58 protein-coding genes and 1 pseudogene (2 of these 59 cut by a window edge) are annotated in these 57671 nt (G+C 31.2%); 39 read left to right on the top strand and 20 right to left on the bottom strand.

The window, feature by feature from the left end; all coding sequences use genetic code 11:
• The 6 genes from KPL54_RS09255 to KPL54_RS09230 all read right to left on the bottom strand — a co-directional run.
• Nucleotides 1–371, bottom strand: partial view of a YidC/Oxa1 family membrane protein insertase gene (locus KPL54_RS09255; protein WP_216106292.1) — the 5' portion only. Its footprint begins 274 nt before the window's first position; only the first 371 of its 645 coding nucleotides appear in the window; the start codon lies at nt 369–371; its stop codon lies off the left edge, out of view.
• A gap of 26 nt (nt 372–397) precedes the next feature.
• Complete coding sequence (locus KPL54_RS09250) at nt 398–643, bottom strand: hypothetical protein (RefSeq protein WP_216106291.1); 246 nt, start codon at nt 641–643, stop codon at nt 398–400.
• A gap of 83 nt (nt 644–726) precedes the next feature.
• Nucleotides 727–1431, bottom strand: a complete 705-nt coding sequence (locus KPL54_RS09245) for a DUF1048 domain-containing protein (protein WP_216106290.1) — start codon at nt 1429–1431, stop codon at nt 727–729.
• Between the two features lie 3 nt (nt 1432–1434).
• Nucleotides 1435–1755: a PadR family transcriptional regulator gene (locus KPL54_RS09240; protein WP_216106289.1), complete on the bottom strand. Its 321-nt coding sequence runs from the start codon at nt 1753–1755 to the stop codon at nt 1435–1437.
• Between the two features lie 170 nt (nt 1756–1925).
• The gene (pyk, locus tag KPL54_RS09235) at nt 1926–3347 is read right to left on the bottom strand and encodes a pyruvate kinase (RefSeq protein ID WP_216106288.1); all 1422 of its coding nucleotides are present in this window, start codon (nt 3345–3347) and stop codon (nt 1926–1928) included.
• Between the two features lie 140 nt (nt 3348–3487).
• Entirely contained in the window at nt 3488–4126 is a 639-nt protein-coding gene (locus KPL54_RS09230; RefSeq protein ID WP_216106287.1) for a TetR/AcrR family transcriptional regulator, read from the bottom strand.
• A 346-nt stretch (nt 4127–4472) separates the two neighbouring features.
• Between KPL54_RS09230 and ftsH the strand changes: the two genes are divergently transcribed.
• From ftsH to KPL54_RS09215, 3 genes are all read left to right on the top strand, one after another.
• Nucleotides 4473–6272 carry an ATP-dependent zinc metalloprotease FtsH gene (ftsH, locus tag KPL54_RS09225; protein WP_216106286.1) on the top strand — a complete coding sequence of 600 codons (1800 nt, stop codon included), beginning with the start codon at nt 4473–4475 and terminating at the stop codon, nt 6270–6272.
• Between the two features lie 148 nt (nt 6273–6420).
• Complete coding sequence (locus KPL54_RS09220; protein ID WP_216106285.1) at nt 6421–7812, top strand: aldehyde dehydrogenase; 1392 nt, start codon at nt 6421–6423, stop codon at nt 7810–7812.
• A gap of 92 nt (nt 7813–7904) precedes the next feature.
• Nucleotides 7905–10631 (top strand): UPF0182 family protein, encoded by a 2727-nt coding sequence (locus tag KPL54_RS09215; protein WP_216106284.1) that lies wholly within the window; start codon nt 7905–7907, stop codon nt 10629–10631.
• A 65-nt stretch (nt 10632–10696) separates the two neighbouring features.
• On the opposite strand, the gene KPL54_RS09210 is transcribed toward KPL54_RS09215, so the two are convergent.
• Nucleotides 10697–12097 (bottom strand): MATE family efflux transporter, encoded by a 1401-nt coding sequence (locus tag KPL54_RS09210; protein WP_216106283.1) that lies wholly within the window; start codon nt 12095–12097, stop codon nt 10697–10699.
• A gap of 41 nt (nt 12098–12138) precedes the next feature.
• A complete protein-coding gene (locus KPL54_RS09205) occupies nt 12139–12588 on the bottom strand; it encodes a MarR family winged helix-turn-helix transcriptional regulator (RefSeq protein ID WP_152750131.1) in 450 nt (149 codons plus the stop codon).
• Nucleotides 12589–12805: 217 nt separating this feature from the next.
• Here KPL54_RS09205 and KPL54_RS09200 point away from each other — a divergent pair, with 217 nt between their 5' ends.
• A complete protein-coding gene (locus KPL54_RS09200; RefSeq protein WP_152750132.1) occupies nt 12806–14215 on the top strand; it encodes a L,D-transpeptidase family protein in 1410 nt (469 codons plus the stop codon).
• Nucleotides 14216–14301: 86 nt separating this feature from the next.
• On the opposite strand, the gene KPL54_RS09195 is transcribed toward KPL54_RS09200, so the two are convergent.
• The 4 genes from KPL54_RS09195 to KPL54_RS26735 form a co-directional block, all read right to left on the bottom strand.
• Nucleotides 14302–15210, bottom strand: a complete 909-nt coding sequence (locus KPL54_RS09195; protein ID WP_071611368.1) for an AEC family transporter — start codon at nt 15208–15210, stop codon at nt 14302–14304.
• A 27-nt stretch (nt 15211–15237) separates the two neighbouring features.
• A complete protein-coding gene (locus KPL54_RS09190) occupies nt 15238–16128 on the bottom strand; it encodes an SPL family radical SAM protein (RefSeq protein ID WP_216106384.1) in 891 nt (296 codons plus the stop codon).
• A 190-nt stretch (nt 16129–16318) separates the two neighbouring features.
• Nucleotides 16319–16570, bottom strand: coding sequence for a hypothetical protein (locus KPL54_RS26740; RefSeq protein WP_309245371.1), 252 nt, complete (start codon nt 16568–16570; stop codon nt 16319–16321).
• Between the two features lie 44 nt (nt 16571–16614).
• Nucleotides 16615–17178, bottom strand: a complete 564-nt coding sequence (locus KPL54_RS26735; RefSeq protein WP_268038377.1) for a mechanosensitive ion channel domain-containing protein — start codon at nt 17176–17178, stop codon at nt 16615–16617.
• Between the two features lie 214 nt (nt 17179–17392).
• Here KPL54_RS26735 and KPL54_RS09180 point away from each other — a divergent pair, with 214 nt between their 5' ends.
• The 3 genes from KPL54_RS09180 to KPL54_RS09170 all read left to right on the top strand — a co-directional run bounded on the left by KPL54_RS09180 (nt 17393) and on the right by KPL54_RS09170 (nt 22143).
• Nucleotides 17393–18661 carry a D-alanyl-D-alanine carboxypeptidase family protein gene (locus tag KPL54_RS09180; protein ID WP_309245370.1) on the top strand — a complete coding sequence of 423 codons (1269 nt, stop codon included), beginning with the start codon at nt 17393–17395 and terminating at the stop codon, nt 18659–18661.
• 359 nt (nt 18662–19020) lie between these two features.
• On the top strand, nt 19021–21015 hold the full coding sequence (locus KPL54_RS09175; RefSeq protein WP_216106282.1) for a methyl-accepting chemotaxis protein: 1995 nt from the start codon (nt 19021–19023) through the stop codon (nt 21013–21015).
• A gap of 174 nt (nt 21016–21189) precedes the next feature.
• Nucleotides 21190–22143, top strand: coding sequence for a ketopantoate reductase family protein (locus KPL54_RS09170; RefSeq protein WP_216106281.1), 954 nt, complete (start codon nt 21190–21192; stop codon nt 22141–22143).
• A 267-nt stretch (nt 22144–22410) separates the two neighbouring features.
• Here the strand turns inward: KPL54_RS09170 and fliB are convergent, their stop codons facing one another.
• Nucleotides 22411–23631, bottom strand: coding sequence for a flagellin lysine-N-methylase (fliB, locus tag KPL54_RS09165; protein WP_216106280.1), 1221 nt, complete (start codon nt 23629–23631; stop codon nt 22411–22413).
• A gap of 467 nt (nt 23632–24098) precedes the next feature.
• Here fliB and KPL54_RS09160 point away from each other — a divergent pair, with 467 nt between their 5' ends.
• Nucleotides 24099–24416 (top strand): PadR family transcriptional regulator, encoded by a 318-nt coding sequence (locus tag KPL54_RS09160; protein WP_071611376.1) that lies wholly within the window; start codon nt 24099–24101, stop codon nt 24414–24416.
• Complete coding sequence (locus KPL54_RS09155; protein ID WP_071611377.1) at nt 24409–24996, top strand: DUF1700 domain-containing protein; 588 nt, start codon at nt 24409–24411, stop codon at nt 24994–24996. The genes KPL54_RS09160 and KPL54_RS09155 overlap by 8 nt, the downstream gene beginning before the upstream one ends.
• Here the strand turns inward: KPL54_RS09155 and KPL54_RS09150 are convergent.
• Nucleotides 24971–25333 carry a hypothetical protein gene (locus KPL54_RS09150; RefSeq protein WP_216106279.1) on the bottom strand — a complete coding sequence of 121 codons (363 nt, stop codon included), beginning with the start codon at nt 25331–25333 and terminating at the stop codon, nt 24971–24973. The two genes, KPL54_RS09155 and KPL54_RS09150, sit on opposite strands and share 26 nt — an antisense overlap.
• A gap of 178 nt (nt 25334–25511) precedes the next feature.
• Between KPL54_RS09150 and KPL54_RS09145 the strand changes: the two genes are divergently transcribed.
• From KPL54_RS09145 to KPL54_RS09090, 12 genes and pseudogenes are all read left to right on the top strand, one after another.
• Nucleotides 25512–26369, top strand: coding sequence for a DUF4097 family beta strand repeat-containing protein (locus KPL54_RS09145; RefSeq protein WP_216106278.1), 858 nt, complete (start codon nt 25512–25514; stop codon nt 26367–26369).
• Nucleotides 26370–26551: 182 nt separating this feature from the next.
• Nucleotides 26552–26932 (top strand): annotated as a pseudogene (locus tag KPL54_RS09140) (MFS transporter); the annotation flags it as partial.
• A gap of 375 nt (nt 26933–27307) precedes the next feature.
• Complete coding sequence (locus KPL54_RS09135) at nt 27308–27484, top strand: oleate hydratase (protein WP_216106277.1); 177 nt, start codon at nt 27308–27310, stop codon at nt 27482–27484.
• Between the two features lie 57 nt (nt 27485–27541).
• Nucleotides 27542–28336, top strand: coding sequence for an acetoacetate decarboxylase family protein (locus KPL54_RS09130; protein ID WP_216106276.1), 795 nt, complete (start codon nt 27542–27544; stop codon nt 28334–28336).
• Between the two features lie 81 nt (nt 28337–28417).
• A complete protein-coding gene (locus tag KPL54_RS09125) occupies nt 28418–29281 on the top strand; it encodes an SDR family NAD(P)-dependent oxidoreductase (RefSeq protein WP_216106275.1) in 864 nt (287 codons plus the stop codon).
• Between the two features lie 255 nt (nt 29282–29536).
• A complete protein-coding gene (locus KPL54_RS09120; RefSeq protein ID WP_216106274.1) occupies nt 29537–29692 on the top strand; it encodes a hypothetical protein in 156 nt (51 codons plus the stop codon).
• 355 nt (nt 29693–30047) lie between these two features.
• Complete coding sequence (locus KPL54_RS09115) at nt 30048–30275, top strand: hypothetical protein (protein WP_216106273.1); 228 nt, start codon at nt 30048–30050, stop codon at nt 30273–30275.
• A gap of 57 nt (nt 30276–30332) precedes the next feature.
• Complete coding sequence (locus tag KPL54_RS09110; protein ID WP_216106272.1) at nt 30333–32171, top strand: APC family permease; 1839 nt, start codon at nt 30333–30335, stop codon at nt 32169–32171.
• 78 nt (nt 32172–32249) lie between these two features.
• Nucleotides 32250–33872: a DUF4118 domain-containing protein gene (locus tag KPL54_RS09105; protein WP_216106271.1), complete on the top strand. Its 1623-nt coding sequence runs from the start codon at nt 32250–32252 to the stop codon at nt 33870–33872.
• Complete coding sequence (locus KPL54_RS09100; protein WP_216106270.1) at nt 33841–34542, top strand: response regulator; 702 nt, start codon at nt 33841–33843, stop codon at nt 34540–34542. The genes KPL54_RS09105 and KPL54_RS09100 overlap by 32 nt, the downstream gene beginning before the upstream one ends.
• A gap of 187 nt (nt 34543–34729) precedes the next feature.
• The gene (locus KPL54_RS26035) at nt 34730–35830 is read left to right on the top strand and encodes a cell wall hydrolase (RefSeq protein ID WP_253203409.1); all 1101 of its coding nucleotides are present in this window, start codon (nt 34730–34732) and stop codon (nt 35828–35830) included.
• Nucleotides 35831–36074: 244 nt separating this feature from the next.
• A complete protein-coding gene (locus KPL54_RS09090; protein ID WP_152750141.1) occupies nt 36075–36281 on the top strand; it encodes a hypothetical protein in 207 nt (68 codons plus the stop codon).
• Nucleotides 36282–36368: 87 nt separating this feature from the next.
• Here KPL54_RS09090 and KPL54_RS09085 read toward each other — a convergent pair whose 3' ends face one another.
• Nucleotides 36369–36572: a cold-shock protein gene (locus tag KPL54_RS09085; protein ID WP_216106269.1), complete on the bottom strand. Its 204-nt coding sequence runs from the start codon at nt 36570–36572 to the stop codon at nt 36369–36371.
• Nucleotides 36573–36590: 18 nt separating this feature from the next.
• Nucleotides 36591–36755 (bottom strand): hypothetical protein, encoded by a 165-nt coding sequence (locus tag KPL54_RS09080; RefSeq protein WP_171296059.1) that lies wholly within the window; start codon nt 36753–36755, stop codon nt 36591–36593.
• A gap of 178 nt (nt 36756–36933) precedes the next feature.
• Between KPL54_RS09080 and hypF the strand changes: the two genes are divergently transcribed.
• The 15 genes from hypF to KPL54_RS09005 all read left to right on the top strand — a co-directional run bounded on the left by hypF (nt 36934) and on the right by KPL54_RS09005 (nt 50695).
• Nucleotides 36934–39219, top strand: coding sequence for a carbamoyltransferase HypF (gene hypF, locus KPL54_RS09075; protein ID WP_216106268.1), 2286 nt, complete (start codon nt 36934–36936; stop codon nt 39217–39219).
• A gap of 83 nt (nt 39220–39302) precedes the next feature.
• On the top strand, nt 39303–39644 hold the full coding sequence (gene hypA, locus KPL54_RS09070) for a hydrogenase maturation nickel metallochaperone HypA (RefSeq protein ID WP_216106267.1): 342 nt from the start codon (nt 39303–39305) through the stop codon (nt 39642–39644).
• 3 nt (nt 39645–39647) lie between these two features.
• Nucleotides 39648–40313: a hydrogenase nickel incorporation protein HypB gene (gene hypB, locus KPL54_RS09065; RefSeq protein ID WP_216106266.1), complete on the top strand. Its 666-nt coding sequence runs from the start codon at nt 39648–39650 to the stop codon at nt 40311–40313.
• Nucleotides 40314–40366: 53 nt separating this feature from the next.
• A complete protein-coding gene (locus KPL54_RS09060) occupies nt 40367–40591 on the top strand; it encodes a HypC/HybG/HupF family hydrogenase formation chaperone (protein ID WP_216106265.1) in 225 nt (74 codons plus the stop codon).
• The gene (hypD, locus tag KPL54_RS09055; RefSeq protein ID WP_216106264.1) at nt 40578–41669 is read left to right on the top strand and encodes a hydrogenase formation protein HypD; all 1092 of its coding nucleotides are present in this window, start codon (nt 40578–40580) and stop codon (nt 41667–41669) included. Before KPL54_RS09060 ends, hypD begins: the two co-directional genes overlap by 14 nt.
• Before the next feature lie 36 nt (nt 41670–41705).
• Nucleotides 41706–42713 (top strand): hydrogenase expression/formation protein HypE, encoded by a 1008-nt coding sequence (gene hypE, locus KPL54_RS09050; protein WP_216106263.1) that lies wholly within the window; start codon nt 41706–41708, stop codon nt 42711–42713.
• A gap of 15 nt (nt 42714–42728) precedes the next feature.
• Nucleotides 42729–43559 (top strand): hydrogenase small subunit, encoded by an 831-nt coding sequence (locus KPL54_RS09045; protein WP_216106262.1) that lies wholly within the window; start codon nt 42729–42731, stop codon nt 43557–43559.
• Nucleotides 43560–43627: 68 nt separating this feature from the next.
• Nucleotides 43628–45028: a nickel-dependent hydrogenase large subunit gene (locus KPL54_RS09040; RefSeq protein ID WP_216106261.1), complete on the top strand. Its 1401-nt coding sequence runs from the start codon at nt 43628–43630 to the stop codon at nt 45026–45028.
• 36 nt (nt 45029–45064) lie between these two features.
• The gene (gene hypB, locus KPL54_RS09035; protein WP_216106260.1) at nt 45065–45727 is read left to right on the top strand and encodes a hydrogenase nickel incorporation protein HypB; all 663 of its coding nucleotides are present in this window, start codon (nt 45065–45067) and stop codon (nt 45725–45727) included.
• 8 nt (nt 45728–45735) lie between these two features.
• A complete protein-coding gene (locus tag KPL54_RS09030; RefSeq protein ID WP_216106259.1) occupies nt 45736–46170 on the top strand; it encodes a hydrogenase maturation protease in 435 nt (144 codons plus the stop codon).
• A 180-nt stretch (nt 46171–46350) separates the two neighbouring features.
• Nucleotides 46351–47058 (top strand): lantibiotic protection ABC transporter ATP-binding protein, encoded by a 708-nt coding sequence (locus KPL54_RS09025; RefSeq protein ID WP_216106258.1) that lies wholly within the window; start codon nt 46351–46353, stop codon nt 47056–47058.
• Complete coding sequence (locus KPL54_RS09020; protein ID WP_216106257.1) at nt 47058–47783, top strand: lantibiotic immunity ABC transporter MutE/EpiE family permease subunit; 726 nt, start codon at nt 47058–47060, stop codon at nt 47781–47783. Before KPL54_RS09025 ends, KPL54_RS09020 begins: the two co-directional genes overlap by 1 nt.
• Nucleotide 47784: 1 nt before the next feature.
• Nucleotides 47785–48540, top strand: a complete 756-nt coding sequence (locus KPL54_RS09015) for a lantibiotic immunity ABC transporter MutG family permease subunit (RefSeq protein ID WP_216106256.1) — start codon at nt 47785–47787, stop codon at nt 48538–48540.
• A gap of 134 nt (nt 48541–48674) precedes the next feature.
• Nucleotides 48675–49334 carry a response regulator transcription factor gene (locus tag KPL54_RS09010; RefSeq protein ID WP_216106255.1) on the top strand — a complete coding sequence of 220 codons (660 nt, stop codon included), beginning with the start codon at nt 48675–48677 and terminating at the stop codon, nt 49332–49334.
• Complete coding sequence (locus KPL54_RS09005) at nt 49325–50695, top strand: sensor histidine kinase (protein ID WP_216106254.1); 1371 nt, start codon at nt 49325–49327, stop codon at nt 50693–50695. The genes KPL54_RS09010 and KPL54_RS09005 overlap by 10 nt, the downstream gene beginning before the upstream one ends.
• A 55-nt stretch (nt 50696–50750) precedes the next feature.
• Here the strand turns inward: KPL54_RS09005 and KPL54_RS09000 are convergent, their stop codons facing one another.
• Complete coding sequence (locus KPL54_RS09000) at nt 50751–51284, bottom strand: flavoprotein (RefSeq protein WP_216106253.1); 534 nt, start codon at nt 51282–51284, stop codon at nt 50751–50753.
• 313 nt (nt 51285–51597) lie between these two features.
• Between KPL54_RS09000 and KPL54_RS08995 the strand changes: the two genes are divergently transcribed.
• A complete protein-coding gene (locus KPL54_RS08995; protein ID WP_216106252.1) occupies nt 51598–52626 on the top strand; it encodes a 3-deoxy-7-phosphoheptulonate synthase in 1029 nt (342 codons plus the stop codon).
• Between the two features lie 301 nt (nt 52627–52927).
• A complete protein-coding gene (locus KPL54_RS08990) occupies nt 52928–53956 on the top strand; it encodes a 3-deoxy-7-phosphoheptulonate synthase (RefSeq protein ID WP_216106251.1) in 1029 nt (342 codons plus the stop codon).
• Nucleotides 53957–54032: 76 nt separating this feature from the next.
• On the opposite strand, the gene KPL54_RS08985 is transcribed toward KPL54_RS08990, so the two are convergent.
• Nucleotides 54033–56027 (bottom strand): oxidoreductase, encoded by a 1995-nt coding sequence (locus tag KPL54_RS08985; RefSeq protein ID WP_216106250.1) that lies wholly within the window; start codon nt 56025–56027, stop codon nt 54033–54035.
• Nucleotides 56028–56195: 168 nt separating this feature from the next.
• Here KPL54_RS08985 and KPL54_RS08980 point away from each other — a divergent pair, with 168 nt between their 5' ends.
• The gene (locus KPL54_RS08980) at nt 56196–56744 is read left to right on the top strand and encodes a PadR family transcriptional regulator (protein WP_216106249.1); all 549 of its coding nucleotides are present in this window, start codon (nt 56196–56198) and stop codon (nt 56742–56744) included.
• An 82-nt stretch (nt 56745–56826) separates the two neighbouring features.
• Here the strand turns inward: KPL54_RS08980 and KPL54_RS08975 are convergent, their stop codons facing one another.
• Nucleotides 56827–57402: a DUF6143 family protein gene (locus KPL54_RS08975; protein ID WP_216106248.1), complete on the bottom strand. Its 576-nt coding sequence runs from the start codon at nt 57400–57402 to the stop codon at nt 56827–56829.
• 81 nt (nt 57403–57483) lie between these two features.
• Nucleotides 57484–57671, bottom strand: partial view of a homocysteine S-methyltransferase gene (mmuM, locus tag KPL54_RS08970; protein ID WP_216106247.1) — the 3' end only. The gene runs 748 nt beyond the window's last position; only the last 188 of its 936 coding nucleotides appear in the window; its start codon lies beyond the right edge, outside the window; its stop codon occupies nt 57484–57486.

Here is a 57671-nt window from a genome sequence, read left to right as displayed (position 1 = left end):
CTAGACACCCATGGTATAAGAAATGTACTAGCACTCACAGGAAGCTTATTAAATACACTCCACAGAGTCATTATTATAGGCAGTTGTAACAACGTTACTAAGCAACCCAACATACTTTTTGCACTCTCAGCAGATTGTTTTTTAACTTCGACGTCAAGTCTGTTTTTGTTATCTTTGTATTTTTCCTTTATTTCTTGCATTTTTATACCAAATTTTTGCTGCTGGTGCATAGATTTTTTTTGTTTGAAAGACATTGGAGAAAGTACTAATCTTACACTTATGGTAAGAAAAACTATTGCGAGGCCCCAATCCCCAGTAAAATTAAAAATTGAATCTAATAAACTACTTAAAAAATTGAAAATGATGTTCATATTTATCCTCCCTCGAATAATTTTGGCTAAAACATCATTTCAATTTTTAATCGTTCTACATATATCCATATAACATATTTTTCATAAATAATATAATCCTCTGGAAGTACTTTTTTTATAAATCCAAGCCACTGAATTAAAACACTTCTTGTTATATTTTCTTTGGTTTTATGTTTGAAATTTTTATAGGTATATAAAGTATATGAGAGTATGCCAGCAAAACATATCACTAAAAACATTAACTGTATTAAATTTATTAAGTCATAATTCAACGTGCACACCTCCTCATATACTAGTTTTGAATATCATAACATATATTAGTAACATTGTTGAATTTTAAAAATAAGGATAGATATCATAGATGTTTATTATACATTCTTTTATAAATTTCAATAAATCCAATTATTAAAAGTATTAGGAGTATATATGGAGTAGCTGAATGTAGAGTTATTGTATAACTAAAAACTTTAGTAGATAGAGTCTCTCCAAGAATAAATCTTATTAATAAAATAGCAAATATCACAAAAATAAAACCATTAAAACCAGATTCAGTAATTCCACTATTTATTGCGTAATATTTTTTATTCCAAAAGTTTAATGATGGACTTTCTTGACTACTTTTTCTTGTTGCTGGAATTAAAATAAATGAAATAGCACTTAGTGTTATAAGCATATCTACAGTTATTCCTAGGGTAAATGAAGAATTTTTTAATCCAATTACTATCCACAAAAAAACTGAACTTGTTATCGACCAAAATAGACCTTTTTGTATATAACTTAATATTCTGTAATTTTTGCTTTTGTCACTACTATATTCTTCAATAATCGACTTACAAAAGTCCTGATAGTCATTCCCGATAATTAATTCCATTGGCTTTTTTTCTATTTGTGCTTGTAACATCATATCTATGACTTGTTGAAGAATTTCTTCCTTTTCAGTTCCGCCCAATTCGCTGTGCTGTATATATGAAGTTATGCTTCTATATAAATATAAGTTACTCCCATTTAAATTTTTTTGCTCTTTAAATCTAAGCTTTTTAAGTCTCCATTCGAGCATCATTAACTATCCCTCCAATACATTATCAATGTTATTTTTAATTTTATCCCAAGATGATATGAAATCTTCTAATTCCATATTTCCTTCTTTAGTTAGATAATAATATTTTCTCATTGGTCCGAAAGGTGACTTAATCATATTAGAGTAAAGTAGCTTTTTCTTTTCCAGTCTTATAAGAATGGGATAGACGCTACCTTCAGAAACTTCTTGAAATCCATACACTGTTAGTTTTTCGCATATTTCATAACCATAAGTTTCATGGGTACTTACAATTTTTAAAATACATCCTTCGAGTAAACCTTTCAATATTTGCGTTGAATTAGCCAAATAATCACCTACTTTGTATTACTTAATAGCATAGATAAAATATACACCCACTACTCTATATTGTCAAGTAGGTGTATGAGATGGAGAAGTTAATAAATCGCATTTATAACAAACAAAGCCAACCTAGGTATTAATCTAGATTGGCTTTTTATATTATTGGGGAATTAAAATCACTCGCCTACTGTTTCAACTTTTAGTATATTCGTTGTTCCAACTTTTCCCACTGGTCCTCCAGCGGTTATTACAATAATATCTCCCTTTTTAACTAACTTAATATCTAAAGCTGTTTTAACACCAATTTCAAACATTTCTTCAACATTTGTTGCAGCTTTAACTAGTAATGGAGTTACCCCCCAGGAAATAGCTAACTGTCTTTGAACTCTTGGATTCCATGTAGTTGCTATTATGGGACAAGATGCTCTAAATCTAGAGATCATTCTAGCAGTTTGTCCAGATTGGGTTGCGCAAATTATTGATACTGCATTTAACTGCAGGGCAATTGTGCAAGTTGCATAACTTATAGCATTTGTGATATTTTCCATTGTATCAAATTTCATTGCAGCTAGTTTACTGCCATAATCTATAGACTCGTCTGCCATTTGAGCTATTCTTACCATAGTTTTTACACTTTCAATGGGGTATTTACCCATGGCACTTTCACCAGAAAGCATAATTGCACTAGTTCCATCATAAACGGCATTTGCAACATCACTAGATTCTGCTCTAGTTGGTCTTGGATTTACAATCATTGAATCTAGCATTTGAGTTGCGGTTATTACTGGTTTACCATAGTTATAGCATTTCTTGATTATCATTTTTTGAACAAGAGGAACTTCTTCTGTAGGTATCTCTACGCCTAGATCTCCTCTAGCTACCATAATTCCATCAGAAACCGCTAGTATTTCATCAAAATTATTTACTCCTTCTCTATTTTCAATTTTTGAAATTATCCTTATATCTTGTCCACCATATTTCTTTAATATTTTTCTAACTTCATTTACGTCTGTTGCTTTTCGTACAAAAGAACAAGCAATAAAATCAAATTCATTTTCTATAGCAAATCTTATATCCTCAATGTCCTGATTTGTTATTGCAGGTAAATGGGTATCTGTCTCGGGAATATTGACTCCTTTGTTATTACTTATGTCACCGCCATTTAATATTATGCAATGTATGTCCTTTCCTACAACTTTTTGGACTTCTATGGCTACAAGTCCATCATTTATTAATATTTTAGTTCCAACTTTAACATCTTTATATAACTCTTTGTGGGAGATAGTTGATTTTTCCTCTGTTCCTAAAATATCTTCATTTACAAGTATGAAGATATTATTCTCTTTTAATGTTACTTTGCCCATTTGAAATTTACCTAATCTAATTTCAGGTCCTTTGGTATCAAGCAATAATGGAACTGGAATATTTAATTTTTCTCTAACTCTTTTTACTCTATCAACTCTAACCTTTTGCTCGGCGTGAGTACCATGAGAAAAATTTAATCTTGCTACATCCATACCCCCGAGTATTAATTCTTCTAATAAAACATCATCGTCTACAGCAGGGCCTAAAGTACATATTATTTTTGTCATTCTCATTGTTTATTATCTCCTCTCATATGTGTTTAAGTATGTATCCATTAAGATAAGTTGTATGTTTCTTTTTAATAATAATACATGTAAAACCAAATTTGGTAAAGAACTTAAATCGTTTTGTAATGAATATTTTAGGAGGGTTTTTAATTTCTATTCAGTGATATAAGTGGAATTATTAAATCATCAACAATATGTTCTACATATTTCATTTCAATAGGTTTTCCTGTGGCTATAAGCTTATAACATAATAATGCAGGGCCTACATCGGCGAGAAGTTTCAACTGGTGTTCATCTATTTTTTTATTTATGCTACATGCTATGACCTCGCGAAATATATATGTTTGGTTTGTTATGCAATCCAGGTGAATCGCTTCGGATAATGATTTATCTCTGCTTATGGCTGTTGAGATGGAGAGCATTACCTTTTGCCTAACTTCGTCGTCTACCCCGAAATATGTGCTAAGTAATTCACATAAATAATTTCTCAAATTGTCGTCGCAACGGGTAGGATCAAACTTCTGCACGCGGGGCATGATAAATGTTATAGCTTCTGCAATAAGATATGGTTTAGACTTCCATCTGCGGTATAGGGTAGCTTTTCCTGCATGGGCACGCAGGGCTATGGCGTCCATGGTTACAGAATCGTATCCTTGCTCTGCCACGAGCTCTAAGGCTGCTCTAAGAATAGCGAGATCACGTAGCTTATCAATAGGCCTTCCAAGTTTTACTGGAATTTTTTCTTTGATATTTTCAACAAAATCGGATTTGTTTATTATATCCATACTTTTGCCACCCCGTTCTCGATTTTCTATAAATATAACACAATGAAAATTTTATTTCAACATAACTGAACAAAGTAGTTTTGAAACTGTTGTGTTTTGATAATAGCTATGATATACTCTCATTTATAAACATAGTATATGGAGGGGTGGAAAGGTTAAAATAATGGGATAAGTAAAAAAAAATTAAAAAAATTAAACTTTATTATGAAGTTATGGCAATTAAGGATATAATGTAGAAGGTATTATTAAATCAATAGAATTATTTTTTATGGTTAAGTATACAATAAGTTAAGGACTAAGAACATAAGAGGTTAAGTAATATATTGAGAAAGAGAGGTGTTCTCTGATGAAAAAAAGATCAGGTATTGCTGCATGGACTATAATTTTTGTTATTGTTGCAGTATTTATGTTTTCTAAAACAGATCAGAAATCAACTATTATTAATTTTAATCAATTTCAAAGTAATTGGACAAATAATACTATAAAAAGTTTTGTGGTTGAAACAGATCAAATGTCGGTTTCGGGAACATTAAAAAATGGATCTACATATAAAACAATTGTTCCATCTGCCAGACTATTTCAATTTATTAAAGATCACCCAAAGAGTGCAAGTGTTGAGGAAACATACGTAAAACCACCAACTATTCCAATGTGGTTACAGTACTTGCCTAATGTATTATTGATTTTAATGCTTGTAGGTTTTGGATTTATATTTATGAAACAGTCAAAAGGCGCCGGTGGAAGCGGTGGTGTGATGAAATTTGGTAAAAGTAAAGCAAAACTTGCCGATCCTAATAAGAAAAAGGTAAGTTTTGATGATGTTGCAGGAGCGGATGAAGAGAAAGCTGAGCTTGCGGAGATAGTTGATTTCTTAAAGCAACCTAAAAGATATATGGAAATGGGAGCTCGTATACCAAAGGGAGTCTTATTAATAGGACCTCCAGGAACTGGTAAAACACTCCTTGCAAGAGCAATATCTGGAGAGGCTGGAGTCCCATTTTTTAGCATCTCAGGTTCGGATTTTGTAGAAATGTTTGTCGGTGTTGGAGCTTCTAGAGTCAGAGATTTATTTGAACAGGCAAAAAAGAATTCACCTTGTATAATTTTTATAGATGAAATTGATGCTGTAGGAAGACAAAGAGGTGCAGGTGTTGGTGGTGGAAATGATGAAAGAGAACAGACATTAAACCAACTTCTAGTTGAGATGGATGGGTTTGGAGAAAATGAAGGAATAATAATGATTGCAGCTACCAATAGAGCGGATGTACTTGATCCAGCACTACTAAGGCCAGGTAGATTTGATAGACAAATTCTTGTTGGGGTACCTGATAGAAAAGGTAGAGAGGCAATACTTGCAGTTCATTCTAAAAATAAGCATCTTGAACCTGAAGTTAAGCTTAGCGTACTTGCTAAAAGAACACCTGGATTTACAGGTGCAGATATTGAAAACTTAATGAATGAATCAGCACTTTTAACTGTGCGAAGAGATAAAAAGCTAATTGGAATGGAAGAACTTGAAGAAGCAGCTACAAGAATAATGGCTGGACCTGAAAAGAAGAGTAGAGTTGTTAGTGAAGTTGATAGAAAACTTACAGCATACCATGAAGCAGGCCATGCAATTGTAATGAATTTACTTCCAAATTCTGATCCTGTTCATCAGATAAGTATAGTTCCAAGAGGAAGGGCTGGTGGATATACTATGCGTCTTCCAGAAGAAGATAGATCGTATATGTCTAGGTCAAGACTTGAAGAAGAAATTGTGGGGTTACTCGGTGGTAGAGTTGCAGAAAAACTAGTTATTGGTGATATAAGTACTGGTGCTAGTAATGATATCGAAAGAGCCACAGGAATCGCAAGACAAATGGTAATGGACTATGGAATGAGTGACACTCTTGGAACAATAGCATTTGGTTCAGGTAGTGATGAGGTATTCCTTGGAAGAGATATGGGTAAAGATAGAAAATACAGCGAAGAAACAGCATACAAAATAGATATAGAAATAAAGAAACTTATAGATGTAGCATATACAAAAGCGTTGACGCTTTTAACTGATAATAGAAGCAAACTTAACGCAGTTGCAGAAGAACTTCTAATAAAAGAAAAGCTTGAAGGTGTTGAATTTCAAGAGATATTTGCAAGAAGTTAGTTAATTTATATTTAATTTGATTATAAAAAGTAAACCAAAGAAATAAAAAGAACTTAGTTCTTTTTATTTCTTTTTTTGACTAGAATTGTGTTATAAGGATTATATACTTATAATTACAATAAGTTAATAATCAAATGGGGGTTCTAATATGGATATAATTGATAAAGAAATAGTAGAAAGTATGCTTAATGAACATAATAAGTTTTTTATTTTAGGAGAAACAAGGAATATAGAATATAGAATATCTGCACTTAAGAAGCTAAAAAGTGTAATAAAAAAATATGAGAAAGAGATAATAAATGCATTGTATAGGGATTTAGGAAAAAGTGAATTTGAAGCCTATGGTACCGAGATTGGTTTTGTTTTGGATAGTATAGGTAATTTTACAAAACATTTAAAGAAGTGGGCTAAGACTAAAAGAGTGAGGACTCCTATACATCAGTTTCCATCTAAGGGGTATATTATGTATGAACCCTATGGAACAGTGCTTATTATAGGACCATTTAATTACCCTTTTCAGCTTTTAATTGAGCCATTAGTAGGGGCTATAGCCGCTGGAAATTGTGCTGTTTTAAAACCATCTGAAAATACACCTACTGTTTCAGGATTAGTAAAAAAAATAATTGAGCAAACTTTTGAAAAAAACTATATACGAGTTATTGAGGGGGAAAAAGAAACTACTTCTGCCCTTATTAATTCAGCATTTGATTACATATTCTTTACAGGTAGCGTACAGGTTGGTAGAATAGTGATGAGGGCAGCTGCGGAAAATCTCGTCCCTATAACACTTGAACTAGGTGGGAAAAGTCCGGTAATAGTAGATAAAACTGCTAATTTAGAAATAGCAGCTAAGAGGATATTATGGGGCAAACTTGTAAATTCAGGACAAACTTGTATAGCTCCGGATTATATATTTGTGCACAAAGCTATAAAAGAAAGTTTTATAGAACAGTTAAAAAGCACAGCGATAAGTTTTTATGGTGAGGATGCTTCTAAAAGCATTGACTACGGCAGAATTGTGAGCGGTAGTCAGTTTGAAAGATTAGCTTCAATAATTGAGAAAGACAAGAATAAAATTATTTATGGTGGCCATTCCAATGCAGGTACTTTGTACATTGAACCAACAATTATTGATAATGTAGACTTTCAGGATGCAGTTATGCAAGATGAAATATTTGGGCCAATTATGCCAATACTAGAATATGAGAATTTAGAAGAAGTTATTGAAATGATAAATAATAGACCAAAGCCATTAGCATTATATGTTTTCACAGAAGATAAAAAAGTGGAGACCTCTGTTTTGGGTAGAATTTCTTTTGGTGGAGGGTGCGTAAATGATACTATATCTCATGTTGCAGGTTCAAACATGCCTTTTGGCGGAGTTGGAAATTCTGGAATGGGTGCGTATCATGGAAGAGATAGTTTTGAAACTTTCTCTCACAGAAAAAGTATACTAAAGAAAAGTACTTCTATAGATATAAAACTTATTTTCCCTCCGTATGGAAATAGAATAAAACTTATAAAAAAAATATTAAAATAATGTAGATTGGATAAATATAAGATATAATGTATATAAGATATATTAAAAATACATAAAAAAATAAAAAATAAAAATAAATAAGAGGTGAGTTTATGAGTAAGAAAAAAAAGTTTATTCTATCTTCTATAATTATAATTATTTTGGTATGCTTATTTTCTATAGGTAATATAGCTCAAATAATTATTAATATTGAGTGGTTTAATACAATGGGTTACCTTTCAGTATACTTCACAAAAATACTTACAGTGTTAAAACTTATGGTACCTGTTTTTATCCTTAGTTATGTTGGTATATTGTTATACTATAAGGGTATAAAAAAGAGTATTGTGCATATGAAAAAAGTAGTAGAGGTAAATACAAAAAAAGATGTTATTGAAAATAAAATTTTTATAGCAAGTAATTTATTTGTTTCACTTGTATTTTCGTTTGCTTTTTCATCCACATATTGGTATATGCTTCTTCAATTCATAAATGCAGTTAGTTTTAATGTGAAAGACCCTATTTTTAATTTGGATGTGTCTTTTTATATTTTTAAACTTCCTTTAATTCAATCATTATATAGTTTTATAATGACATTATTAGTACTGTTAATTATTATTAAAGTAATGGTATTCTTTGTATTTAAAACGAAAAATACATTTAATGCAGGTAAAATATCAAATCCTTTCGATGACATTAAGTCAACATTTAAAGAACTTAGTGTATTTGCAGGAAAACAAATTGCAATAATAGCTTCACTCATAGCATTTTTTCTTTCACTTGGATATTTATTAAATTCATTTAATTTAGTGTATAGCCCTAGTGGAGTTGCATATGGTGCAAGCTACACAGATATTCATGTAACACTACTATTTTACAAAATACTGATTGTGACTTGCATTGTTGCTGCAGTTGTAATATTTATAAATGTTTTAAAATCAAAGGTTAAGCCCATAATAATTTCAGCTGCCGCCATAGTTTTAATAAGTTTTGTACAAGTAATATCAGCAGCTGTAGTTCAAAGCAGTATTGTAAAACCAAATCAAAAGGAACTTGAAAAACCATATATTCAAAATAATATTGATTTTACAAAAAAAGCATTTAATATAGAAAATATTACTACAACACCTTTTAATATAAAAAATGATTTGAAACAAGAGGATATTTCAAGTAATAAGAAGACAATAGATAATATTAAATTAAATTCATCTACACAGGCACTTGAATTTTATAACCAAGTTCAAATATTAAGGTATTACTATAGTTTTACCGATATAGATGTAGATAGATATAAAATAAACAATAAATATAGTCAAGTATTGGTTGCGGCAAGAGAAATAGATTCAAAATCATTAGAGCCAATTACTTGGCAGAATACTCATATGATTTATACACATGGGTATGGGGTTGTAATGAGTAAGGTAAATGCTGTTACGACAGAGGGGCAACCTGATTTTGTAATAAAGGATATGCCTATAGCAAACAGTACAGATATCAAACTAACTAATCCAAGAATTTATTTTGGAGAAAAAACAAATGACTATGCATTAGTAAATACTAAGGTAAGCGAGTTTGATTATCCTCAAGGTGGAGCCAACAAAATAGCAAATTATGTTGGAGAAGCTGGAATTAAAATGAATTTAGGTAATAAACTTTTGTTTGCAATAAATAAGGGAGAGTTAAACTTCCTATTATCAAGGGATATTAAGAGTACAAGTAAAATCCTTATTAACAGAAATATAGTTGAAAGGGTAAAGAGTGTAGCTCCATTTTTAACTTATGACAAAGATCCTTATGTTGTTGTAAGCGGGGGGAAAATATACTATATAATTGACGCATACACAACATCATCTAAATATCCGTACTCGCAACCACAAAATGGGGTAAACTATATTAGAAATTCAGTTAAGGTTGTAATTGATGCTTATGATGGAGATACAAATTTTTATATATCAGATTCAACTGACCCAATTGTGCAAACTTACGCAAAAACATTCCCGAAACTGTTTAAGGATATGTCGAAGGTTCCAGCTGACATTAAATCGCATTTTAGGTATCCATCTGATATATTTAGCATTCAAAGTGCAGTACTCAGTAAATACCATGTAACTGATGCTGGAGTGTTTTATAATGGGGAAGATTTTTGGGATGTTTCCAAGAATGCAACCGCTGTAGGTGCTGATGTTAAAACAACTATTCCGCCATACCTTGTAGAAAAATTACCAGGAATGGATAGTGAAGAGATGATACTTCAACAATATTTTAATGTAAAAGGAAAATATAACATGACAGCAATTTTAGGGGCCAGAATGGATGGAGAAAATTATGGTAAACTGTTCCTAAATAAATTTCCAGCATCGGAAACAACGGTTTACAGTCCGTTCCAATTTAAGCAAAGGATAAGTCAGGATACTACGATTTCAGCGCAGCTTTCTTTATGGAATACAGGAGGATCTCAAGTACAATATGGAGACACTGTTATTTTGCCAATAAAGAATTCGTTACTTTATATTGAACCTGTCTATTTAAGAGCTAGTGGAAAAAACAGTATTCCTGAAATGAAAAAAATAATAATTTCATACGACAGCAAGTTACTGATGGTTGATAATATTGAAAGTGGACTAGAACAAATATTTAATTATAAGGCACCAAATACAGTAGTTAAAACTGAAAAGGGAACTACGACGACTGTTCCATTAACCCAAACTGAAACTAAATTAATTAAGCAGGCAAATGATTTATATACTAAAGCACTTGATGCTCAAAAAAGTTTAGATTGGGCAAAATATGGAGAATATATTAAGCAACTTGGTACATTGTTAAAACAACTAAATAAATAATGAATAATAAATAAAAAAACAGATGCGAAATTGCATCTGTTTTTTTATTCTATCTAAATAGTTACTTAAATCGTTTTATTTAACGACATTTCAGTAGATAATTTAATTCGCTCTAAACTTAGCTCATGTTTATTCATACTCTTTATATCTGCTACTATTATTATAATTGTTATTATAAAAGCGATAAAGTCAGATGCTGGACCAGCCATCCAAATTCCATCTAATTTAAAGAAATGTGGCATCAAAAGTATTAATGGAAAAAGTACTATAATTTGCCTTAAAAGACTTAAAAAAATAGAAATCTTAGCTTTTCCTACTGCCTGAAAATAATTTGTAAATACAACTTGTGAACCTATTAAAGGAAGCATTATAAGAAATATTCTTATTCCTCTAGAACCAAGATCTATAAGCTCTTTATCAGTGTTATTAAATATACTTATGATTTGAACTGAGAAAAGCTGAACAATCACAAATCCTACAACGGACATAAGGGTAGCTATAATAGCTGCATATTTTAAGGCTAATTTAACCCTCTTGTAACTTTTAGCACCGTAGTTATAACCTATAATTGGTTGTGCTCCTTGATTTAAGCCAAAAATTGGCATCATAATCAACATATTTATGCTATTTATTAATGAAAAAGCACCTATTGCTAAATCACCACCATATTTTTTTAAGCTCTTATTAAATGTTACAGTAATAAGACCGGCAGCCATTTGCATAGCAAATGGAGACATTCCTATTTCTAATATTTCTTTCACAATTTTCATTTGCAACTTCATATTTTTTCTTCTTAATTTTAAAACGCTTTTTCCTCGTAAAAAGTATAAAAGAACCCAAATAGAACACACAGCTTGAGAAATTATAGTAGCTAGTGCTGAACCAACCACTCCCATATGAAGACCGAAAATAAATATAGGATTTAATATAAAATTCAGTATAGCACCGATAAGCATTGTAACCATTGCCATAAGTGCATTACCTTCTGAACGTATAAATGGATTCATACCAAAACCTAAATTTTGAAGTATAACCCCTAGTAATATTATGAACCCGAATTGTTTAGCATAAGGCATTGTATCTGTGCTAGCTCCCAAAAGTACTAGTATTGGTTCTAGAAATATAAGGCCTATTATACTTACGACTATAGACATTATAACTACAAGTACAAAGGCATTTCCAAGTATCTTTTCTGCATCTTCTTTTTTATTCTGTCCCAGTTTAATAGAAACTACAGCTGCTCCACCTATTCCAACAAGCATTCCAAAGGCCATTATAACATTTGTAATTGGAAAGGTTATAGCGACTCCAGATAGAGCGAGTGGATCAGGAACACCCCTACCAATAAAAATTCTATCTACCACACTGTACAAAGCATTTACAAGCATTCCTATTATTGCAGGAATCGAAAATTTCCAAAGAAGGGATCCAACCTTCTCAGTCGCTAATTCATTTGAATTATCCATATAAAATACCACCTTTTAATTAATATTCTTTAGTTTCCTAACTATTTTAAATTACTTTTTATATCATTTTTACATATGTTTTTATGCATTTTCTTTGTCCAAGCTATAAAGATTTTTATCTCATCGCAAGTGAAACCCTCAGATATTGTTTTCTCTATTTCATTAATGATGCCGTGACATAGTTTTTCTAGTTTAGCACCTTCGAGAGTTAGGTATATTCTATTAACTCTTGAATCTATTTCATCGTGTTTTCTAACTATAAAACCTTTATTTGCAAGGGTATCTAGAATTCCAGAAACTGAAGCTGGTGTTAGTCCTAGGTTTTCTTGAAGTTGCTTTTGAGTCTTTCCATCTTCGCCCCAGAGTTTTTGAAGTACTGCTACTTGTGAAGAGGTAAGATCATATTTTTGTAATTTATTATCATGAAATTTATTTAAAAGTCTTACTGATTTTGTTAACCAATAGCCGATCCACATTTCCTCATTACCCATAATTATATTTAGCCTCCTAAATGTTCCAAATGATATATTAGCATAAGAGTGAAGATAAATCAACTTATGTTTAATAAATAGACTTCCTTGCCCTTTTTTCTGTATTCATAAAATATTAATAATAATTGGTTTATATTGGTTGGTTATTGCATAAACTGAAATGTAGATTTAAAAAGGTCAATAATAAATTATTTTGTTATTTAAAGGGGCGGATGTTATGGAAACAGAAGTAGAAAAATCAACATTAGGATTAATAAAAAAGCATAAGAAAATTGTTGTGGGTATTATAATTTCTATTTTAACTTTACTTGTTATATATTTTGGAATGGTAATATTTTTCATGAATCATTTTTATTTTGGTTCAGTAATAAACTGTATTAATGTTTCATGTGAAAGTGTGGAGGATGTAAATAAACAAATGACAACTGAGATTAATACATATAAGATAAATATAAAGGAACGAGGAGGTAAAAATGAACAAATTAAAGCAGGCGAAATTGGTTTAAAGTATAATTCGGATGGTAAATTTAATGAACTAAAAGATAGACAGAATCCTTATAAATGGATTTCATCATTCTTTAATATAGAAGATTCTAAAATGATTGAAGGAGTTAAATATGACAAGAACCTATTAAAGAAGCGAGTGGATAAGCTTACTTGTTTTAATAGCGATTATATAATTGAACCTAAAAATCCAAGTCTTAAGTATACAGGTAATGGTTATGTAATTGTAGGTGAAGTGAGTGGTAACAAGGTTAATAAAGACATTTTATATGATAATGTGACAGGTGCAATACTTAATGAAAAAAATACAATAAACCTTGAGTCAATCAATTGTTATGTTAAGCCGTCATATACTTTAAATTCTCCAAAAGTTATTGAAGCTAAAAATAAACTTAATAAATATGTATTTTCAAAAATTACATATACATTTGGAGGAAATAAGGAACTTTTAGATGGTTCTGAAATAAATAAGTGGCTTACAGTTGATAAGAAGTTTGAGGTCACATTTAATGAAAAAGAAGTCGAAAAATATATAGATGTACTTTCCCAAAATTACAGTACAATTGGCAAGGATAGAAATTTTGTTACATCATCAGGAAACGCAATAAAAATAGGTGGGGGTGATTATGGCTGGTCTATTAATAATGTTAAAGAAACGCAAGCTTTGATTTCAATAATAAAGGAAGGAAAAACTATATCTAAAGAACCCACATATATTCAAACTGCTTTAGCTCATGGCAAAAATGATATCGGCAATACCTATGTAGAAATAGATCTGAAAGCGCAGCACTTATGGTTTTATAAAAATGGGTCTCTGATAGTTCAAGGTGATATTGTTACAGGTAATATAGGTTCTAATCATGGAACACCCGATGGTATTTATAGGTTAAAATACAAAGAAAAAAATGCTACTCTTGTAGGTCAAGGATATGCTTCCCCAGTTGATTTTTGGATGCCATTTAACGGAGGTATAGGAATTCACGATGCAAGTTGGCGAAGTGTGTTTGGAGGAAAGATATATAAGTCAAATGGGTCGCATGGGTGCATAAATTCGCCATATTATTTAGCAAAAGCGATATTTGACAACATTGATACAGGGAGTCCAGTTGTCTGTTATAGTTAGTAGGAAGAATTAAATAATAAAATAGGATCGCAATATATATTGCGATCCAGCTTATAATTTGGTAACATAGTGGACAGTTTTGTATACTAAACAAAAGCAATAATCGCCCACATGAGTATAAAGCTTATTATAATTGTCAAGTTATTTACAGTTCCTACAAACCTAGTATCGTAGTCAAATTCTACTGAGTAAGGAATAACTGTAAAACTTATTGGTAATATAAGACCAATTAGCATGGTTTTTTTAAACATTGGATCTAAGGGTACTAAATTATAAATGAGTATACCCACTCCAAATCCAATTATGTATCTTAAAGCAATTATCTTGGCCATGTTTTTCAAATATGTCTTTTTAAAGGAGAAGCTTAGGTATAACCCAAGTGCTAGTAATGCGAGAGGCATATTTGCTTTGGATAAAATTCCTGTAATTTGTATAATGGGTTTCGGAATGCTAAGTCCTAAAAGATTAATAGCTAAGGTAATAATGTATGTAAGAAAAGGTATTGAGTGCATAGTTTTCGCGAAAATATTTTTGTAACTCACTTCACCTTTACTACTTGAATAAATGCTTGCAATGATATAACAAACAGCGAAAACAATGAAAGAATTACCCATATCAAACATACCAAAGTATTTGAGCCCTGACCTTCCCCATATTGACTCTACTATAGGATATGCGAAAAGACCAACATTAAAGGAAGGTACTAGCATTGTTAACATTCCTTTTTCTCGCCTTGATTCTCCTTTGAATACAATGAGGGCAACTGCTGCCATAATTAATCCAAATACAAAACTAATTACAGGGACAAGCAGTAGGCTTTTGTCTATAGTCATTGTACTAAAAACATTTATTACAATGGAGGGAAGCGTAACATTAAAAATCAATCTGGAAATAACTTCTCCATCGCTTTCCTTTAAAATGTTTACTTTCTTTAGAAAATATCCGAGTAAAATAATACTTAATGACATAACAAACTGTGAGTTAATAGTATTCATGTGTTGTCTCCTCGTGATGATATTTCATTAATCAAATAGGGAAAGCTGAGTGTTTCCATATCCATGTCTGTACCCTTCTATAATGTCTTTCATTTTATAAAGCAAACCTAATTTATCACATTCCTTTTGGAAAAATTGTTTTAGTTCGAAGGCTTTGGCCGAGTTGCATTCATAATTATTATTATACTGATTAATATACTTCTGTTTAAGAGTAGGGAACAGCTCATCGAGTTTTTTATAATACCAAGTCCTCTGGTTTTGCCTAAGGGTTACACCAAAACTTGGGTATATAAATTTTGCTCCGCTCTCGTATGCAAGGCGTATTATGCTTCCTATATTTTCCTCGTTATCTTCTAAAAATGGCAATACTGGCGTAAGAAGTATACCTGCAAATATTCCATTAGTGGTGAGATCTTTAACTGCAGCAAACCGCTTTGATGATAGGGGTGCATTTGGTTCTATTTTTTTGCATAGTTCATCATCACAGGTGGTAATGGTAATATTAATTATAACGGGAGAGTGAGTTTGTATTTTACTTAGAATATCTATATCGCGTCTAATTAAATTACTTTTCGTATAAATGGAGACGCCAAAGCCATAAATGTTAATAAGTGCTAGAGCACCTCTTGTTAACTTGTATTCTTTTTCTAGTGGATTATAGGGATCGCTCATTGCACCTGTAGCAATCACACCAGTTTTACGTTTTGATTTAAGATCATGATTTATTAAAGCAAGAGTATTTTCTTTTGCGCGCACCTCATCAAAATTGTCTATATGATAACAGTCACTGCGACTATCACAATATATGCATCCATGACAACACCCTTTATAAATATTCATATTGTAGTTGTTTCCAAACCAATTATTGTTAGTATCAGAGTAACCAGATACGATTGTTTTTGCAGGGATGAAATTCATTATACTACTCTTAACTTCAACCTTATATAATTCTTTATAGTCTTTTCTATATTCTAATTTAGTCATTCTTATACCTCAATTCATTATATATTGAAATAAGTATATCACTTATAAACTGACAACAGTGTGTCATATTATGGATAGTTTTTAAAATAATCTTATGAAATGTAAAAAAATATATACAGTATAATCATAATAATTCGATGTCTTCATGTTTAGAAAATTCATCTAGAATATCTTCAACTAAGGCATGTTGTAAGTTTCTAAAATTTCTTGCCTTGCAAATAAGCCTTAAGTTTAGACAAACACTTCCGGATTCCATGGAAGTATAGACTGTGTGTGAAAGATTTTCGTAATAAATAGGAAGAGTTTTTGATGCTATATTTAGTGAATCTTTTGCTTCTCGCTCTATATCTCCTACTTTATCATCAGCAATAGACATTAATATAGTTTTAGCTTCTCTCCAATTACTTGTAAGTGTAAGGCTTATTTTAAGCTCATTCCAAGTAAAAGGGAATGCGTTAGTTTCATTGATAAGGTCTTCAGTGAGTATTTGTATATTTGGTATATGAGTAATTCTTCCAGTACTTTGTCCGTATGTTCTATTGTCATTTTCCATGACCTCGATATAGTAGTATAAAACCAATCTATGGCTACGACGTCGCCAAGACTTTCTCCAATCTTTATTCTATCCCCGAGTTTAAATGGCTTATGAGTATTAATTATAAGCCATCCCAAAAAACTTGCTACAAGATCACGAAAGGCAAAGGCAAGTCCAGCAGAGAATATTCCTAAAAATGTGAATATATCTTTAGACTCATACATCCATATTGGTATAATAGTTACAGCAGTTAAGATATTTACGGATAGTGTAGACGTTTTTTTATATTTTATTGTATTAAGTGAATCAAAGTTTGATTTATTAATAAATGAACATATACTTTTCTTAAAAAAATGAAATATCATTATTATAAATATTGTTATTATGATTTTTATCAATACACCAACGTCTTCAAATTTTAAACTTAGATCTAACAAAAATTTAATCACTTATTTTATACCCCTTTATATACTATTTAAATTATATGTATTAGCATATAGTTTAAATAGTATAGAGCAAAATTAAACATATGTCAATGACATTATTTGAAAGATGTGGTATAATATTAGCTTATACGCCAAGATATTGTCTTGTAAAATGATATACAACAAACTGTTTTTTGTAATAAGTTTGTAATAAATAAAAGTAATGGAGAGATGAAAGTTGAAAAACAAAAGATTTTTTATTCTGATTATATTATTTCTAGTATCTTCTATGAGTTTAAATGTTTTTGCTGCAACTGTTAGTGAGAGCACTACAAATGTACCAACAATATATGGAAAAGCAGCTATCACTGTTGATGTTGCAACTGGCGAGATAATTTATGCGAAAGATGTGGACAAGCAAATGTATCCAGCAAGTACGACAAAGCTAATAACTGCACTATTGCTCGCTGAGAACAGGGTAAAGACGGATAAAATAAAATATACACAAAGTGCAAAAATTCAACCAGCAGATTCATTAAATGTTAATTTACATCCAATTGCACTTAATGAGACCATGTCAAGTGCAGATGTAATGGATGGTTTATTAATGTACTCAGCAAATGACACGGCATACATGATTGCAGATAATATTGCAGGAAATCCAACAAACTTTATGAAAATGATGAATGATAAGGCAGCCAAATTAAAGATGACTAAAACTCATTTTGTAACGCCTAATGGTCTTCATGATCCAGATCATTATACTACAACCTATGATATGAGTATATTGGCTAGAGCTGCATTTTCAAATCCATGGGTAAAAGAGTCCATGAATAAAAAGCAAAAGACTTTATCGACATCAAAAGGTACAACATTTAAAATTGAGAACAGCAATAAACTACTTGGACTCAATGGTTGCATTGGGGGGAAAACAGGGTATACTTCAAAGGCGGGGAGATGTCTTGTAGCTTTTTATGAAAGAAATGGTAGAGAAATTATGGGCGTTGTCATGGGATCAGAGATTTACCCAAATGACACCTATGTTTTTAATGATATGGAGAAAATTATAAACTACAGCTATACTTTGAAAAGGACGGTATTACACGCAAACAATTCTGTTGTGAAAACAGAAACATTAAAATATAAACCGCTTAAATTTTTTGGCCCAGAGAAAACTGTTAGTGTACCGATAGTAGTTAAAGAGGATGTTAGTTATTACAAAAACGATGCAAATGAAAAAGATTTGAAGGAAAATATAAATTTATCTGATATCAGTATTTCTAGTCTTAAAGGAAACGAGAGTATTGGAACCTTGAGATTAACGCAAAAAGGAAAAGTGAAAACTTATAAGCTTTATTCAGAGGCTTCTAGCGGATCTTTAACAAAGAATGATATGCCTATATATCTTATGGCGGTAGGAATATTAGTTTTAATTTTAGTAGGAATAGTGCTTATAATAAGAGCAAAAAATTTAAAAAGGAGAAAAAGAAGGAGAAGAAAATATTAATATTATTCTAGGTGATATAAAAAAAGAACTGTTGAAATTTCAACAGTTCTTTTTTTATATCAAATTTATAGGTATTACGTCACCAAAACCTAATGTAAACATAATTAGTTCCCAAGTATAATTAACTGTGTATTTTATATAGTTAAATATTAACTACTAAATTGTTTTAAAAAATGCGGTAAAGGTAAAAGAATGTTGTACGATATATAAAAGTAGGGGATTATAATCTTTAATAGTTAATTTAATGCAAAATATAATTAAAAAAGATTAGTTTGACGAATAACTTAGTTTAGTAAGTTATTTTAGCCTAAAAAAGAAGTTTTTAAATTTTCAATCAAATATGAGGGGGAAAGATACATATGAAAAGTATAAAATCAAAAATAACATTATTAACGTGTTTAGTCTGTGTTTTAAGTTTACTAATATCAGCTGCAATTACTTGCTTTATATCATATAATTCAATAATGAGTGAAACTAAGAGCAAAATCTCTACATATTCAGATAAGGAAGCAGAAACTATTAATGGTTGGCTTGATGGTCAAGGAAAAATAATTAGTGAGGTTGGCAGTTATATAGAAAGTATGGATACTGTAGATAATAAAAAAATAATGAAATACTTTCAAAAGGAGTTAAAGAGTAACCCGTATGCTTCAGATGTATATTTAGGATTCGCAAATAAAAAGATTCTTGTTGGAAGTGGTTGGGTTGCACCAGCAGATTATGATAGCACCCAAAAAGTTTGGTACAAAACCGCTATTGAAAAAAATGGATTGATTTATTCAACACCATTTTTAGATGCTAAGACAAAAGAAATGATGATATCAGTAGCTAAACCTGTAATAAGAGATGGTAAAACAATCGGAGTTGTAGGTTTTGATGTTAATACAGGATCAATTACCAAAATGCTTGATAAAGCAAAGCCTACGGAGGACAGTTATGCTTTTCTAATAGACGATAGTAATAATTTTATTATTCATCCTAATAAAGAGTTTAAACCTACAGATAAAGGGCTTCAAAATGTTGATAAGGTTATGAATGGTGAATATTCTAAAGCTTTAAGTAGTAATTTCGTTAGTATAAAAGATTATGATGGTAGAGATAAATATTTTGTAACATCTAAAATAAACGTAAGCAACTGGAAAGTTGGTTTTTCAGTTCCTGTAGATGTTATGATGAAACCAATTAAAGCACTAGTATTATCTTTTATATTTGTGTTACTTGCTTTGTTAATAATTACTATTATAGTCTCTATATATTTCGGAAAGAAGATAGGAGATCCAATATTGTCTTTATCAAAAATGATGGATAAATTAGCTAAATTTGATTTAACTTATGATAACAAGTATGATTCATTATTAAGCAATAAAGATGAAGTTGGACAGCTTGCTAATTCAGTATTTGTAATGCAAAAGGAACTTACTGGATTGATTACAGGTATATTAGCTAATTCTCAGGGGATGAGTGTATCTAGTGAAGAACTTTCGTCTATGGTGATAGAACTTACAGTAAAAGCAGAAAATATTGAAAAAGCAGTAAATAATATAACAAATGATGTACAGGAAACAAGCGCATCAACAGAAGAAATAAGTGCTTCCATACAAGAAGTGGACTCAAGCATTAATATATTATCAAGTAAAGCCATGGAAGGAAGTAATAATGCAAGTAAATCTAAAGACAGGGCTATAGAGGTTCAGAAAAAAGGAAAATTATCTATTGACGAAACAACAAGGGTATATGACGAAAAGAAAAAGAGTGGAGTAAAAGCGATTGAAGATGGTAAGGTAGTAGGAGAGATAAAGGTAATGGCGGACACCATTGCAAGTATATCAGAACAAACCAATTTGCTTGCGCTTAATGCTGCTATAGAGGCAGCAAGGGCTGGAGAACAGGGAAAAGGATTTGCAGTAGTAGCTGATGAAGTAAGGAAGCTTGCAGAAGAATCATCACAAGCAGTAGCTAGTATACAAGAAACAATTTTAAAGGTTCAGAAAGCATTTGAAAACCTTTCTGGTAACAGTAAAGATATATTAGATTTTATAAATGATAATGTACACCCTCAGTTCGAAATTATGAAAAATATGGGTGAACAGTATTATAATGATTCAGAATTTGTAACTAGTATGTCTGATGAAATAGCTTCTATGTCGGAAGAACTTACAGCTACAATAAATCAGGTAAATGAGGCAGTACAAAATACAGCACAAACAGCGCAAAGATCATCTGAAAGTGCAGAAACAATAAAAGATAGTATGGAGGAAACAACAAAATCTGTAGAACGAGTGGCAGTAACAGCACAAAATCAAGCAAAACATGCTGAAGAACTTAAGGAAATGATACAAAAATTTAAAATTTAATTATGTTTTGTGTTCCCTCAGGCCATGTCCTGAGGGAACTTTTTAATTGATTTTTTTTAAAAGGTGATTTATAATTTAAGCCTATAGATACTGAGTCTACAGTTCTTTTAAATATATATATAATTGTAAATTTAAAATAGAATATATTAATATATGATAGGGGGAGAGTGTACTATGAAATACTTAATAATTGGTACAGGGGGTACAGGTGGTTGTATAGGAGGATATTTAGCAAGTAGTGGAAAAGATGTTACATTTATAGCAAGAGGTGATCATTTAAAGGCTATAAAGGAAAATGGACTTATTATTCACTCAACACTAAAGGGTGAAATAAATCTCAAAAACGTTAAAGCACTTGATGGGGGCGGCGAGCTTGGTAAGTTTGATGTGATTTTTTTATGTGTTAAAGGATACTCATTAAATGAGACTATTTCTATTATAAAGAAGGCTTCCCACGCAAAAACCATTGTAATTCCAATTTTGAATGCATTAAGTGCTGGAGAAAAGTTATTAGAGGATTTGACTGGTATAACTGTTCTTGATGGTTGTATTTATGTTGGTGGGTACATATCAGCTCCTGGAGAGATTACACAGACAATTAAGATTTTTAGAGTTGTTTTTGGAGCAAGAGAAAATATAAAGGTGGATATGGATTTATTACATAAAATACAATTAGACTTTGAGGAATCAGGAATAGATGGAATCATTTCAGATAATATAAGATGTGACATATTTAAAAAAATTTCCTTTACGTCTGCATATGCGGCTACTGGAGCGTATTATGATGCTCCGGCTGGTGAATTTCAAAAGGACGGGGAATGCAGAAGGATGTTTATATTGCTACTTAAGGAATTACAAAAGGTTGCAATTGCATTAAATATTAAATTGGACACCGATTTCATAGACGAAAATCTTGTAATTTTAAGTGGATTTAGTCCAGATACAACAGCTTCAATGCAAAAGGATATTAAGACAGGTAAAAGCAGCGAAAAGGATGAACTTATCTTTAATATTGTAAATATTGCAGAAAAGTATGGTATTGGTGTTCCGAATTACAAGAAAATAGCAAAGTATTTTGGGTATAGTAAAAGTTCTAGGATGTTTATACAAAGAAAAGAACTGATGTAATTACATCAGTTCTTTTAAAGTTTTATATTAAATTTATATTAATTAAAGGGGGACTCTAATTAAAAAAATCAATTACTTACTTTCTATATCTTTATTATAACAACTATTTGTGTCATTATAGTGACGAAACTAAGAACTAATTGTAAATTTAATAGAAAATAAACATCAAAACGGATAAAAATCCAAAGTTTTCTAAAAAAAATTGTATTTGAGCAGTAATATCATAAAAAACATGGTGAACCTGATTAATAATTCTTGCCTTGTTTTTTATAGAAGTTTTTTAGCGAATTCCATATTATCAAATTTATGTTCTTTTATATGATTTAGTGAATCAGTTAAATAAGTCCTGTGATGTTCTATGGTTTTCGAGAAAGTTTGGATAAATTCAACTATATCTTCTTTGTTATCCTGGTCATTATATAGATATCTTCCAACTAAATAAAACCTAATAAATGAAGATCTTACTAAAAGCATAATATATCCATCAAACATTGATTCCGATTCATTAAATGGAAACATATAGTTATACATAAAATTCACCAAATAATTTTCAAAAATATAGCTATTATTATTCATAAAATTTTCAGTATAATCTTCAAATGCTTTTGTGTAAAGATCAGAATGTTTACTAATGTCTTCGTCGTTATCAAATTTGAATCCAGCTATAATTTGCTTAGTATATTCCTTAAAAGAAAGACTGTCCACTTCTTTAGAGACATTTAAAAAACCTAGCATTGTTTTGAAAAAATCTATCTGAAATGTGTAACTTGACCTATTTTTTTTATAAGAATCGTTAGTTGAATTTATATTATATTGTTTAATAAATGTTGGTACATTATTATACTTATGTTTAAGTTCTTTTTCTAATGTAGTTATAAAATCGCCTAATATATAAAGTCTTTGACCTAGATCAAATTTCCTATTTTGAATTATTTTAATACTAAGGTCTCTAATTTCTTTGAAATACTTAATAGGTGAGTTACTATATTCTGTAGAGGTAGTTTCAATGTCACTTGATATTATATGTTTTCCTAAAGTTTCTTCACTTTCCTTAAATTTGATTCCTTCCTCTTTTAATAAAAGAATTCTTGCAGCTTCCGGACAAGCTACATCAAGGGACATTTCGTAATACCCATCTACCATATTTGTTATTCTAGGAAAAGATGTGCAAACATTTGAAAGATATTTCTCTCCAATTCTCGAATAAATTATACAATAATTTTCTTCGTCCAAAAATGCACACCTTTTCCCACTTTTTAATTTTACTTTTCCATAATCTACATCAGGGCTTAGGTAATACTCATTATTATGTACATTTTTCTGAAACATGCGCTTCATTTCTTTATCCTCAACTTTATAATACTGCCGAAAGGTGGTCTTATCAATATCTATATCCCAACCAATACAACAACTGTCTTTACATTTTCCACCAATACATTCAAATTCTTTAAGATATGTCGGATACCTCAGTTTTATAGTTTTCTCCATTGTCTACTTCCTTTGCATATAAATTACTTTAAGTTTTATATTCTATATTCATTTTACTATAGTATCTTAAGTTTGTCAGATGTCTATTCATAAGAACTTATGTATAAATGATTTTTATAGGGATTTATAATAAAATTCTTTAAAATTACGTTACTATATTCTTATAGTTACTTTGCCCCTACTGACACGTTTGCTGATAGTACCACAAAAAGTTGAAAATGCATCTTGACACATAATACAACGTATTGTATAGTATAATGTATAAGGAGGCTTGAGAATGTGTATAAATATTTATCTTCTTTCAAACTTAGAAAATGAGATTGATGGAGTTAACAATAGAAAATTTCACCTTGATTATATGTAATAGTGACAATGACAAAAAAATAAAGACGTTCCACCTGAACTACCTCTAGAATAATCCTTATAAAGATAATATAGAGTTTAATAATGGGTTAGGAGAGATGATAATGAACATACAATTAAAAAAAGGACTACTAGAAATCTGTATTCTTGCTGTATTAAAAAAGGGTGACTCATATGGCTACCAAATCATAAAAGATATTTCTGAATGTATAGAAATATCTGAATCTACATTATATCCAATTTTAAAAAGGCTAGAAGCAAATGGGTATAATGAGACATATTCAAAAGAGCATAACAGTAGATTAAGAAAATATTATCATATAACTCCTAGTGGGGAAAATCATATAGAAGAATTTTTCTTATATGATTGGAAAAAAATCATGGATATATATTTTTTTATAGGAGGTAAGAGTATTGAATAAGAAAGAATTTCTAAGCAATTTGACGAAACAGCTATCATCTTTGGGAGAAACTGAATGCAATAAATTTACGACATATTACAGTGAGATGATTGATGATTATATAGAAGATGGATACACTGAAAGTCAAGCCATAGATAAGATCGGTGACCACAAGAGTATTGCTAAAAATATTATAGAAGATCAAGGAAATATTATATTAAGAGAATCATCTGTTGGAAGAAAGGTCCTTCAGATAGTACTGCTGATTCTTGGATTTCCATTATGGGGATCTATACTTTGCGCAATAATCTTATTAGTATTATGTGGATGCGTAATATTTTTGTGTATACCTTTGGTTACAGGAGTGATAGCACTTACAGGTTTGTGTGGAGGATTATGGAGTATAGCGGGTTCTTTTTTTTGCCTAAAGCAGGGAGTCCATATTGTTGTTACTCAAATAGGATTTGGATTTTTATTGTTAGGTATAGGTGTTTTATGTGCATTGATAACACAATTTACATTTGTAAAATATTTAAATGTTACGAAATTATTTATACAAAAAATCTCTTATACATTTAGAAAGAAGATGGTGAGAATATGAAAATCATAAATGTAAAAAAAACTTGTTTAAAGGTAAGTTTTATTCTAATACTTACGGGACTGATTATATCCTTTATAGGATTTGGAATGTCAGGTTTTGATAGAAGTGCATATAAAACAGCTGGAGAAAACCACTGGTATAGAACCATCAATTTATAGGATAAATGTGTATATCCTATTTTACATTTTTTTAAAACCCCTGTTAATTTATCAAATATATTAAATACGTTACCATCAGTGATTTTAGCGTCTATAACGTGGGCAGGTATCAGTTTAATTCCTATGTTTTTTGGCATGAGACATAAATCAACAGCTACTACTATTACGTCATCTGTCATTATAGGTTTTCCTTTAAATGGAATGGTGTCAAATGGAAATTCTTCAGTTAGTTTAGGAAAGATGGTAGTTGTGCCATTAATCCTTTGTATTTTGGGATTGTTAATCGGATATCTATCTTATTGGAATATAGATAATAAGGATTTGGGTTGAAATTTTTTTTAATAAGGGGTGTGTTCAATGAAAAAAATTATTTGTTTAATACTTTTTATTAGTATAGGTTTCTTTGGGTTAGCAAGCTGTAGCAAACAAAAAACAAATCTTACGCAGGACTTTTCTATGGAAAAAGTTAAAAAAATAAATATAAATAATAATTCATGGAATTTGTTGTTTAAAAGCTCGAATGATGATGAAATACATGTGGAAACAAGCTGTAAAGGTGATAAGTCAGAAAAGTCTGTTGACATCGGTTTAGAAAATGGAGTGATGCATATTACTCAAAATGATGCTTCAGATAATTTTATAGGTGGATTTACCTTTGGAAGGCGAAACAAAATTATAGTGTATGTGCCAAAAGATTTGAGTAGTCCTATAAATGTAGAAAATAAAAACGGTGATATAACGATGGAAAATGTGTCATTTAGTGATTTGAAACTTACTAATTCATCCGGAGATCAAAAAATTATTAATGTGAAATTAGACCATGCCAGTATAACATCAGAATCTGCTGATACAACAATAAAAGATAGTTCAATAAAAAAATTGCAAGCTGAATCAAAATCCGGATGTTTATATTTTACAAATGTATACGACAATGAGATATATGCAAGTACGAGCTCCGGGGAGATAGTTTTTAAAGATCTTACCGAATATCAAGCTTCTGATATAAACACTGGGTCAGGTGATATTAGCGTTTTATATAAAATTAAACCAACATCACTAAAATTAGGTGTTAAAAGTAATTCTAAAGATGTTTCAGTACATTTGGATGACTTAAAATTAAAGGTAGATACAGAAGAAAAAAAAGAGGGAACGATTGGTATTGGGGATAATAGATTAAAGATTAGTAGCGATACCGGGACTATTAATATCCGGTAGATAGAACATTGCTATAAAACAGTTATTTTCTATTTTATTTCTTCTTTGGATTTGTATTTCATCAAGTTTCTCATTTTTATACATTGCTATCATACTCCACAAAAATTTGATCTAATGTTTTACCAAGTACTTTGTATATGTCTCTACATAATTGTATTGATGGATTATAGCCAACATTTTCAATTGCACTTATAGTAGCAGGAGTTTTATTTATACCTCAAGCCTTTGTAAAAAATCCATGGCAATTAATGGCCTTGAGATTTTTACTTGAATTTGCAACAGCGGGTCTTGCACCATCAATTAATACACTGCTTAAAAAGATAACTCCAGATGTTCTTACAGGTAGAATATTTGGTTTTAATATGTCTGCGTTTTATTTGGGAACCTTTGCTGGATCTGTGTTTGGAGGACAAATAGCAGCGAGTATAGGTTTAACATATGTATTTTTTATAACAAGCGGTTTGCTCCTTTCAAATGCAATCTGGGTCTATTTTAAAGTGTATAAGAAAGTGAATGTTTCACAAAATCAAAACAAATGGGGGAAATTAAAATGGAAGATTTAAAACCAATAAAAGAAAACAGAAAGACGTCATGGGATTAACCAAAAGAAGAACTGATTATGTTATATCAGTTCTTCTTTTGTTATGTTAAATTTATATTTAATTAAAGGGGGCTCTAATTAAAAAAATTAATTACTGTCTATGTACTTATAATAACAATTGATTGTGTCATTATAGTGGCAAGAGTAAGAATTAATTGTAAATAGTTTAATCTATATTTTGTACTACTAATAAAGACAACTGTATGTTTTTCAGACACTTTTGTAAGTATGATTGTAGACAACCGTTCAGATTGGATTTATATTGTAATTATGGGAGGTACTTAACTTGGTAAATGAAAAATTGACCGAGGGATATAGCTTAAAAATAACTTTTTAAATGGAGGGTGTTAAAATTAAATTCAATTTTGATCAAACTATCGATGTAGAAAAGATTAATGCTTATATGGTTGGTGCTGGACTTGCATCGCTGGCTGCTGCAATATTTTTATTTAGAGATGGTCATGTTCCAGGAAAAAATATTCATATATATGAGGAATTGGGAGTTATAGGTTGAAGCATGTTAATGTTAATGAAATAATTTTGAAACATAAAATATAGGGAGGTACCAATAATGAATAGTTTTATAAAGGATCCAAATGATATTAAAAAATATTGTAGTAAACCAACAACTTTTTACGATGCGCAGATGCTTACTGCTTATTGGGAAACAAAGCCTGAAATTATTGCACGGTTACTCCCAGCACCTCTAAAGCCAGCTAAAAGACCTTTAGTAAGTGCTTTTGTAGCAAATTATCCTAGAACAAATTTTTGCCACGCATATAAGGAAACAGCTTTACTTATATTGGCAGATTACAATGGTCAAATTGGAACCTATTGTATTTCAATGCAGGTAAGTGATGGCATGGCTATGGCACTTGGCAGAGAAATTTATGGTTTTCCAAAGAAACTGGCAGAAATTGAACTTAAGAGAGAGGGAGATACGGTTAATGGAAGTGTATCCCGAAATGGAATAAAATTCTTTAGTTTAAAAGCAAATCTTAATGGAAAATTCAATGATATAGACGGCAAGAAAATAATTGGTGATAATTATGGAAATATATTACCTATATATAACTACAAATATTCTAAGTCGCCAGATGGCAGTGGATTCGACTTAAAACCACGACTTATAGAGCAAGGGGAAACCATTGATAAAACACTGTTTGAAAATGGAGAAGTTGAGATGAATCTTAAGGATTCACCACATGACCCTTGGGCAGAATTAGAAGTCGTGAAGATGTTAGGTTGCACATACACTGAAGGAACCACAGTGCTTCTAAGAGGCAAAGTTTTGGAAGAAGTAGATCCAATGGCATTTATACCTTATTCCAATACAAGATGGGACTGGTGGGAAGACAATTTATAATATTAAATTAAGTCATTGTTATGCCAAAGAGGTTAAAAATCTTGGTTATGTTTAAGGAGGATTTTAAGGAGGGTTGGTATTATGAAGGACTTTAAAGGCAAAGTAGCAGTTATTACAGGTGGGGCAAATGGAATAGGCCTAGCAATTGCTAAGGAATGTGCAAAAAGATCAATTAAGATAGTTATAGCAGATATTGATGGAAGTGACTTAAAAAGAGCGGAAAAGCAACTTAAGGCAGAAGGTGCAGATGTACTAGCCGTCGAAATGGATGTCATGAAATTTGAAGACATGGAGATGCTTGCGAAGATAGCTCTTGAAAAATTTCATCATATAGATCTATTATTTAATAATGCGGGGGTTGTAGTTGCAGGACCAGCTTGGTTACTATCTTTAAACGACTGGGAATGGATTATGAAAGCCAATGTTTGGGGTGCTATACATGGAGAAAAAGTATTCATTCCAATAATGCTAAAACAGGATACAGAGTGCTATATTGTTAATACTTCTTCTGTAGCTGGGCTTTTGGATCTGAATGGAATGTCAGCATACCATACTTCGAAATTTGCAACAGTTGGGCTTTCTGAATCTACTTATTTAGATCTTCAGTGTCAAACAGACAAAATAAAAATGTCTGTGTTCTGTCCAGGATTTATCCAGACAGATCTTGATAATTGTGAAAGACACAGACCAAAGGAATATGCAAATGACATGAGTCAGCCTTATTATCAAAGTGCTTTGTATAAAGCAGAAGAGGACCAGAAACATAAGGTTATCAAAGGTGGAATTCCAATTGACACAATTGGAGATACTATATTTAAGGCAATTGAGGAAGAAAAATTTTATATTCTAACACATCCAGAGTTAAATCCACTTATAAATCTTAGAGTTAAAAATATGTTTGAAGGTGGAAGACCATCTATGGATGTGATAAAAGGTGTTAAGTAATTTTAAAACAATAATATGATATGAAATAGGTACCAGGATATAATTCCTGGTACCTATTTTAAGTATGCACGAAACTAAAATATATATTAGTTAATAGTCATAACTCAAAGCACTGTTTTTAGGGTATAATAATTATAAAATAATAAAACATACCTTGAAAACTTGAAAATATTCATTACTAATATTAAATTAGAAGGTAGCGGTTAGTTTTTTAATGCAAATTTTATAAAAAATAAAAAAAAGAAGGTAAAAAATATGAAAAATGATGTAAATAAAAACATGGAAATAATGAAAAAAATTATTGAAGAAAAGAAAACAAAATCTTCACAGCAAAAAAATACTAGGAGACCACCAATATACGGACCACAAAGCTCAGGAGCAGGAAATGGTGGAGGTTTAGTTGGTAAATAATCTATAAGTAAGTTAACTTAATAGAATACACAAATGAAAAAATACTGTTAATAGTAGGATAATAAAACTACGATTAGGGGTATTTTTATTTCTTTTTTCTTGAAAAGGATTAACTTCAAATTTATGGGAATATGGTGGATAAATAAAGTCGAATCATAAAATCTTAACACAATCTTTATACGTTTGAGAGTATCTTTATACTAATTTAGCATAAAATATATATTGAATTTGATATAATGTTTTAACTATCAAGTGTGTGAATAATATAATGAGATTATAGTTAGTAATTACTAAGATTAGTATGGAAGTACGAGTGGTTAATAAATAAGATTATAATAAGGGGTGTGATTTTTTTATGGAGAAGGTTTTAAATGCAATTCGAGAGTTTTATAAAGAAAATGGATATGATTATGTAAAGCCAATATATATAAATAGTTTAGTTGAAATTACAAAAGATGAAACATTGAAAATAGTAGAAGCACTTAAGGTTAAGGGTTATATAGTTGAGATAAGTTGGAAAGATGGAAACAAATGTGAATTTTATTTAAATGATCTTGGTAAACAAAAAATATTACACATATAATTCAACTATAATTATATGTAATAAATATTGTAATGTTAAAATTATGGGGGTGGTTTTGTGTTTTCTAAGATTAGAGAACTATTAATAGGTAAAACACTTAAAACAGAAGAGTTAGAGGGAGAAAAATTAAATATTTTTTGGGGATTGCCTATATTATCTAGTGATGCTATTTCTTCTGTTGCATATGCAGGGGAAGAAATTTTATATGTATTAATTGGAGTTATAGGTCTTATGGCATATAGATATATGTTTTATGCCGCATTAGCTGTTATTTTATTATTAATTTTACTTGTTTTATCTTATCGGCAGACAATTGACGCATATCCAAATGGTGGTGGCTCATATATAGTTGCACAGGATAATCTGGGAATAAAGCCTGGACTTATTGCTGGTGCATCACTTACTGTTGATTATATACTTACAGTTGCGGTTAGCATATGTGCTGGAACCGCTGCAATAACTTCGGCTATTCCATCACTACTTAATCATAAAGTAGCTATAGCTCTTGTAATGCTAATAATTTTAACAATTGGTAATTTAAGAGGAACGAAGGAATCATCTAAAATATTTGGAGTTCCAACATACTTGTTTATTGTTTCTTGTATAGTTCTTATTATAACTGGTGTTATAAGGCATTATGTTTTTGGATATTTACCAGCACAAATGTATTCAATTCCAAAGCAAATAGGTGACATAACATTATTCCTATTTCTTAGGGCATTTGCTTCAGGTTGTACGGCATTATCAGGGGTTGAAGCGGTAAGTAATGGGATTCCTAATTTTAAAGAACCATCACAAAAAAATGCAAAAGCTGTTTTAGTTTTACTTGCTTGTTTAGTTCTTTTTATTTTTGGTGGGTTATCCTTCCTTGCAACAATTTATCATCCAGTCCCTTCTGCGAATGTGACTGTGTTTGCTCAAATTGCTCAGCAAGTTTTTGGAAAAGGTATAATGTTTTATATTATTCAAGTTACCACTGCATTTGTTTTAGTAATGGCTGCAAATACAGCTTATGCAGGTCTTCCTTTGCTACTTGCTTTAATGGCACAAGATGGATATGTTCCAAGGCAATTTTCACAAAGAGGAAAGAGACTCAGTTTTTCAAATGGAATAATAGTACTTGCAGTAGCAGCTGGTATTTTAATTATTGTGTTTAAAGGTGATACTCATTTGCTTTTGCCATTATATGCAGTAGGTGTATTTTTATCTTTTACACTCTCGCAAGTTGGAATGTTCCTAAAGTGGACAAGGAGCAAGGAAGAAGGGTGGAAACATAAGTCTGTTATAAATGGATTAGGTGCTATCGTAACTTTTATTACAGTAATACTTATAGGTATTACAAAATTTGTCCATGGTGCTTGGTTAGTTTTTATTATAATACCTGCACTTGTATACAGTATGGGAAAGATAAAAAATCATTATAATAAAGTAGTAAAAGAAATTAAATTATCTAATGATGAAAGACCTAATATTGGAATAAAGACAAATAACGATCAACATGTAATAATACTTTTAGGTACATTAAATAAGACTTTTTTAAAGTCATTAAACTGTGCTAGATGCTTATCCAACAATGTAGTTGCTTTTCATGTATCGACTGATCCTGAAGCAACTGAAAAACTAAAAGTAAAATGGAAAGAATATAATCCCGGAATTCCATTAATAATTGAACACTCAGCATACAGAGACATTATAGAACCATTAATGAACTTTATAGAGTCTGAGGATCGTGCATCAAAACATGGAGAAACAGTAACAGTAGTAATATCGCAGTTTGTCATTACTAAGTGGTGGCATAATTTACTCCATAACCAAACGGGATATTTTGTAAAAAGCATGTTATATAAAAACAGAAATGTTGCAGTCCTCACCGTACCGTATATAATAAAAGAGTAGATACTAAAAAATTCTTAGTCTAGGCTAAGGATTTTTTAAAGTAAAGGCATTAAATATATTGGGAGAGGGATTGAGGAGTTGAAAAAAGGTGAATTTGACGAGAAGGTTTTCAAAACTTTTAGTGAATATAAATATAATGGGTATGAAGAAATTAAACGTATATTTACCAATGCACTTGAAACCATAGTTATTATGACTTTATTCACTATGTTATCTCTGATATTTAGAAAAATTGGATTTCATGAGTCAAATGTAATAATAGTATTTATTTTAGGGGTACTGTTTGTAGCAAGAAACACTGAGGGATATGTTTATGGTATTTTGGCTGCAATAATTGGAGTGTTAGCATTTAATTATTTTTTTACTATACCATATTATAGTTTTTTAGTTTACAGATCAGACTACCCAGTAACTTTTGTTGTTATGTTGATAGCCGCAATTATTACAAGCACTCTAACTTCAAGAGTTAAAACACAAGTCAAGATATCTTTTGTACGCGAAAACAGGATGCGAATTTTATATAAAATTAACAACCTATTGCTTACAGGAAAAGATAAAAGACAAGTAGTGGAATCTTGTGGTAACAATTTAATTGATATGTTTAACAGAACTATTATGATAGCCATTGTAGACAATAAAAATATTTTACAAAAACCAAACATTTACCTGTTTAATGATAAATATAATAAAAATATCTTTGAGTCAGGTATTGAGGTAGAAGGAGCGCAGAGGTGTTTTAAAACAGGTAAATCAGTAGGGATTGAAGCTGAAATTCCAATAGCTAGTGTTGGATACTATCATCCAATTACAGGACAAAACAAAATACTTGGAGTTATTGGGATAGCCTGTTTTGAAAAAAATGCTTTATCAGAAAATGAAAAAATTCTTCTGCAGTCTGTTTCTACACAAATGGCCTTAGCTATTGAAAGAGAAGATTTATATGAAAAGAAAAGACAGATAAATGTAGAGAAGGATAGAGAAAGGCTTCGTGGCAATCTTTTGAGGTCAATATCACATGATTTAAGAACCCCACTCGCTGGAATACTAGGGTCTGTTTCTACCATTAGTGATAATTATGACGTGCTTGATAATGATATAAAAAAAGAACTTATACAAAATATTTATGAAGATACAAGTTGGCTAGTACATTCAGTTGAAAATATATTAAGTATGACAAGACTCGATGAAGGTAGGCTTGAAATTAAGAAAGATGTGGAGATTGTTGAAGAAATTATTTCAGAATCTATATCTAAAGTTACTAAGTTTTCAGGAAAGCATAATATTAAGACGGATTTACCAGAAAAAATGATTATATTATTTGTAGATGGATTATTAATAGAACAGGTGTTAATTAATTTAATTGATAATGCTATAAAATATACACAAAGTGATTCTGTTATAGAAATCAAGGTTACACAAAGGGAAGAAGATGTATTCTTTGAGGTCTCAGACAATGGAAAGGGTATACCAAAAGAAGACATAGAATATATATTTGATAGATTTTATACTAAAACTAATGGTATTTCTTTGAAAAAACGGGGTATAGGACTAGGGCTTGCTATTTGTAAATCTATTATAGAAGCACATAACGGTCATATGGAAGCATTTAACAACTCAGTCGGTGGAGCAACTTTTAAATTTAGTTTACCTATAATAAGGAGTGATGGGAATGAATATAAAGCCTTTGATCTTAATAGTTGAAGATGACAAACCTATTCAAAAATTTATGAAAATTTCGCTTGAGGCACAGGGATATAAGTGTATGGAAACTGAATCTGGGAATACGGCTATAACACTTATTTTTTCGCATAACCCAGATATAATAGTTTTGGATTTAGGGCTACCGGATATTGATGGACTTGATGTTATAGAGAAGGTTAGGGAATTTACAAAAGCTAAAATTATAGTCGTTTCAGCTCGTGGACATGAAAGAGAAAAAGTTGAGGTCTTAGATAGAGGGGCAGATGATTATTTGACTAAGCCATTTAGCGTGGCAGAATTTTTAGCTAGAATTAGAGTGGCACTAAGACATTTTAATCAAAATATTAATTTACAAGGAAATGAGTTATCTGTATTTGTGGTCAAGGATCTAAAAATAGATTTTGAAAAACGCAGAGTTACAATTTTAGATAAAGAAATACATTTAACACCAATGGAATATAAATTAATTGAGTTAATGTCAAAATATTCCGGACGAGTTTTAACTCATAGGTTCATAGTTGATGAGATTTGGGGGAATTATTTTGAAAATGATACACATTCGCTTAGAGTATTTATGGCCAATATAAGAAGAAAAATAGAAAGTGATCCTGCTCAGCCACAATATATATTAACAGAGGTTGGAGTAGGGTATCGTTTAATTGATGAATAATAATTTAAATATGTAACAATGTTCATTCCAGACCCTAACTTACTATTTTATTAATAAATTATGCAGAGTTGATATAATTTTAAAAGCCAATAATTGCTAAATATAGCTCTGTGTGTTACTATGTTCAGATGATAAAAACTTTTAAACATAATATATAAATAGAATGTTATGTAGGGGGAATGAAGAATTGAATAAAAAATTAAATTCAGTTATAATGGCACTTGTTGTAATTATGTGTTTTAGTTTTACTAGCGTATATGCAGATTCCGCGTCAGATAAGGCGAAAATTCAGCAGGTTCAAGTTCAAAGAAGAAATCTTGAAAGTAAAGTAGAGATAATGAATAGTCAGCTTAAAACAATTATGGCTAAAATCAATAAGAATGAAACAAATATAACTATAGCGCAAAAAGATATTAAGCAAACAAAAGTGAATCTTGTAAAAGCAGAGGTTGATATCAAAGCAGAACAGATCATTTTTGATAAAAGAATGAGAGCAATGTATATGAATGGATCAGTAAGTTATATAGACATTATACTAGGTGCAAATGGTATAGATGATTTCATATCTAGATTAGAAAATATCAAAACCGTAGTAACTTTTGATAAAAAGGCTATTAGTGATATGAAAACAAAAGAGGCGTCAATTAATTTAAAGAAGGTAGCGCTAGAAAAAGGAAATACAAAGTTGCTTTCTTTAAGAGCTGATAATAAAGAGGATTTGGCTATTTTAACAAAACAAAAATCTGACCAAAATCTATTGGCGTTAAAACTAGATGCTCTGGAAAATAAGTATGGCGCACAACTAGTAATAGATGAGGCCATTGCAGCGAGACAAGCTTTAGCAGCTAAACAAGTGGGTAAAAGTGTTAAGGCGGCTAGTACAGTACAAGATAGTAATGTAGCAATCAAAAATGCAGCAAGTAAATACACAGCAAGTGATTTGGACTTGCTAGCTAGATTAATAACTGCAGAAGCTGGAGGAGAATCTTATAAAGCTCAGGTTGCTGTTGGTGCAGTAGTTCTAAATAGGGTTAGAAGTGGCAGTTTTCCAAACTCTATAAGTGCTGTTATCAATGAGAAGGCAAATGGAGTATATCAATTTACACCAGTACTTAATGGTAACATTAATAGAACCGCACAGGCGGGGACTATGAAGGCTGCAATTGAAGCACTTAGCGGAACTGATCCGACTAATAATTCAATGTATTTTTATAGTGGAAGTACCCCTCCGGGTTCACCAAAATCAGCTTCTATAAGAATAGATCATTTAACATTTCTTGGCATGTAGTAAAACAACATATAAAATACGGATAGCATATGCCTAAAAGGGAGTTCACTTTGTGAACTCCCTTTTAGGCATAAATAAAAATGACATGAAATTTAATTCGCAAAAATATATTCAATATCTTTATTGATTTTAAAAAGAATGAAAGTACATTAAAAATTTTAAATAGGGAAGTATAACTATAATATTAAGATTTTTAGTATAAATAATTATTTAATATCGAAAAGATATAAAGGGAGGAATATTCATGGATTGCTCAAAAATAAAAGAAATTAATGGAATAGATCATGTTGGAGATGTTCCAAGTGCGAAGAAAGGTATAATTGATTTTCTTTCTGGTGAGGACAGATTTAAAGATTCAGTACCAAAAGAGACACTTAATTCATACAAAAAAGGTCGCGAAATAGCAGTAGAAATTGAAAATATGTTAAATGGTGATCAAAGAGCTTATTAAATTTAAATATTTAACAAAAGTAGGTACAGAATTTTAATTCTGTACCTACTTTTATACAGCTAATATATATACTACAAATCTATTTTATTAAAACTTTTGAACATTAGATGCCTGAAATCCTTTTGGTCCATCTACTACATCAAATTGGACTTCCTCACCCTCGTGTAAGTCCTTTCTAGGTCCTTCTTCTTTTATTGAAGAATGATGAACAAATACATCTTCACCATCTTGAGCAGATATAAATCCATATCCTTTTCCTGCATCATACCATTTTACAATACCTGTTATCATAAAATTTTATCCCCCTTGTTATTTATTATGTGATAATTTAGAACGTTTAGTAAATCTGTCATTATTTGCGTCTATTTTCTCACCATTTTCAATTCCGATATCACTTCCATCATGTGGATACATCTTTCTTAGTTCAGCATTACTTTTCTTATCAGATTTTAAGTGACTTTTATTGTTGTCCATAAATAGACCTCCTTTATTTTCTTATACAATATTAATATTTCCCTAATACTATAAAAATATATGTTCAAAAAAAATTATTAAAAATGGATTGAATCAAAAAAATCGACATCTATTAATATGAAAATCATATATTTAAAGGATAACTAATTATAAAAGTAAGATAGGAAAGGTGCGTAGTATGGAAAAAAAGAGAAGATTTATTGTGGTTGAAGGAATAGTTCAAGGGGTTGGCTTTCGTCCATTTGTATTTAAACTAGCAAAAACTTTTGGATTAAGAGGCTGGGTGAATAATAACTCTGAAGGGGTTTACATAGATATTGAGGGGTTTGAGGAAGATATAAACAAGTTTATGCAAGATCTTAAAAATGATCCTCCACCACTTTCTAGAATAGAAAAGATAACTATAAAAGCAGATAAAGTATTAAATTATTCTAATTTCCAAATTAAAAAGAGTGAACAAAGTTTAGATAAAATTACTCTAATATCACCAGATATAGCTACTTGTAGTGATTGCGAGGAAGATATACTAAATTTATATAATAGGAGAAATGGGTACGCTTTTACAAATTGTACAAATTGTGGCCCAAGGTTTTCTATAATAAAAGAATTGCCTTACGATAGAGACAAAACAACAATGAATGATTTTAAAATGTGTTATCAGTGTAATGACGAATATTTAGATCCTGCAAATAGAAGATTTCATGCGCAACCTAATGGATGCAAGGCTTGTGGTCCTGAACTTTGGATAGAAGATTCTAAAGGTAATAGGTTAGAAATAGAGAATCCTATAAATTTTGCTCAAAACATGATTATGAAAGGGAAAATATTTGCAATAAAAGGGCTAGGAGGTTTTCATCTTGCCTGTGATGGATTGAATGAGACTTCTGTGAGTAAATTAAGGGAGAGAAAAAAAAGACCATTTAAACCATTTGCAGTAATGATGAAAAATATAGAAATAGTAAAGAAATATTGCCCGGTTAACCAATTAGAAGAGAAGGTACTAACTGGAATTAAAAAACCAGTAGTTATTTTAGATCAAAGTGAAAGCTACGATTTATCTAAAAAAATCGCACCTAATCAAAAGACAATCGGGGTAATGCTTCCATATACACCTATTCATATTTTATTATTTTCAGAAAAACTTAGGGTGCTTATTATGACCAGTGCAAACGTTAATGGTCTACCTATAGAGTATAAAGACAGTTCTGCAAGAATAAGACTTACAGGTATTGTGGATTATTTTCTCATGCATAACCGTGAAATACATGTCCCAGTTGATGATTCTGTAGTAAAGGTTATAAATAATAATCAAACAATAATAAGGAGGGCTAGGGGTTTTGTGCCAGAACCTTTTAAATGGACTAGTACGCAAAATATCTTAGCTTGTGGATCCAATATGAAAAATACTTTCTGTATTAGTAAAGAGGGATTTTTGTTTTTAAGCCAATTCAATGGTGACTTGGAAAATTTAGAAACATATGAACATTACAAGAAAAATATTGAACATTTTAAAAAGATATTTTCATTTTCGCCAAAATTTATAGTTCATGACATGCATCCAGGATATATGTCAACTAAATATGCGCTAGACTATGATTTGCCTAAGGTAGCTGTGCAGCATCATCATGCTCATATAGTTAGTAACATGTTTGAAAACAATTTAAAAGAAAAAGTTATTGGAGTTTGTTTTGATGGAACTGGTTATGGTAGTGACGGCAAAATATGGGGTGGTGAATTCTTGATTTGTGATTACAGTAAGTTTACAAGAGTAGGTCATTTGGATTATATTAAAATGCCTGGAGGAGAAAAGGTCATTAAAGAACCTTTTAGAATGGGAGTTTCCTATCTGTATAAGTCTTTAAGTATAAACAATAATAAAAAAGAAGTTAATGATATTATTTATGATTTATATGGTAGTAAAGGTATTAATATAATTAATCTTTTAGATTCAAATATTAATTGCATAGAGACCTCAAGTATGGGAAGGTTTTTTGATGCTGTGGCAAATATAATTGGAATTACAGATATAGTTACATATGAGGGACAGGCATCTATTGAACTTGAAGCTATATCAGAAATGGATATTGAAGAATCGTATACTTATAAAATAATAAAACAGGATATGTATATTATAGAGCCCTATGAAATAATTATCGAGGTTTTAAAAGATAAAATGGAAGGAATATCTGCTAAAATCATAACATCAAAATTCCAAAATACTGTTGTAAATTTAACTGTGACTATGTGCAAATTCATTAGACAAGACTTTAATATAAATGAGGTTGTGCTGAGTGGAGGAGTTTTTCAAAATTGTTTTTTGCTTAAGAAGATATGTCGTAATTTAAAAATAAATAAGTTTAAGGTATATATTCATAAGAATTTACCATCTAATGATGGAGGAATAGCAATTGGTCAGATAATTATAGCTAATGAAATAATTGAAAATAATCAAATAAGAAGTTAACAAAAATGAGCATATGAACATTTTAGTGAAACATTTCACATATATATTAATTAAGAAGAATACCAACTAATTAGGAGAGAGATATGCATGAAGTTTCAATAATTGAAAATGTTATTAAAATAGTAACAGATAAAGCAAAGGAAAATAAACTAACTAAAGTTAACAAGGTATCACTAAAAATAGGTGAGTTATCGGGCGTTAATGCAGAATGTTTAGATTTTGCATTTAACATATGTATTATTGATACAATGCTTGAAGGATCAACTTTAGAGATAGAGAAAGTTGCTGCAGTAGCTGAATGTTTTGATTGCAAACAAAAATTTCACATTGATCATTTTAATAAAATTTGTCCATGCTGTAACAAATTTTGTTCTAGTATTATTCGTGGATATGAGCTTTATGTAAATACAATAGAAGGAGATTAAAATATGAGTAAAATAAACATAGTTACGAACATTCTTGAAACAAATAATGAGATAACAGCTAAAAATAAAAAATTATTGGATGATAAGGGTATCTATGTAATAAATCTAATGAGTTCGCCTGGTTCAGGTAAGACTTCGCTACTTGAAAGAATAATAACAAACCTCAAAGATAATATTAATATCGCTGTAATCGAAGGAGATATTTATACCACCAAAGATGCACAGAGGATAGAAGCACAAGGCGTTCCGGTGGTCCAAATTAACACTTGCGGAGCTTGTCACCTTGATGGGTCAATGATAAAAAGTGCATTAAATTCATTAATCATTGATAAACTTGATCTGCTTGTGATAGAAAATGTAGGTAATTTAGTTTGCCCCGCAGAATTTGAAATTGGTGAAGACATAAAAATCTGTGTTTTGAGTACTGCAGAAGGGAATGATAAACCTTTGAAGTATCCATTAATGTTTGAAAAAAGCGGTGTTATTATTTTAAATAAATTAGATTTAATAGAATTTACTGATTTTGATAAAAAAGAGTTTTATAGAGATATAAAATCCATAAATGCTAATGCTCATATATTTGAAACATCTTGTGTTAAAAATCAGGGTATAGATGAAGTATGTTTTTGGTTAATGGATAAAATTGAAAATAAGAAAATAAATAAATGATATTAAAGCATCCTAGATGATAATTTAATTAAAGAAGAAAAGGAGGAAAAAGAATGTGTCTTGCAGTCCCAGGAAAAGTATTAAAAATAGAAGGGAATAAAGGAATTGTAGAAATTGGGAATATAAAACGAGAAGTATTTATGCATCTAGTGCCAGCTGTTTGCGAAAATGAATATGTACTTGTACATGCAGGCTGTGCAATTGAAACTATAGATGAAGAAGAAGCAAAAATAACTTTAAATATTTTTAAGGAGCTTCTTTGCAATGAAGTTCGCTGATGAATTTAGAAATACCGAATATGCTAAGAAACTTGTAGAGAAGCTAAACAATATTTCCACTGAAAAGATAAATATTATGGAGGTTTGCGGCACTCATACTATGGCAATATTCAAATATGGTATTAGGGACGTGCTACCACCAAATATAAATCTGATATCAGGGCCAGGTTGTCCTGTGTGCGTTACACCTCAGAGTTATATTGATGCTGTGTTAACACTTTGCACAAAGAAAAATATAGTTATTGCTACCTTTGGAGATATGATGAGAGTTCCTGGAAAAAAAGGATCACTGAGTAAGAAAAAAGAAGAAGGTTTTGACGTAAGAATAGTATACTCACCAATGGATTGCCTTACGATGGCTTCACAAAATCCTTCTAAAAAAATAGTATTTTTGTCAGTAGGGTTTGAAACCACGGCGCCTATGACTTCGCTCACTGTTATTGAAGCTAAAAAAAACAATATAAAAAATTTATTTTTTGCTACTGCCCATAAAATAGTTCCACCGGTCATGGAGGCTTTAGTTCAGGATAAACAACTAAAAATAGATGGGTTTTTATTACCAGGGCATATTTGTGCAATTATCGGAATGAAACCCTATGAATTTCTAAGCGAGGATTATAATACTCCTGGAGTAGTCACAGGTTTTGAACCATTAGATATACTTCAAGGTTTAAATACATTAGTAAATTTAATAAGTAAAAATGATTATAGGATTATGAATGAATATAAAAGAGTAGTTAAAACTGGTGGTAACCCCTATGCCTTGAAATATTTGAACGAAACTTTTAATATCGTGGATAGTAGTTGGAGAGGAATTGGAAGAATACATGCAAGTGGCATGGAATTCAATAGTAAGTATGATGATTTTGATGCATTTAAGCATTTTGAAATTGAGTATGAGGATTATGATGGTAGTCCTGGCTGCAAATGTGGAGAAATACTTAAGGGGAAAATTAAACCAACGGATTGTCCGCTTTTCAAAAAACTATGCAGCCCAGAAAATCCGGTTGGTTCCTGCATGGTTTCATCAGAAGGTACCTGCGCTGCATATTATAGATATCACAAAGAAACTATATAATTATTACGTACTTATAAGGAATACAGGGGGGATTAGATGAATGACACAATAACTTTAAGTCATGGAAGTGGCGGTTTACAATCAAATAAATTGATTAATGAAGTATTTTTCAAATATTTTGGCAATGATATTTTAAATCAAATGAATGATGCAGCACAACTAGAAATAGATTTTAAAAAACTTGCTTTTACAACTGATTCTTTTGTAGTAAATCCACTTTTCTTTAATGGAGGTAATATTGGTAAATTAGCAGTTTGTGGTACTGTAAATGATTTAGCAGTAAGTGGAGCAAAACCACTTTACATAACAAGTGCTTTTATTATCGAAGAGGGTTTCTCTATTAAAAAACTAGAGCAAATTGTGATGTCTATGGCAGATGAAGCGAGTAATGCAGGCGTGAAAATTGTAGCTGGTGATACAAAAGTTGTAGAAAGAGGAAATGTGGATGGTATTTTTATTAACACCTCTGGCATTGGTAGAATTTATAAAAATGTGAATATTAACTGCGCCAATGCAAGAGAAGGAGACATTGTTATAGTAAATGGAACACTCGGAGACCATGGAATGACAATAATGTGTGCACGAAACAAACTTGGGCTTGTTGGGGATTTAAGGAGCGATTGTGCATGCCTTAACTCATTAGTAGATACAATGCTTGAAGCATATGGGGGTATCCACGTTATTCGCGATGCTACAAGAGGTGGAATCGCAGCAGTGCTTAATGAAATTAGTGAATTTAGCAATGTAACAATAGCTCTTGAAGAGAATAATTTACCAATTAAAGAAGAGGTAAAAGGTGTTACTGAGATGCTTGGACTCGATCCATTATACATTGCTAATGAAGGAAAACTCTGTGCTTTTGTTCCAGAATCACACGCGCAGAAGGTACTTAGCGCAATGCAAAAGCACCAGCTAGGGGTTAATGCAACAATTATAGGAAAAGTAACGGAAGAAATAGGACAAATGGTTTATTTAAATACAGTAGTAGGGGGGAAAAGATTAGTTGATATGCCATCTGGAATTCAGCTTCCAAGAATATGTTAAATAGGAGGGAATATTTTGCATGAAAGAAGACTTATAAAGAGGGCCATAGATGAAATCCATAAGGGAGAGGCTAAAAAGATTAATTTTGTATGGATGGAGGCTAATGGTTGTATGGGGAATATAATTTCTTTCCTCAATGCAGATCAACCGGATGTTCTTTATTTTATGGAAGAAATGGTTAATTTGAAATTTAGCCCTAGCCTTATGCAGGCAGAAGGTGAAGTTGCATATGAAGAGTTTTTAGAAGTTTTAGATACAAACTTTATATTAGGAGTAGAAGGTGCACTAACTAATATGGATGAGGGTTTCTATAACATATTTGCAACCTATAAAGGCGTACGGATACCTACAGTTGAAGCTATTAGTTTAGCATCAAAGAAAGCGAAAGCAATAATAGCTATTGGAACTTGTGCTTCATTTGGAGGAATATCAGCAGCTAGACCTAATCCAACAGGATGCACAAGTTTAGGCGGATTCCTTGGACGTGAAGTAATAAATATTCCCGGATGCCCTGCGAATCCACTGTGGGTTATGGGAACTATAGCTAGTATTATTCTTAATAAAAAGGTTGAGGTAGATGAAAAAGGGCGCCCAATAATGTTTTTTAAAGAAACCAATCACACTAATTGCCCAAGACGCTCATATTTTGATAATAAAGTATTTGCGCAGAAGCTAGGAGATAAAGAGTGCATGATAAAAGTTGGATGTAAAGGCCCTATTACAAAAGCTTATTGTCCACTTGGATTATGGAATTCAAGAATCAATTGGCCAGTAGAAGCTAATACGCCTTGTATAGGTTGTGCTAGTGAATTTTTTCCGGATGGCACAGAGCCATTTGTTAAGTAATGAGATGAGTTAAATACAGTTATGCAAATATTGTTATTTAAAATATAGTTTAGAGTGAGGTGATTGTGGTGACTACCAAAATAACTATAGACCCTATAACTAGAATTATGGGGCCTTTAAGTATAGAAGTAGAAATTAAAAAAAATAAAATAGTGGAAGCTAAAAGTGGTGGAATTCAATTTAGAGGTTTTGAAAAAATGTTAATAGGGCGTCAACCATTAGATGCGGTATATTTTACGCAGAGGATATGTGGTATATGTTCTACATCGCATGGACTAGTAGCAAGTCTTGCACTAGAAGATGCATTAAAGGTAAAGCCTAATGAAAACGGAGTAAAAATCAGAGATTTTGCACATGGAGCTGAGTTTCTTCAAAATATTATGAGACAAATTTGCATTTTTGCATTTCCTGATTATGTAGATATAACACTAGTTCCAGGAAATTCGGGGTATGATTTCAGAATCCCTAAGAATTACACAGAAAGAATTAATAAAGATTATGTGAAGGCGCTAGAATGTAGCCGTCTTGCCCATGAAATTATAGCTCTCATTGGTGGAAAGGTACCGCATACCCACGGCGTATTCGTGGGTGGAACCACGGCAAACATGGATGCTTCTAAAATTATGAGATTGAAATCTATACTACATTCTATCAGCGAATTTATGTGCAAAAATATGGTAGAGGATATAAATATTATAGCTCATTATTATTCAGAGTATTTTAAAATTGGTGGTGGGACAAAAAATCTTCTAACCTATGGATTATTTTATGATTTGCCAAATAAAGAAATGCAGTACGTTTTGCCTTCAAGTTATATTGATGGTGAGGCAGCTACTTTAAACCCAAAAGCAATAACAGAGAGCTCAGCATTTTCTTGGTATAAAGAATCTAAACCTACTGAGGTTCCAGCAAATTATCCATCTGAAACAGATATTAAAAAGCCGGGAGCATATACATTTATTAAAGCACCTAGGTATGAAGGTAAAGTTGTACAGGTTGGTCCACTTGCTCGTATGATTTTATCAGGGTCATATAAAAATAGTATATCTACTATGGATAGACTTATTGCTCGGGTACTAGAGGGGAAAAAGCTTTGTGAAAAAATGCTTATAATACTCGAGTCTATAGAGCCGATACCAGCAGTTCAGAAAAAATATATTATTCCAGAAAGTGCACAGGGGGTAGGACTGTGTGATGCTGTTAGGGGAGCTCTCGGACACTTTCTTACAATAGAAAAGGGGGTTATAAAAAATTGCGATATAGTTACACCTACTGCTTGGAATCTTTCACCAATAGATGAGATGGGTCAACATGGAGCCCTTGAGAGTGCTCTTATTGGTATTGAAATCAAAAACATTAAAAATCCAGTTGAGATAGGGCGTATAGTGCGCTCTTTTGATCCATGTATATCTTGTGCTACACATGTTAATACAGAATATGGTGAACCATATTATATAAACATTATTTGATCCAGTTGAAATAAAATGGTTAGGGAGAATAGTAAAATGAGCGAAATAAAGATTAGTATTAATATGTTAAATACTAATGAAGAGATCCACGCGGAAAACAAAAATCTATTCGATGAAGAGGGCATATTTGTTATAAATCTAATGGGATCTCCAGGAGCTGGTAAAACATCTATACTTGAGAAATTAATTCCAAAGATTAAACAAAATTTGAATATGGCGGTTATTGAAGGAGACTTATATACCACTAAAGATGCACAGAGGATTGAAGCCAAGGGAGTTCCAGTAGTACAGGTTAACACCGTTAAGACTTCGTATTTAGAAGGATCTAAGGTAAGGGAAGCATCATTAAATTTTGATTTAAGAGAGATAGATCTTATTATTATAGAGAATGTAGGAAGCTTAGTATCTCCCGCTGAATTTGATATTGGTGAGGATATAAAAATTTGTCTTCTTAGTGTTACGGAAGGTAATGATAAGCCTTTAAAATATCCACTAATGTTTGAAAAAAGCAGGGCGATAATTTTAAATAAAATTGATTTAATTACATTTACTGATTTTAAGGTAGAAGAGTTTTATAAAGATATTAAATTTTTAAATAATAAGGCAAAGATATTTCAAACCTCTTGTATTACGAATGAGGGAATAGATGAATTAAGTGAATGGATTTTGAAACAAGTAAAAGATAAAATAAGGGGCTGAGCTCCATTATGGGTAAAAAGGTTATTGCTATAGGTAATATGTTAATGATGGATGATGGAGTAGCACTTCTGATTTTAGATAAAATAAAGAAAAGTTTAGAGGATAATGGTATTGAGACTATTATAGGAGAAACAGATGTAGAATTTTGTTTTTCTTTATTAAATGAGATAGATGTATTTTATATTATGGACTCAACGTATTATGGTAATCTCCCAGGTTCATTGACTTTTAAAAGTTTAGATGACATAAAGAAAATTAAGGATCACAGTAGATCTATTCACTCTCTAGGGTTAATAGATCTTATAAACATGTACAATATGGATATAAAAGGTTATTTTATAGGAATAGAAATTTATAATATAGATATAAATCTTGGGTTAAGCAATATTTTACAGGAAAAAGTAGAAAATATATCCAAAAAAGTAATGAGTTTTATTATATAATTATAGCAGGTTATGTATGATAATAAGTTAATTATTCTTTGCTCCACCCCATTAATAAGTGCTAGTGCTTATTAATGGGGTGGAGTTTTTGTTTTATATTAATATTGAAATCCTTATAGAATCCTTATAATTTCTTAGTATTATAAAACTATAGTAAACGAAAGGAAGATGATTAAGATTATGAATAATTATATTTTACAAACAAAAAATCTTTGCAAGTCTTTTAAAAAACAGCGTGCAGTAAACAACATTTCGCTGTCCATTGAGAAAAATTCTGTCTATGGATTGCTAGGACCAAATGGGGCGGGAAAATCAACTTTATTAAAAATGATTACGGGAATGCTTCATTCAACATCAGGAGAAATAATTTTTGAGGATCATCAGTGGAGCAGAAATGATCTTTCTAATATAGGAGTTTTGATTGAATCTCCACCTCTTTATGAAAATTTGACGGCGGTAGAAAACCTTAAAGTACGAACTATTCTTTTAGGGCTGACCGATTCTCGTATTAAGGAAGTACTGGAAATTGTGGATTTGACGAATACAGGAAAAAAGCAAGCAGGACAGTTTTCTATGGGAATGAAGCAGAGACTTGGAATTGCAATTGCACTACTGAATAAACCTAAATTGCTAATTTTGGATGAACCTACAAACGGCCTGGATCCTCTTGGAATACAAGATTTACGTGAGTTAATACGTTCTTTCCCAGAGCAGGGAATGACAGTTATTCTATCTAGCCATATATTGTCCGAGGTTGAACTTATTGCAGACCATATCGGTATTATAAGCAATGGGGTAGTCGGATATAACGGCAAAATCAACCCCGGTGAAGATTTGGAAGTACTTTTCACAGAGGTTGTGAAAAAGAATAGGAAGGAGGATTTGTAATGCTCAAATATTTACAGGCTGAAAATTTAAAATGTAAGAGAACATTTATAAAAAAACTGATTCTTATCGCACCTATAGTTCCTTGTTTATTTGGAGTTTTTGCTGGAGCAGGGTTTCAATCCAATAGCTTTAATTGGTGGTACATGATGATACTACCAGGATATATTTCACTAATGGCAGTGATGACTAACGAAAAAGAGCAAAAAAAGTTGCGCTATAGGGCTGTATTTGGTCTACCAATTTCTTTAAAAAAAGTATGGATTTCAAAAGTTTTGGTAAATGGGATTTATATGACTTTCTCATGTATGATTTTGCTAGTTGGAATTATTTTAGGAGGTCATTTAATTTCTAACACCATATCTGTTTTTCGTATATTTGCCGGAGCTGTTTTGATTGCAGTTACATCTTTATGGCAGATTCCACTTTGTATGTTTTTAGCGAAGAAACTGGGGATGTTAGGGACGGTTTTAGTGAATATAGGAAGTTTGTTTATATTAGGTGATTTGACTGTAAAAACATCAATATGGTGGATTTGTCCTTATAGTTGGACGTCACGTATTATGTGTTCGGTTGTTGGGAGTCTGCCAAATGGAATGCCAGCAGACATAGGAGATCCACTGCGAAATCCAGTCGTGATTCCAATTGGAATTATTCTGTCCATTATTCTGTTTGTTTTGCTAATGATTGTTACTGCTAATTGGTTTGAAAAACAGGAGGTTAATTAATATGATTGCTTTACTTAGGTGTATAAAATCGGATTTTTATAAATTAAGACATACTTCTATTCCGTGGATTCATTTACTTATTCCACTAGCGGGAGCATTCATGTTTTTGGCGTATTATAGATTATCTTCATTTGACACAGTAAAAAAAATAAGCGTGTATCTGGAGGCCCTAGCAACTGCGTTTCCTTTGCTGATAGGAATAATCAGTGGGATAGTAATTGAGCAGGAAGAGCAAGCTGGAAATTTTCAAACACTATTGTGTAATACAAAATCAAAAAATACCACGTATTTGAGTAAGCTAATTGTGTTACTTTTATTGGGAAGTTTTTCTATTATACTTGCTGTAGAAATCTTTGCACTTGGATTCCAAACAATGCCTAATATATTTTATTTGAAAGCTGCAGGAGCATTAGTAATTGGAAACGTATTTCTTTATATACTGCACGTGTTCATAAGTCTTCAATTTGGGAAAGGAGCTTCCACAGGGCTTGGAGTTGCAGAAAGTCTGATTTCTGCTCTGATGATTACCGGCCTTGGAGATAAAATATGGCATTTTCTTCCATGCACATGGAGTGTAAGATTTTGTGATTACCTCGTTTTCAAATTTATTTATCATCCTTCAGTTAATTCCTACGCTACTCAAGCAGCGCTTGATACGAAACAAGGAGTATTTATCATGTTATTTGCCGTATGCATAGCCTTTGTTGCAAGTTTATTTTGGTTCAAAAGGTGGGAAGGAAGAAAGTCATATGAATAAGGAATTGTTATGAAGATAAAGAAATATTGATCTCTTTGCTTACAGTTTTGTTTTGAAATTTATGGATAATAGAAGTTGATTTGATAATATTTTGACGTTATACTATTTATATAAAAGATAAAGGGGTTGGTAACATGGCAAAAATTCTGGTTATCGATGATGAACCTGATATTTTGGCTTTAATTAAAAATATTCTTCATAAAGATAATCATTTGGTAACTACAGTTGAAAATCCTGAAAAAATTTTAACTAGTGAATTTTTAAATTTTGATTTAATTTTACTGGATGTCATGATGCCAGGTATCGATGGGTTTACCTTTTGCAAGGAAAATCGTGGCATTGTGGACTGTCCCATTATTTTTCTTACAGCAAAAACTATGGAAGCAGATATTATGTACGGTCTAGGCCTTGGAGCGGACGATTACATTACAAAACCCTTTGGAATGGGGGAACTTAGAGCTAGAGTAAATGCTTACTTAAGACGAGAAAATCGTGAAAAGCATAGTTCACTTTGCATATCGGGAGTGAAATTTAATTTATCAGGTAAACAAATTTTAGTGGATGATAAAAAAATTCCATTTACTAAAAGTGAATACAACATCTGCGAATTTCTTGCAAGAAATCAAGGTCAGGTTTTTTCAAAGGATAAAATATATGAAGGTGTTTATGGGTATGGTGGTGAAAGTGATAGCTCAGCTATTACGGAGCATGTTAAAAACATACGAGCAAAGTTCGCTGTTTTTAACATGCTCCCGATTGAGACGGTATGGGTGATAGGATATAAATGGAAGTAAAGAAAAAAACTTTTACGCTAAAGGCAGTCTTTTTTAAGTATTTATTAACTTTAGGATCTGCATTTATTGTTTTCGCCGGACTATATTTGGGAGTTTTTTTTCTTGGAGAAAATAATGGTATGTTTTTTATACCAAGTTATAGCGAGGATTTGGCTAGAGGCGCTAAATCATTGCTTGCATCCGCAGCTGAAATTACAGAGAATATGATACCAGATCGATGTAGATTTGCTGTCCTTAACAAAAAATATAAAGTTATAAAAACAAATTTAGATGGTAAGGACTTATTGACTGCAATAGAATATGCTAAGGGTATTTATTCAAAAGATGGAAGCAAAAAGAACTACTATTTCATTGAAAGGCAAGAAGGGTCTTGTGTTTTGCAGTACTATATTCAAATGAGTTATCAATCTGAGTTTTTAAATAAACATTTACCAGATCCAGAAACAACTATGGTTGTAATTTTTGCTATAATATATTTTTTTATTGTTTTTATTATTACTGCAATATATGCAAAAAAACTAAATAAACATTTAAGTCCTCTATTGCAGGCTACTGAAAAAATCAAGAAGCAGGATTTGGACTTTGACATAAAATATTCAGGAATTAAAGAATTTAATGATGTGCTTTTATCAATATCTGACATGAAAACAGAATTAAAAAAGTCATTGGAGAAGCAATGGAATATTGAAAGAGCAAAGAAGGAGCAAATTTCAGCTCTTGCACATGATCTTAAAACTCCATTAACCATTATCAAAGGGAATGCTGAACTGCTGTCTGATTCAACAATAAGTAAGGAGCAGCAAGAATACGTTAATTATATTTCGAAAAACAGTATACAGATTGAGAAGTATATTAAAATCTTAATTGAGATTTCAAATTCAGAAAAACCTCTTTTTTTACAACTTGAAGAAATAGATTCTATAAATTTTATTAATACAATTAAGGATCAGCTTGAAGCAATTGCAAATACAAAGGGACTCAAAGTTGAATTTATTAAAACTTTGGTACCTAAGTCAATTATGATTGATAAGTCATTACTTTACCGAGCAATTATGAATGTCATATCAAATGCAGTTAATTATAGCCCAAATAATGGAGAAATTTGTTTTGAGGTAAAGTCAGTAGATAATAAAATCAAATTTATTACAACAGACAGTGGTAATGGTTTTTCTGGCGAAGATATTAAATCCGCCACAAAACAATTTTATATGGGTGATTCTAGCAGGGCATCAAAAATTCATTTTGGAATAGGATTATATATTACTGAATCATTTGTAAATTTGCATGGTGGGAGGCTTTATATATCTAACTCACTTATCACTGGTGGAGCACAGGTGACAATAGAAATTCCAATTTGTTAATTTGCAGCATGTTAGCGATACGTTAAATTAACAAATTGTTTTTTTATATTTTATTTTAGTTTGCATCTTTTAAAATTTCTATAACTGTATTTACAATTCGATCAATTGCCGGGAAATAAGACGGGTGCTGCGGATTGCCATTTTCAATAAAAATAAAACCATCATTTTTTAATGTTTGCACATTACGAAGTACGCTTGGGCTATTGTACATCATGTCGTTGATATGTGTGGCAATGACTTTTGGTCCACGCATGGACATAATTTTAGTTGATAGTAAATCATCCGAAATTCCATTAGCAGCTTTCCCTAAAATATTAGCGGAAGCGGGAGCAATCAAAAGTAAATCTGTCTTTTGGGAAAGTGATTTATGGCTATTGTCCCATGTTTTAGGGAGATCAAAGGAGTGTATTTGGATGGGATGATCAACACTTCGTTGCAACATGAGTGGTGTAACAAAATTTGTGGCATTTTCAGTCATAAAAACATATACGTCCGCATGGTGTTTTTTTAGTTCACTAATTACAGTCAAAGATTGCACGGCAGGGCTACAACCAGTAACACAAACTACAATCTTTTTGCCATTTAACATATTTACACATCCTTTTATATTTGTTATTTTCTTAATTTTGTAAATATTAACACTATAATGACAATATTGTCAAGGTTTTAAATTAACTAAAAGCATAGCTATAATAAATGAAAAAGTGGTGGCTACTTATAAAATTACTAAGGATTTTAAACAAGTTTAAGTCACTATATTTCATGGAATTGAATGAAAAATGAAAATATTCTTCCAATTGACTGAATTTGTGTTATAATTCATTAATATAATAAATTGAATTAAAAAAGCTCTTATAATTTTAGATTAAAAAATAATAAATAAAAAGTGAGGAAAAAGTGATATGAATATTAAATATATAAAGAAAATGCCTACTGAAAAGGAAATTATGGAAGAAATGCCTCTACCCAATAATATTAAAGAAATCAAGAAAAGGAGAGATACTGAAATAAGGAAAGTTTTTGAGAATAAATCTGATAAGTTTCTCCTTATAGTTGGACCATGTTCGGCTGATAACGAAGACTCGGTGTGCGAATATATAGGAAAGCTTGCAGAAGTTCAGGAAAAGGTAAAAGATTCTATCATTATTATACCTAGAATTTATACAAACAAACCTCGAACTACTGGTGAAGGCTATAAAGGTATGGCCTCTCAACCAGATCCAAGTAAGGAACCTGATATGGATGCAGGATTAAGAGCTATTAGAAAACTTCATTTAAAAGCATTAAGTGAATATCACATGCCTGCTGCAGACGAAATGTTATATCCAGAAAATTATACATATCTATCAGATTTGTTAGGGTATATTGCTGTTGGAGCTCGCTCAGTAGAAAATCAGCAACATAGATTTACAGTAAGTGGTGTTGATATGCCTGTAGGTATGAAGAACCCAACTGGTGGAGATCTGACTGTAATGCTAAATTCAATTAAAGCAGCACAAGATGGTCATACTTTTATATATAGCGGATGGCAGGTTCAAACATCAGGAAACCCACTTGCACATGCTGTGTTAAGAGGGGCTGTGGATTCTTATGGTAAAAATATTCCAAACTATCATTATGAAGAGCTGATAAATATTGCTAAAGAATATGAAAAACAAAAGCTTTTTAATCCTTCTATTATTGTAGACACTAATCATGCAAATTCGATGAAGCATTATGAAGAGCAACCAAGAATAGCTAGAGAAGTGTTAATGAGTAGGAAAGATGACTCTCTACTTAAAAAAATGATAAAAGGATTTATGATTGAGAGTTACATTGTAGAAGGTAAACAAGATGTTGGGCAAGGCACTTATGGTAAATCTATAACAGATGCATGTTTAGGATGGGAAGAAACTGAAAAATTAATTTATAATATTGCTGAAAATTTATAGAAGTTTTATCTAACATTAGAAGTCTATTTTGTAGAGAAATCTATGGGACAGGCTTTTTTTATTTAGAATATTCAAATTTGTAAATAGTCTCTGGATAGCTAGTTATAAGGAAAAAGATCGGATTATGAAAAAATCCACAACGAGTGATTAAATTTGTGATATAATTCATTAACAAAATAAATTGCGGCCACAATTTGTTAGAAGTTAGTGGAAGACATCTTTTAATTAGTAAGAAGTAAAAAAAATTATATTAATTTTAGTTGAACAAAATAATAAATAAGCAAAGTGAGGGAAAAGTGAAATGAATATTAAATATATAAAAAAAATGACTACTTCAAAGGAAATTATGGAAGAAATGCCCCTATCAAATAAAATTAAAGAAATTAAAAAAAGCAGAGATGCTGAAATAAGGAAAGTTTTTGAGAATAAATCTGATAAGTTTCTACTTATAGTTGGACCATGTTCGGCTGATAACGAAGACTCGGTGTGCGAATACATAGGAAAGCTTGCAAAGGTTCAGGAAAAAGTAAAAGATTCTATCATTATTATACCTAGGATTTATACAAATAAACCTAGAACTACTGGTGAAGGATATAAAGGCATGGCCTCTCAACCAGACCCAAATAAAGCACCTGATATGGATGCAGGATTAAGAGCTATTAGAAAACTTCATTTAAAAGCATTAAGTGAATATCATATGCCTGCTGCAGATGAAATGTTATATCCAGAAAATTATACATATCTTTCAGATTTATTAAGTTATCATGCAGTTGGAGCTCGCTCTGTAGAAAATCAGCAACATAGATTTACAGTAAGTGGTATTGATATGCCTGTAGGTATGAAGAATCCAACTGGTGGAGATCTGACCGTAATGCTAAATTCAATCAAAGCAGCACAGGGTGCTCATACTTTTATATATAGCGGATGGCAGGTTGAAACATCAGGAAACCCACTTGCACATGCTGTTTTAAGAGGGGCTGTGGATTCTTATGGTAAAAATATTCCAAACTATCATTATGAAGATTTGATAAATATTGCTAAAGAATATGAAAAACAGAAATTTGAAAATCCTTCTATTATTGTAGATACTAATCATGCAAATTCAATGAAGCTTTATAAAGAGCAACCAAGAATAGCAAGAGAAGTGTTAATGAGTAGGAAAGATGACTCTCTACTTAAAAAAATGATAAAAGGATTTATGATTGAAAGCTACCTTGTAGAAGGTAAACAAGATGTAGGGTCTGGCACTTATGGTAAATCCATAACAGATGCATGTTTAGGCTGGGAAGAAACTGAAAAATTAATTTATAATATTGCTGAAAATTTATAGAAGCTTTTATAGTAAAAACTCTGAGTTAAAGCACTCAGAGTTTTTATGTTTTTGTGTAGATTTAAAAACTATTTAATTATATATGATTTGCAACTTCATAAGCGTCCCAAATACCATACATGATATTAGAAACTTTACGTGCATCTCCTAAAAGATAAATTTCAGGAACTTCAAATTCTAATTCTTTGTATAAAGAATTTTCTTCTTTATATCCTACTGAAAGTATTACTGAATCACATTTAATCTTCTCAATTCCATTTTCTGTTTCCATTTCAAGTAATCCATCTTTATATGCTTTAACCTTTGAATTTGTTTTTACAGCAATCTTATTGAATGGAATTAATTTCTCAAGCATTTCACTATTTGCAGAACATAAAGGTCCATTTAATGCAAGTATTTTGTTTAATGCCTCTACTATAGTTACGTTTTTACCTTCTTTAGCAAGATGAAGTGCAAGTTCACATCCAACCAATCCTCCGCCAACTATAACTGTTGTATCTTTGCAGTCTTTCTTTCCTAGTAAAACATCTGCGGCTGTAAATACTTTTGCGTCATCTCCAAGTGGAAATACTTTTGGAGTAGAGCCTGTAGCGATTATTACACTATCAAAATCAGATTTTAAAATTTGATCTTTTGTAACCTCAGCATTTAAATTAACTTGAACATTTAATTCTTTTAATGTATGTTCAAACCAATTAGCTAAAGCGATATCGTCTTCTTTAAAGTCTGGAACTCCACCTGGTATAAGATTTCCACCTAATCTATCATTTTTTTCAAAAATAACTGCCTCATGCCCTCTAAGAGTTAAAACTCTTGCGGCTTCACATCCTGCTACTCCACCTCCAACTATTAAAACTTTTTTCTTCTTTAATATTGGTGTAAGTGCATTATCTTTTTCTTTACATGCCTGAGGATTTACGGCACAGTTAAGCATTGAATAATGTTGAATACGTCCCATACATCCTTCTTGACATGAGATGCAAGGCCTAATTGATTTAAGATTGTTGCTTCTTAATTTATTTACATAATCAGGATCTGCAAGAAGTGGTCTACCAAGACTTATAATATCACATGTTCCATTTTCGACAGCATCTAGTGCCATATCTGGATTATCCATTCTTCCAGCACACATAATAGGCACATCTACAGTTTCTTTCATTAATTTAGCGTATGGTCTGTATAATCCCTTATCTTGATACATTGGGGGATGACTCCACCACCATGAATCGTAAGATCCAACGTCTGTGTCTAATGAATCATATCCATAGGATACAAGTAGTTTAGCAGCTTTAATTCCTTCTTCAAGATCTCTACCTTTTTCAGTAAATACTTCTCCTGGAAGTGCTCCGTCTCTTAGATCTTTAATAAAGCTCTTTGGTGAATATCTAAGAACTACAGGATAATCTTCTCCACATCTATCTTTGATTTCTTCAACTATTTCACGAGCAAAACGAAGTCTATTATCTAAGCTTCCACCATACTCATCTGTTCTATGGTTAAATAATGACATAGCAAATTGGTCTATAAGATATCCTTCATGAACAGCATGAATTTCTATTCCGTCAAAACCAGCTCTCTTTGCATTATAAGCTCCATCTCCAAATTTTTTAACTATAGACTTAATTTCATCTATTGTAATTTCACGGCAAGTTTTATCGAGCCATCTGTGTTGAATCGGTGATGGTGCAACTGGTGGGAAATCTCCAAGGTTAGTAGGAATAGTAACTCTACCAAATCCTCCTGACATTTGAAGAAACACCTTTGCGTTATATGCATGTATTCTTTCAGTTAGTTCTTTACCTGTTCTAACAAATTGAACTGGATTGTATGTAGAGCATGGACAATTTGGCATACCATGTTCTTCAACTTCATTATCTACAAAAGTAACTCCTGTAATAATTAACCCTGTGCCGCCTTTTGCTCTTTCGGTATAATAATCAATTCCTCTTTGATTAAAGCCACCTTCACTATCAGCTAGTCCGAGTGGTCCCATTGGTGCTAATGCAAAACGATTTTTAATTTCACATTTACCAATTTTAATTGGTTCAAACAATTTTTTATACTTGTTCATATACACCCTCCTAAATTATCTATAGTAAGACAATTATGTAATGCCTTTATATATATTATGCACTTTTATATTTAGGTATGTCAATACTAACATGTTATTTATATTATGTTGTACTTTACATTTAGATTAATTATGGTAAAATAATAAGAAAGAATGAGGTGTTGTTATATGAGAACTTTAAAATATGCAATTTTAGGATTAATAAATAGAAAACCATTAACTGGATATGATATAACGAAAGAATTTAATAGTGGGTTAGTGGAGTTTTGGTATGCTAATCATAGTCAAATCTATCCTGAATTAAAGAAACTAACTGATGAACGTCTAATTTCATATGAAATAATTATCCAAGGTGAAAAACTTGAAAAAAAATTATATACCATAACTGAAGAAGGAAAGACATGTTTGCAAAAATGGCTAAAGAAAGATGAACCTTTACAACACACTCCTAAAGATGTTTTTAGACTTAAAGCATTTTTTTGTGATGAAATATCTAATGAAGATTTAGTAAAGCAATTCCAAAGCGCATTAAACAAACATTTTAAGAGAGTAGAATATCTTGAAAATACTATGAAAGAACTTTTAAAGATAAATGATATATCAAAAGTATCTTCTCCAAGGTTTGGAGATTATATTGTTTTAAATGGTGCAATTATGAGAGAAAAAGCCTACATAGAATGGATTGAAGATTGTATAAAAAAGATCTTATGTAAATAGTTTAGCCTCATTAAATACAAGGAAGATGCCTTTCGGAAAGTTCCCTTGTATAGGATATATTAATGAAGATTAATATATTTTGTTAATCATTGCATTTGCAATTATTTTTAATCTTTTCCTCCCAAAAGCCAAAGGCTATCCTTCCTGAAGTTAAAAGCTCTGGTGTTTCTGGATTTGATAGAAATACTAAGAAGTTACCACCCTCACCAATGATTATTTTACCATTTTCACTTTCAACCAATGTCGTTTCAGGTTGTGCACGTCTTACGAAGGCCTTGATTCCTCCAGTGGGTTCACCTGTAACATTAGATGCATATTCTAGTCTTACCTTTGCTCTAGGTTGTGGCTTGATAAATAGGTTTGTAGGAGTTACAGGTGCATAGTTAACATCTGACTCAGGCGGAGTTGCATTAAACCAAAATTGCGCACGGAAAGCTGAGTCTGAAACATCAGTTACAGTCCACACATTTACATGCAAAATGACACCTGATTTAATTGGATTGTATAACCTTGCCCAGGCACTTGTACCTTCTCCAAATACTAAATTATCAGCATACCCAATAAAATATTGTCCAAGCGTTGATTCATATAGCTCTATGGGAATATTGACAGCTTTTAAAAGTGATTCATCGATATTTTTACACTTATTTTGATTCATTAAATTACCACCTCACTATATTGTATTTGTATTGATAAAATATAGTGACAAAGTAGAGGAATGATATACAAATATATAGAGCTATTTTCGAGCCCAATTAGCAATAGCTTTAATATCTTCAGGGGTTGTTCGACAGCAACCACCAATTAGCTGAGCACCTTTGTCAAACCAGTTTTTGGCACTACGACTATAGATTTCACTAGAGGAATTACCATGCCATGTTTTAGAGCAGGCATCATATTCTTCTCCTGAGTTTGGATAAACTACTA

The sequence above is a fragment of the Clostridium estertheticum genome (assembly GCF_018861295.1).
Classification (GTDB): Bacteria; Bacillota; Clostridia; order Clostridiales; family Clostridiaceae; genus Clostridium_AD; species Clostridium_AD estertheticum_D.
The sequence above is the reverse complement of the archived record's forward strand: the minus strand, read 5'-3'. Positions and strand labels throughout refer to the sequence as shown.

Excerpts from the sequence above, each read along its gene's own strand:
- KPL54_RS09245 (WP_216106290.1), bottom strand. The coding sequence starts at position 1,431 with ATGATGCTCGAATGGAGACTTAAAAAGCTTAGATTTAAAGAGCAAAAA.
- pyk (WP_216106288.1), bottom strand. The coding sequence starts at position 3,347 with ATGAGAATGACAAAAATAATATGTACTTTAGGCCCTGCTGTAGACGAT.
- KPL54_RS09230 (WP_216106287.1), bottom strand. The coding sequence starts at position 4,126 with ATGGATATAATAAACAAATCCGATTTTGTTGAAAATATCAAAGAAAAA.
- ftsH (WP_216106286.1), top strand. The coding sequence starts at position 4,473 with ATGAAAAAAAGATCAGGTATTGCTGCATGGACTATAATTTTTGTTATT.
- KPL54_RS09220 (WP_216106285.1), top strand. The coding sequence starts at position 6,421 with ATGGATATAATTGATAAAGAAATAGTAGAAAGTATGCTTAATGAACAT.
- KPL54_RS09215 (WP_216106284.1), top strand. The coding sequence starts at position 7,905 with ATGAGTAAGAAAAAAAAGTTTATTCTATCTTCTATAATTATAATTATT.
- KPL54_RS09210 (WP_216106283.1), bottom strand. The coding sequence starts at position 12,097 with ATGGATAATTCAAATGAATTAGCGACTGAGAAGGTTGGATCCCTTCTT.
- KPL54_RS09205 (WP_152750131.1), bottom strand. The coding sequence starts at position 12,588 with ATGGGTAATGAGGAAATGTGGATCGGCTATTGGTTAACAAAATCAGTA.
- KPL54_RS09200 (WP_152750132.1), top strand. The coding sequence starts at position 12,806 with ATGGAAACAGAAGTAGAAAAATCAACATTAGGATTAATAAAAAAGCAT.
- KPL54_RS09195 (WP_071611368.1), bottom strand. The coding sequence starts at position 15,210 with ATGAATACTATTAACTCACAGTTTGTTATGTCATTAAGTATTATTTTA.
- KPL54_RS09190 (WP_216106384.1), bottom strand. The coding sequence starts at position 16,128 with ATGAATTTCATCCCTGCAAAAACAATCGTATCTGGTTACTCTGATACT.
- KPL54_RS26740 (WP_309245371.1), bottom strand. The coding sequence starts at position 16,570 with ATGTCTATTGCTGATGATAAAGTAGGAGATATAGAGCGAGAAGCAAAA.
- KPL54_RS09175 (WP_216106282.1), top strand. The coding sequence starts at position 19,021 with ATGAAAAGTATAAAATCAAAAATAACATTATTAACGTGTTTAGTCTGT.
- KPL54_RS09170 (WP_216106281.1), top strand. The coding sequence starts at position 21,190 with ATGAAATACTTAATAATTGGTACAGGGGGTACAGGTGGTTGTATAGGA.
- fliB (WP_216106280.1), bottom strand. The coding sequence starts at position 23,631 with ATGGAGAAAACTATAAAACTGAGGTATCCGACATATCTTAAAGAATTT.
- KPL54_RS09160 (WP_071611376.1), top strand. The coding sequence starts at position 24,099 with ATGAACATACAATTAAAAAAAGGACTACTAGAAATCTGTATTCTTGCT.
- KPL54_RS09150 (WP_216106279.1), bottom strand. The coding sequence starts at position 25,333 with ATGACAGATGACGTAATAGTAGTAGCTGTTGATTTATGTCTCATGCCA.
- KPL54_RS09145 (WP_216106278.1), top strand. The coding sequence starts at position 25,512 with ATGAAAAAAATTATTTGTTTAATACTTTTTATTAGTATAGGTTTCTTT.
- KPL54_RS09135 (WP_216106277.1), top strand. The coding sequence starts at position 27,308 with ATGGAGGGTGTTAAAATTAAATTCAATTTTGATCAAACTATCGATGTA.
- KPL54_RS09130 (WP_216106276.1), top strand. The coding sequence starts at position 27,542 with ATGAATAGTTTTATAAAGGATCCAAATGATATTAAAAAATATTGTAGT.
- KPL54_RS09125 (WP_216106275.1), top strand. The coding sequence starts at position 28,418 with ATGAAGGACTTTAAAGGCAAAGTAGCAGTTATTACAGGTGGGGCAAAT.
- KPL54_RS09120 (WP_216106274.1), top strand. The coding sequence starts at position 29,537 with ATGAAAAATGATGTAAATAAAAACATGGAAATAATGAAAAAAATTATT.
- KPL54_RS09115 (WP_216106273.1), top strand. The coding sequence starts at position 30,048 with ATGGAGAAGGTTTTAAATGCAATTCGAGAGTTTTATAAAGAAAATGGA.
- KPL54_RS09100 (WP_216106270.1), top strand. The coding sequence starts at position 33,841 with ATGAATATAAAGCCTTTGATCTTAATAGTTGAAGATGACAAACCTATT.
- KPL54_RS09090 (WP_152750141.1), top strand. The coding sequence starts at position 36,075 with ATGGATTGCTCAAAAATAAAAGAAATTAATGGAATAGATCATGTTGGA.
- KPL54_RS09085 (WP_216106269.1), bottom strand. The coding sequence starts at position 36,572 with ATGATAACAGGTATTGTAAAATGGTATGATGCAGGAAAAGGATATGGA.
- KPL54_RS09080 (WP_171296059.1), bottom strand. The coding sequence starts at position 36,755 with ATGGACAACAATAAAAGTCACTTAAAATCTGATAAGAAAAGTAATGCT.
- hypF (WP_216106268.1), top strand. The coding sequence starts at position 36,934 with ATGGAAAAAAAGAGAAGATTTATTGTGGTTGAAGGAATAGTTCAAGGG.
- hypA (WP_216106267.1), top strand. The coding sequence starts at position 39,303 with ATGCATGAAGTTTCAATAATTGAAAATGTTATTAAAATAGTAACAGAT.
- hypB (WP_216106266.1), top strand. The coding sequence starts at position 39,648 with ATGAGTAAAATAAACATAGTTACGAACATTCTTGAAACAAATAATGAG.
- KPL54_RS09060 (WP_216106265.1), top strand. The coding sequence starts at position 40,367 with ATGTGTCTTGCAGTCCCAGGAAAAGTATTAAAAATAGAAGGGAATAAA.
- hypD (WP_216106264.1), top strand. The coding sequence starts at position 40,578 with ATGAAGTTCGCTGATGAATTTAGAAATACCGAATATGCTAAGAAACTT.
- hypE (WP_216106263.1), top strand. The coding sequence starts at position 41,706 with ATGAATGACACAATAACTTTAAGTCATGGAAGTGGCGGTTTACAATCA.
- hypB (WP_216106260.1), top strand. The coding sequence starts at position 45,065 with ATGAGCGAAATAAAGATTAGTATTAATATGTTAAATACTAATGAAGAG.
- KPL54_RS09030 (WP_216106259.1), top strand. The coding sequence starts at position 45,736 with ATGGGTAAAAAGGTTATTGCTATAGGTAATATGTTAATGATGGATGAT.
- KPL54_RS09025 (WP_216106258.1), top strand. The coding sequence starts at position 46,351 with ATGAATAATTATATTTTACAAACAAAAAATCTTTGCAAGTCTTTTAAA.
- KPL54_RS09020 (WP_216106257.1), top strand. The coding sequence starts at position 47,058 with ATGCTCAAATATTTACAGGCTGAAAATTTAAAATGTAAGAGAACATTT.
- KPL54_RS09015 (WP_216106256.1), top strand. The coding sequence starts at position 47,785 with ATGATTGCTTTACTTAGGTGTATAAAATCGGATTTTTATAAATTAAGA.
- KPL54_RS09010 (WP_216106255.1), top strand. The coding sequence starts at position 48,675 with ATGGCAAAAATTCTGGTTATCGATGATGAACCTGATATTTTGGCTTTA.
- KPL54_RS09005 (WP_216106254.1), top strand. The coding sequence starts at position 49,325 with ATGGAAGTAAAGAAAAAAACTTTTACGCTAAAGGCAGTCTTTTTTAAG.
- KPL54_RS09000 (WP_216106253.1), bottom strand. The coding sequence starts at position 51,284 with ATGTTAAATGGCAAAAAGATTGTAGTTTGTGTTACTGGTTGTAGCCCT.
- KPL54_RS08995 (WP_216106252.1), top strand. The coding sequence starts at position 51,598 with ATGAATATTAAATATATAAAGAAAATGCCTACTGAAAAGGAAATTATG.
- KPL54_RS08990 (WP_216106251.1), top strand. The coding sequence starts at position 52,928 with ATGAATATTAAATATATAAAAAAAATGACTACTTCAAAGGAAATTATG.
- KPL54_RS08985 (WP_216106250.1), bottom strand. The coding sequence starts at position 56,027 with ATGAACAAGTATAAAAAATTGTTTGAACCAATTAAAATTGGTAAATGT.
- KPL54_RS08980 (WP_216106249.1), top strand. The coding sequence starts at position 56,196 with ATGAGAACTTTAAAATATGCAATTTTAGGATTAATAAATAGAAAACCA.
- KPL54_RS08975 (WP_216106248.1), bottom strand. The coding sequence starts at position 57,402 with ATGAATCAAAATAAGTGTAAAAATATCGATGAATCACTTTTAAAAGCT.